The organism is Parundibacterium terreum (assembly GCF_014636315.1).
In the GTDB taxonomy this organism is placed as follows: domain Bacteria; phylum Pseudomonadota; class Gammaproteobacteria; order Burkholderiales; family Burkholderiaceae_D; genus Undibacterium; species Undibacterium terreum.
In genome coordinates, this window is the sequence record NZ_BMED01000005.1 from 288357 (window position 1) to 346027 (window position 57671).

General features: G+C 53.4%; 56 protein-coding genes and 2 tRNA genes (2 of these 58 cut by a window edge). 49 read left to right on the forward strand and 9 right to left on the reverse strand.

Translation table 11 applies throughout. The annotated features are described in order from the left end of the window. A protein-coding gene (locus IEW12_RS22030; protein ID WP_188568269.1) for a Bax inhibitor-1/YccA family protein crosses the window boundary here: on the reverse strand, window positions 1–133 show its 5' end (the start). Its footprint begins 560 nt before the window's first position; 133 of the gene's 693 nt are visible here — the first part of the coding sequence; the start codon lies at window positions 131–133; its stop codon lies off the left edge, out of view. Between the two features lie 267 nt (window positions 134–400). Here IEW12_RS22030 and ndk point away from each other — a divergent pair, with 267 nt between their 5' ends. The 17 genes from ndk (at window position 401) to IEW12_RS22115 (ending at window position 17242) form a co-directional block, all read left to right on the forward strand. Beyond that, window positions 401–826, forward strand: coding sequence for a nucleoside-diphosphate kinase (ndk, locus tag IEW12_RS22035; protein WP_188568270.1), 426 nt, complete (start codon window positions 401–403; stop codon window positions 824–826). A 100-nt stretch (window positions 827–926) separates the two neighbouring features. After that, the gene (rlmN, locus tag IEW12_RS22040; protein ID WP_188568271.1) at window positions 927–2084 is read left to right on the forward strand and encodes a dual-specificity RNA methyltransferase RlmN; all 1158 of its coding nucleotides are present in this window, start codon (window positions 927–929) and stop codon (window positions 2082–2084) included. After that, entirely contained in the window at window positions 2081–2884 is an 804-nt protein-coding gene (gene pilW / locus IEW12_RS22045) for a type IV pilus biogenesis/stability protein PilW (RefSeq protein ID WP_229751276.1), read from the forward strand. Before rlmN ends, pilW begins: the two co-directional genes overlap by 4 nt. After that, window positions 2877–4019 (forward strand): helix-turn-helix domain-containing protein, encoded by a 1143-nt coding sequence (locus IEW12_RS22050; RefSeq protein WP_188568272.1) that lies wholly within the window; start codon window positions 2877–2879, stop codon window positions 4017–4019. Before pilW ends, IEW12_RS22050 begins: the two co-directional genes overlap by 8 nt. A 2-nt stretch (window positions 4020–4021) precedes the next feature. After that, entirely contained in the window at window positions 4022–5296 is a 1275-nt protein-coding gene (ispG, locus tag IEW12_RS22055) for a flavodoxin-dependent (E)-4-hydroxy-3-methylbut-2-enyl-diphosphate synthase (protein ID WP_188568273.1), read from the forward strand. A gap of 103 nt (window positions 5297–5399) precedes the next feature. Next, complete coding sequence (hisS, locus tag IEW12_RS22060; protein WP_188568274.1) at window positions 5400–6767, forward strand: histidine--tRNA ligase; 1368 nt, start codon at window positions 5400–5402, stop codon at window positions 6765–6767. Between the two features lie 12 nt (window positions 6768–6779). Further along, the gene (locus IEW12_RS22065) at window positions 6780–7436 is read left to right on the forward strand and encodes a YfgM family protein (RefSeq protein ID WP_188568275.1); all 657 of its coding nucleotides are present in this window, start codon (window positions 6780–6782) and stop codon (window positions 7434–7436) included. A 15-nt stretch (window positions 7437–7451) separates the two neighbouring features. Next, a complete protein-coding gene (gene bamB, locus IEW12_RS22070; RefSeq protein WP_188568276.1) occupies window positions 7452–8606 on the forward strand; it encodes an outer membrane protein assembly factor BamB in 1155 nt (384 codons plus the stop codon). A 5-nt stretch (window positions 8607–8611) separates the two neighbouring features. Next, the gene (der, locus tag IEW12_RS22075; RefSeq protein ID WP_188568277.1) at window positions 8612–9955 is read left to right on the forward strand and encodes a ribosome biogenesis GTPase Der; all 1344 of its coding nucleotides are present in this window, start codon (window positions 8612–8614) and stop codon (window positions 9953–9955) included. Between the two features lie 188 nt (window positions 9956–10143). Continuing rightward, complete coding sequence (hfq, locus tag IEW12_RS22080) at window positions 10144–10380, forward strand: RNA chaperone Hfq (protein WP_188568278.1); 237 nt, start codon at window positions 10144–10146, stop codon at window positions 10378–10380. 27 nt (window positions 10381–10407) lie between these two features. Next, window positions 10408–11544 carry a GTPase HflX gene (gene hflX, locus IEW12_RS22085; protein WP_188568279.1) on the forward strand — a complete coding sequence of 379 codons (1137 nt, stop codon included), beginning with the start codon at window positions 10408–10410 and terminating at the stop codon, window positions 11542–11544. Window positions 11545–11612: 68 nt separating this feature from the next. Further along, window positions 11613–12884 carry an FtsH protease activity modulator HflK gene (gene hflK / locus IEW12_RS22090; protein WP_188568280.1) on the forward strand — a complete coding sequence of 424 codons (1272 nt, stop codon included), beginning with the start codon at window positions 11613–11615 and terminating at the stop codon, window positions 12882–12884. Further along, window positions 12884–13789 carry a protease modulator HflC gene (hflC, locus tag IEW12_RS22095; RefSeq protein WP_188568281.1) on the forward strand — a complete coding sequence of 302 codons (906 nt, stop codon included), beginning with the start codon at window positions 12884–12886 and terminating at the stop codon, window positions 13787–13789. Before hflK ends, hflC begins: the two co-directional genes overlap by 1 nt. A gap of 205 nt (window positions 13790–13994) precedes the next feature. Further along, window positions 13995–14192, forward strand: a complete 198-nt coding sequence (locus IEW12_RS22100) for a DUF2065 family protein (RefSeq protein WP_229751277.1) — start codon at window positions 13995–13997, stop codon at window positions 14190–14192. A gap of 10 nt (window positions 14193–14202) precedes the next feature. Then, window positions 14203–15354, forward strand: a complete 1152-nt coding sequence (locus IEW12_RS22105) for an ATP phosphoribosyltransferase regulatory subunit (RefSeq protein ID WP_188568283.1) — start codon at window positions 14203–14205, stop codon at window positions 15352–15354. Between the two features lie 3 nt (window positions 15355–15357). After that, window positions 15358–16671 (forward strand): adenylosuccinate synthase, encoded by a 1314-nt coding sequence (locus IEW12_RS22110; RefSeq protein ID WP_188568284.1) that lies wholly within the window; start codon window positions 15358–15360, stop codon window positions 16669–16671. A gap of 25 nt (window positions 16672–16696) precedes the next feature. Continuing rightward, window positions 16697–17242 (forward strand): phosphoribosyltransferase, encoded by a 546-nt coding sequence (locus IEW12_RS22115; protein ID WP_188568285.1) that lies wholly within the window; start codon window positions 16697–16699, stop codon window positions 17240–17242. Between the two features lie 231 nt (window positions 17243–17473). On the opposite strand, the gene IEW12_RS22120 is transcribed toward IEW12_RS22115, so the two are convergent. Then, window positions 17474–17558 (reverse strand) — tRNA-Leu (locus IEW12_RS22120). Window positions 17559–17775: 217 nt separating this feature from the next. Continuing rightward, window positions 17776–17860 (reverse strand) — tRNA-Leu (locus tag IEW12_RS22125). A 161-nt stretch (window positions 17861–18021) separates the two neighbouring features. Here IEW12_RS22125 and rnr point away from each other — a divergent pair. The 3 genes from rnr to cysE all read left to right on the forward strand — a co-directional run bounded on the left by rnr (window position 18022) and on the right by cysE (window position 22247). After that, window positions 18022–20523 (forward strand): ribonuclease R, encoded by a 2502-nt coding sequence (gene rnr, locus IEW12_RS22130; RefSeq protein WP_188568286.1) that lies wholly within the window; start codon window positions 18022–18024, stop codon window positions 20521–20523. A gap of 99 nt (window positions 20524–20622) precedes the next feature. Further along, a complete protein-coding gene (gene rlmB, locus IEW12_RS22135; RefSeq protein ID WP_188568287.1) occupies window positions 20623–21369 on the forward strand; it encodes a 23S rRNA (guanosine(2251)-2'-O)-methyltransferase RlmB in 747 nt (248 codons plus the stop codon). Between the two features lie 131 nt (window positions 21370–21500). Beyond that, the gene (gene cysE / locus IEW12_RS22140; protein ID WP_188568467.1) at window positions 21501–22247 is read left to right on the forward strand and encodes a serine O-acetyltransferase; all 747 of its coding nucleotides are present in this window, start codon (window positions 21501–21503) and stop codon (window positions 22245–22247) included. Between the two features lie 25 nt (window positions 22248–22272). On the opposite strand, the gene IEW12_RS22145 is transcribed toward cysE, so the two are convergent. The 5 genes from IEW12_RS22145 to IEW12_RS22165 form a co-directional block, all read right to left on the reverse strand. Next, a complete protein-coding gene (locus IEW12_RS22145; RefSeq protein ID WP_371874566.1) occupies window positions 22273–23064 on the reverse strand; it encodes a UDP-2,3-diacylglucosamine diphosphatase in 792 nt (263 codons plus the stop codon). 27 nt (window positions 23065–23091) lie between these two features. Next, complete coding sequence (locus tag IEW12_RS22150; RefSeq protein WP_188568288.1) at window positions 23092–23580, reverse strand: peptidylprolyl isomerase; 489 nt, start codon at window positions 23578–23580, stop codon at window positions 23092–23094. 67 nt (window positions 23581–23647) lie between these two features. Further along, window positions 23648–24310 carry a peptidylprolyl isomerase gene (locus IEW12_RS22155; RefSeq protein ID WP_188568469.1) on the reverse strand — a complete coding sequence of 221 codons (663 nt, stop codon included), beginning with the start codon at window positions 24308–24310 and terminating at the stop codon, window positions 23648–23650. A gap of 36 nt (window positions 24311–24346) precedes the next feature. After that, window positions 24347–25522 carry a L,D-transpeptidase family protein gene (locus tag IEW12_RS22160; RefSeq protein WP_188568289.1) on the reverse strand — a complete coding sequence of 392 codons (1176 nt, stop codon included), beginning with the start codon at window positions 25520–25522 and terminating at the stop codon, window positions 24347–24349. Window positions 25523–25605: 83 nt separating this feature from the next. Then, a complete protein-coding gene (locus tag IEW12_RS22165; RefSeq protein WP_188568290.1) occupies window positions 25606–26688 on the reverse strand; it encodes a nuclear transport factor 2 family protein in 1083 nt (360 codons plus the stop codon). A gap of 210 nt (window positions 26689–26898) precedes the next feature. Here IEW12_RS22165 and cysS point away from each other — a divergent pair, with 210 nt between their 5' ends. From cysS to motD, 29 genes are all read left to right on the forward strand, one after another. Further along, window positions 26899–28290 (forward strand): cysteine--tRNA ligase, encoded by a 1392-nt coding sequence (gene cysS / locus IEW12_RS22170; RefSeq protein WP_188568291.1) that lies wholly within the window; start codon window positions 26899–26901, stop codon window positions 28288–28290. Between the two features lie 5 nt (window positions 28291–28295). Beyond that, window positions 28296–28943: a DNA-3-methyladenine glycosylase family protein gene (locus IEW12_RS22175; protein ID WP_229751279.1), complete on the forward strand. Its 648-nt coding sequence runs from the start codon at window positions 28296–28298 to the stop codon at window positions 28941–28943. A gap of 109 nt (window positions 28944–29052) precedes the next feature. Then, a complete protein-coding gene (locus IEW12_RS22180; RefSeq protein ID WP_188568293.1) occupies window positions 29053–30027 on the forward strand; it encodes an acetyl-CoA carboxylase carboxyltransferase subunit alpha in 975 nt (324 codons plus the stop codon). A 5-nt stretch (window positions 30028–30032) separates the two neighbouring features. Beyond that, window positions 30033–31439, forward strand: coding sequence for a tRNA lysidine(34) synthetase TilS (tilS, locus tag IEW12_RS22185; protein WP_371874567.1), 1407 nt, complete (start codon window positions 30033–30035; stop codon window positions 31437–31439). A gap of 126 nt (window positions 31440–31565) precedes the next feature. After that, complete coding sequence (gene dnaQ, locus IEW12_RS22190; RefSeq protein ID WP_188568294.1) at window positions 31566–32285, forward strand: DNA polymerase III subunit epsilon; 720 nt, start codon at window positions 31566–31568, stop codon at window positions 32283–32285. 659 nt (window positions 32286–32944) lie between these two features. Beyond that, window positions 32945–33262, forward strand: a complete 318-nt coding sequence (gene flhD, locus IEW12_RS22195; RefSeq protein WP_188568295.1) for a flagellar transcriptional regulator FlhD — start codon at window positions 32945–32947, stop codon at window positions 33260–33262. A 57-nt stretch (window positions 33263–33319) separates the two neighbouring features. After that, window positions 33320–33871 (forward strand): flagellar transcriptional regulator FlhC, encoded by a 552-nt coding sequence (gene flhC, locus IEW12_RS22200; RefSeq protein ID WP_188568471.1) that lies wholly within the window; start codon window positions 33320–33322, stop codon window positions 33869–33871. A 153-nt stretch (window positions 33872–34024) separates the two neighbouring features. Continuing rightward, window positions 34025–34699, forward strand: coding sequence for a class I SAM-dependent methyltransferase (locus IEW12_RS22205; RefSeq protein WP_229751281.1), 675 nt, complete (start codon window positions 34025–34027; stop codon window positions 34697–34699). Window positions 34700–34865: 166 nt separating this feature from the next. Beyond that, a complete protein-coding gene (motA, locus tag IEW12_RS22210; protein WP_188568297.1) occupies window positions 34866–35726 on the forward strand; it encodes a flagellar motor stator protein MotA in 861 nt (286 codons plus the stop codon). Window positions 35727–35748: 22 nt separating this feature from the next. Then, window positions 35749–36672 (forward strand): flagellar motor protein MotB, encoded by a 924-nt coding sequence (gene motB, locus IEW12_RS22215; protein ID WP_188568298.1) that lies wholly within the window; start codon window positions 35749–35751, stop codon window positions 36670–36672. 50 nt (window positions 36673–36722) lie between these two features. After that, window positions 36723–37271: a chemotaxis protein gene (locus IEW12_RS22220; protein ID WP_188568299.1), complete on the forward strand. Its 549-nt coding sequence runs from the start codon at window positions 36723–36725 to the stop codon at window positions 37269–37271. A gap of 105 nt (window positions 37272–37376) precedes the next feature. Further along, window positions 37377–37742 carry a response regulator gene (locus IEW12_RS22225; RefSeq protein WP_188568472.1) on the forward strand — a complete coding sequence of 122 codons (366 nt, stop codon included), beginning with the start codon at window positions 37377–37379 and terminating at the stop codon, window positions 37740–37742. Window positions 37743–37794: 52 nt separating this feature from the next. Then, window positions 37795–39843 carry a chemotaxis protein CheA gene (gene cheA, locus IEW12_RS22230; protein ID WP_188568300.1) on the forward strand — a complete coding sequence of 683 codons (2049 nt, stop codon included), beginning with the start codon at window positions 37795–37797 and terminating at the stop codon, window positions 39841–39843. Between the two features lie 51 nt (window positions 39844–39894). Continuing rightward, window positions 39895–40407 (forward strand): chemotaxis protein CheW, encoded by a 513-nt coding sequence (locus IEW12_RS22235; RefSeq protein WP_188568301.1) that lies wholly within the window; start codon window positions 39895–39897, stop codon window positions 40405–40407. 130 nt (window positions 40408–40537) lie between these two features. Further along, window positions 40538–42262: a methyl-accepting chemotaxis protein gene (locus IEW12_RS22240; RefSeq protein WP_188568302.1), complete on the forward strand. Its 1725-nt coding sequence runs from the start codon at window positions 40538–40540 to the stop codon at window positions 42260–42262. Between the two features lie 133 nt (window positions 42263–42395). Then, window positions 42396–43952: a methyl-accepting chemotaxis protein gene (locus tag IEW12_RS22245; protein ID WP_188568303.1), complete on the forward strand. Its 1557-nt coding sequence runs from the start codon at window positions 42396–42398 to the stop codon at window positions 43950–43952. 315 nt (window positions 43953–44267) lie between these two features. Continuing rightward, window positions 44268–45167, forward strand: coding sequence for a CheR family methyltransferase (locus IEW12_RS22250; protein ID WP_188568304.1), 900 nt, complete (start codon window positions 44268–44270; stop codon window positions 45165–45167). Then, window positions 45164–45772, forward strand: a complete 609-nt coding sequence (gene cheD, locus IEW12_RS22255) for a chemoreceptor glutamine deamidase CheD (protein ID WP_188568305.1) — start codon at window positions 45164–45166, stop codon at window positions 45770–45772. The genes IEW12_RS22250 and cheD overlap by 4 nt, the downstream gene beginning before the upstream one ends. 42 nt (window positions 45773–45814) lie before the next feature. Next, on the forward strand, window positions 45815–46891 hold the full coding sequence (locus tag IEW12_RS22260; protein ID WP_188568306.1) for a protein-glutamate methylesterase/protein-glutamine glutaminase: 1077 nt from the start codon (window positions 45815–45817) through the stop codon (window positions 46889–46891). Window positions 46892–47032: 141 nt separating this feature from the next. Beyond that, window positions 47033–47428, forward strand: a complete 396-nt coding sequence (cheY, locus tag IEW12_RS22265; protein ID WP_188568307.1) for a chemotaxis response regulator CheY — start codon at window positions 47033–47035, stop codon at window positions 47426–47428. 87 nt (window positions 47429–47515) lie between these two features. Then, on the forward strand, window positions 47516–48148 hold the full coding sequence (gene cheZ, locus IEW12_RS22270) for a protein phosphatase CheZ (protein ID WP_188568308.1): 633 nt from the start codon (window positions 47516–47518) through the stop codon (window positions 48146–48148). Between the two features lie 93 nt (window positions 48149–48241). Continuing rightward, window positions 48242–49462, forward strand: coding sequence for an EAL and HDOD domain-containing protein (locus IEW12_RS22275; protein ID WP_188568309.1), 1221 nt, complete (start codon window positions 48242–48244; stop codon window positions 49460–49462). A 303-nt stretch (window positions 49463–49765) separates the two neighbouring features. Then, window positions 49766–50968 carry a flagellar biosynthesis protein FlhB gene (gene flhB / locus IEW12_RS22280; RefSeq protein WP_188568310.1) on the forward strand — a complete coding sequence of 401 codons (1203 nt, stop codon included), beginning with the start codon at window positions 49766–49768 and terminating at the stop codon, window positions 50966–50968. Further along, window positions 50965–53037 (forward strand): flagellar biosynthesis protein FlhA, encoded by a 2073-nt coding sequence (gene flhA / locus IEW12_RS22285; RefSeq protein ID WP_229751282.1) that lies wholly within the window; start codon window positions 50965–50967, stop codon window positions 53035–53037. The genes flhB and flhA overlap by 4 nt, the downstream gene beginning before the upstream one ends. Continuing rightward, window positions 53034–54449 carry a flagellar biosynthesis GTPase FlhF gene (gene flhF / locus IEW12_RS22290; RefSeq protein WP_188568311.1) on the forward strand — a complete coding sequence of 472 codons (1416 nt, stop codon included), beginning with the start codon at window positions 53034–53036 and terminating at the stop codon, window positions 54447–54449. Before flhA ends, flhF begins: the two co-directional genes overlap by 4 nt. Before the next feature lie 97 nt (window positions 54450–54546). After that, window positions 54547–55284, forward strand: coding sequence for a MinD/ParA family ATP-binding protein (locus IEW12_RS22295; RefSeq protein WP_229751283.1), 738 nt, complete (start codon window positions 54547–54549; stop codon window positions 55282–55284). A gap of 6 nt (window positions 55285–55290) precedes the next feature. Continuing rightward, window positions 55291–56022, forward strand: a complete 732-nt coding sequence (locus tag IEW12_RS22300) for an RNA polymerase sigma factor FliA (protein WP_188568313.1) — start codon at window positions 55291–55293, stop codon at window positions 56020–56022. Beyond that, complete coding sequence (locus tag IEW12_RS22305) at window positions 56004–56753, forward strand: flagellar motor protein (protein WP_188568314.1); 750 nt, start codon at window positions 56004–56006, stop codon at window positions 56751–56753. The genes IEW12_RS22300 and IEW12_RS22305 overlap by 19 nt, the downstream gene beginning before the upstream one ends. Before the next feature lie 12 nt (window positions 56754–56765). Then, on the forward strand, window positions 56766–57554 hold the full coding sequence (gene motD / locus IEW12_RS22310; RefSeq protein ID WP_188568315.1) for a flagellar motor protein MotD: 789 nt from the start codon (window positions 56766–56768) through the stop codon (window positions 57552–57554). A gap of 101 nt (window positions 57555–57655) precedes the next feature. Here the strand turns inward: motD and IEW12_RS22315 are convergent, their stop codons facing one another. After that, on the reverse strand, window positions 57656–57671 hold the end of the coding sequence (locus IEW12_RS22315; protein WP_188568316.1) for a DUF3224 domain-containing protein. 395 nt of this gene lie beyond the right edge of the window; 16 of the gene's 411 nt are visible here — the last part of the coding sequence; its start codon lies off the right edge, out of view; it ends in the stop codon at window positions 57656–57658.

The window sequence follows — 57671 nt, forward strand, 5'->3', positions numbered from 1 at the left end:
CGCCCAGCCACGCACCAAAGACGGTCGGGATCATGGACAGGGCGAGTAGCCAATAGGTATTGCGTAGCACGCGGTGGCGTACCAGCGCCGGATTGGCGCCAAATTCATAAGACTGTTGCAGGGGTTGGTTCATTGCATTCTCCTTGAGGCGATCTATTCTGTGTGCATGGCATCAATATTTGATCTTGTAAATTATTGCTTTTGCCAAGTGTATTTAGAAGATTACCACGTAATCGCTGTTCCCTATTGCGGGCATTTAATGCTAAATTGCAAAATAATGCTTGCTGGTAATTGTGATAATCGACAAGCTCCCTAGAGAGGTATGTTTCGTGGTAAAATCTAAGGTTAGATGAATTCTTGAGTTTTTGTCTTAACCCTTTCATTTTATTGGAGTTTTTAGATGGCTATCGAACGCACATTGTCTATTATTAAGCCTGATGCAGTTGCAAAAAACGTCATTGGTCAAATTTACAGCCGTTTTGAAAATGCAGGCTTGAAGATCGTTGCTGCTCGCATGATCCATTTGTCCCGCGCTGAAGCTGAAGGCTTCTACGCTGTACACGCTGCACGTCCTTTCTTCAAGGATCTGGTTGACTTCATGATTTCCGGTCCTGTCATCGTTCAGGCTCTGGAAGGCGAAAACGCAATCCTGAAGCACCGCGACCTGATGGGCGCAACCGATCCTAAGAAAGCAGAAGCCGGCACTATCCGTGCTGATTTCGCTGACTCCATCGACGCGAATGCAGTTCACGGTTCCGACGCAGCAGAAACAGCAGCAGTTGAAATCTCGTATTTCTTCCCAGCTCTGAACGTGTACTCACGTTAATCAACAAATAGTAACTATTGAATGTCGTCCTTCTTGCCAGTAGCAGACTGCCCAAAAGCGGTTTGACAACAGGCAAGCCGGGACGAGAAGGAAGAAGCAAATGACGGCACTCACCAATTTGTTGGATCTGGATCCTGCGCAACTCATCGCTTATTGCGGCGAGTTGGGTGAGAAGCCGTTTCGTGCAAAACAATTGCAGCGCTGGATACACCAGTTCGGCGCTGGCGATTTTGAATCCATGACGGATCTCGCGAAATCTTTGCGCGAGAAGTTGGCAACGCGCGCCCACATCGCCTCTCCCGCCATTATCAGCGACCATACCTCAACGGATGGGACGCGTAAATGGCTGCTGGATGTAGGGCAGGGCAACGCAGTTGAAACAGTATTCATCCCCGAAGAAAATCGGGGAACCCTATGTATTTCCACGCAGGCCGGCTGTGCAGTCAACTGCCGCTTTTGCTCCACAGGCAAGCAGGGCTTCAATCGCAACCTGACCGTGGGCGAAATTATCGGCCAGTTGTGGATGGCTGAATTTGAATTGCGCAAGACTAAAGGCATTGCGCCAGGTCCCAAAGGCGAACGCCAGATCACCAACGTGGTGATGATGGGCATGGGTGAGCCCTTGTTGAACTTTGAGCCTACCGTTACTGCGCTGCGTCTGATGCTGGACGATAATGCATACGGCTTGTCGCGTCGCCGCGTGACATTGTCTACCAGCGGCGTGGTGCCGATGATAGACAAGCTATCCAAGGAATGCCCGGTCGCGCTGGCTGTGTCTTTGCATGCGTCGAATGACGCGCTGCGTGACGGCCTGATTCCCTTGAATAAAAAATACCCGCTGCAGGAATTGCTGGATGCCTGCAAGCGCTATCTGGACTATGCACCGCGTGATTTCATTACGTTTGAGTATTGCATGCTGGACGGCGTGAATGACACTGACCAGCACGCGCGCGAGTTGGTCGCTCTGGTTAAAGACGTTCCATGCAAATTCAACCTGATCCCGTTCAACCCTTTCCCTGAGTCGGGTCTGAAGCGCTCGCATAATCCGAGGATCAAGGCCTTTGCGCAAATATTGATGGATGCCGGTCTGGTGACCACGATACGCAAGACGCGCGGTGATGACATCGATGCGGCCTGCGGTCAGCTTGCCGGTGAAGTGCAGGACAGGACGCGTGTGCAGGAGCGCATGCAGAAGATGGCGGAGTATCAAAAGAAGTTTGGCGAAAATTTTGGCAAAATCGTGGAGATCACTCAGTGAAGATTTTTGGAATGCACTACCGTTTTGTATTGAGCGCAGTGGGTTGTGCGCTGATCTTATCTGCATGTGCAACCAAAACCCTGGAAGGGCCTAAAAATGACGGCCTTACCGGAACCGAGAATATCGATAAGCAGAAGCGTGCGGCAATACGTATGCAACTGGCAATCGACTACTACCAGCAAGGACAGCAGAAAGTTGCACTGGAAGAGATCAAGCAGGCACTGATCTCCTCTCCCGATCTGGTTGATGCGTATAACGTCCGCGGCCTGATTTTCATGGATATGGGCGACAAGCAGTTAGCCGAGGATAATTTCCTGTATGCGCTGAAGCTGGCGCCGAATAATCCGGATGTTGCGCAGAACTACGGCTGGTTCCTGTGCCAGAACGGACGTGCGCGGCAGGCCATGCCTTATTTTGAGCAGGCTTTGAAAGAACCGAAATATGCCGGCGGCGCCAAGACCTTGAGCACAGCGGGTATTTGCAGCCTGAAATTGAAGGATGATGCAGCGGCTGAGCGCTATTTCATGCTGGCTTTCCGGGCAGATCCTGGAAACCCTTCCGTCAATGTCAATATTGCGAAGATGCAGTATGACCGCGGCGATTTTGATAAAGCGCATTTTTATATTGAGCGCATGGTGAAGGCTGAAGTCCTGACGCCGGAAGTGCTGTGGCTGGCGATAAAAATAGAAAAAAAACGCGGCGACCAGATTTCGGTCAGCAGTTTGTCGACGCAACTGAGACGCCGTTACCCTGAATCCAAAGAATACGACTTATTGCAGCGAGGAGCTTTTAATGAGTGAGGTAGGTACGAATTTGTTACCGGAACAATTGAATACCTCGGAGCCGGAACTGGACGTGGCGCCAGAGTCTGTAGTAGAAGAATCCGCAGCGGTCTTTGCTGCATCGGCAGATCGTTCCGCCGGTGCCCAGTTGGCTTTTGCGCGGCAGCAGAAAAATATGTCGGTACAGCAGGTTGCAGATCATTTGAAATTGTCGCCGCGTCAAATCGCGGCCTTGGAGGCAAATCAGTTTGATGCCTTGCCCAAAGCGGTGATACTGCGTGGTTTTGTGCGTTCGTATGCAAAGTTGTTGAAGATTGATGCTGAGCCTATCGTTGCCTTGTTGCCGCAAGATGCGACGCCCGCCGGCGCCCAGGTAACTGCACTGAAGCCCGCAATGGCGACGCCATTCCTGGAGTCCCGTTTGCCCCTGATGGGCAGGCAGGATGCGAACAATAATAAATATATCCTCGGGGCTGGTTTGCTGGCCGTGCTGGCAATTGCTTTTTTTGCTTTCCAAAAATTGGAACATACGGATTATCTGAAGAATTTGCTGCCTGCAAGTTCGGCGCCTCCCACTGCCGGTGCGGAGCCTGCTGCGACTGCTGGTGATGTTGTTGCCGATCCTGCTCCCGTGGTTGCAGCGGATGAGCAAGCGGCGAAGGCGCCTGTGTCCTTGAGTGCGCCTGCGGTACAGGATGCAGTGGCCAGTGCTCCTGCTAAAACAGCAGAAGCGGCAGTGGTGACTAAAGCTGAGCCGGAAAAGAAAATTGCCGAGCCTGCGGCCTCGCTTGCCGTGGCTGCTCCGGTGGTAGTGCCCGCCAAGCCGGTAGTTGCTGCTCCTGCCAGCCAGACTAATGTGCCGGCACCGTCTCCGGCGGTTGCTGCTGCGGCTGGTGCTACTGGTGTGATTGATCCTGCGAATGCAATGAAACTGAAGTTCCGGCAGGATTCCTGGGTACAGGTCAAGCGCGCCAACGGTACCGTTGTGACTTCCCATTTGGCCAGGGCCGGTACAGAAGAATCATTTGACGTCAAAGAACCTTTGCAGGTGCGGCTGGGTAATGCCGGTGGCGTAGACGGCCTGCTGCGTGGAGCATCGATGGATATCCAGGCAAGCAAGGATAGTAATGTTGTTAATCTGAATGTGAAGTAAGCATGACGTCTTCTCCATTTGCCATTGCTTCGGGCCCGGTTGCCCGCCGCGCCAGCCGTAGCGCGAAAATCGTCTACGGAAAGCGCGAAATTATCGTAGGCGGTAGTGCTCCTGTTGTGGTGCAGTCGATGACCAATACCGATACCGCCGATGCTATCGGCACGGCGATCCAGATCAAGGAGTTGGCGCGTGCCGGTTCCGAGCTGGTGCGCATCACGGTAAATAATGCGGAGGCTGCTGCCGCTGTTCCTGCAATACGCGAACAGTTGGACCGCATGGATATCGATGTGCCGCTGGTGGGCGACTTTCATTACAACGGCCATACCTTGCTGAAAGATTTTCCGGATTGCGCCAGGGCCTTGTCCAAGTACCGCATCAACCCGGGCAATGTCGGCCAGGGCGCCAAGCGCGACACCCAGTTTGCGCAAATGATAGAAATGGCCTGCCTTTACGATAAGCCGGTACGCATAGGTGTTAACTGGGGTAGCCTGGACCAGGCACTGTTGGCACGCATCATGGATGAGAATGCGCAACGCGCAGCGCCGTGGAGCGCCCAGTCCGTGATGTACGAGGCGCTGATTACGTCAGCGATAGAAAATGCGGTGAGGGCTGAAGAGCTTGGTTTGGCCGGCGACAAAATCATTTTGTCCTGCAAGGTGTCCGGAGTGCAGGATCTGATCGCGGTATACCGCGAACTGGCCAAGCGCTGCGACTACCCGTTGCATCTGGGCCTGACCGAAGCCGGCATGGGCAGCAAGGGCATCGTTGCCTCAACTGCCGCCTTATCTGTATTGCTGCAGGAGGGTATAGGCGACACGATACGTATTTCGCTGACGCCGGAGCCCGGCGGCGATCGTTGCAAGGAAGTGGTCGTCGGTCAAGAGATCCTGCAAACCATGGGCTTGAGAAAATTCACGCCTATGGTGATTGCCTGCCCTGGTTGCGGCCGTACGACATCGACGGTGTTCCAGCAACTGGCGGATGACATCCAGACTTTCCTGCGCGACCAGATGCCGGTATGGAAGAAGCAGTATCCCGGTGTTGAAAACATGAATGTGGCCGTCATGGGCTGCATCGTCAACGGGCCTGGTGAATCCAAGCATGCCAATATAGGCATCAGCCTGCCGGGAACCGGTGAGTCGCCGGCGGCCCCTGTCTTTATCGATGGCGCCAAGGCCATGACACTGCGCGGCGATAATATCGCAGAAGAGTTTCATGCCATCGTGCTTGACTATGTTAAAGCCAATTACACGCCGGTGCATGGTGCTGTCAGCTAGGCAGGCAATTGCCTCGCAAAGCGAAAAGAAATTCAGTCTTTAGTTCAGTAAAAAGTGGAAATGCAGCGATGTTTGCTGCCCTATCAGAATCGGATATCCAAGAATGTCGGAAAACAAGAAAGTTGAAAAGATCGTTGGCGTGAAAGGGATGAATGACATCCTGCCCGCAGACGCGCCTTTGTGGGAACTGTTTGAAAATACCGTGCAGTCGGTATTGAAGAGCTATGGTTTTCAGCAAATCCGTACGCCCATTGTAGAGCCAACTGCATTATTCGCGCGTGGCCTGGGCGAAGTGACCGATATCGTCGAAAAAGAAATGTATTCTTTCGAGGATTCGATGAATGGCGACAAGCTGACCCTGCGTCCTGAAAACACCGCCGGTGTCGTGCGCGCAGCGCTGGAACATAACCTGACCTATGACGGTCCCAAACGCCTGTGGTACAACGGCCCGATGTTCCGCCATGAAAGGCCGCAGCGTGGCCGTTATCGCCAGTTCCATCAGGTTGGTGCAGAGGCGGTCGGCTTCAGCGGACCGGATATCGACGCAGAACTGATCATGATGTGCCAGCGCCTGTGGGACGATCTCGGCCTGCAAAACATCCGCCTGGAGCTCAACTCCATCGGCAATGCGCATGAGCGCAATCTGCACCGCGCGGATCTGATCGCCTACTTTGAACAGCACAAGGATCTGCTGGACGCAGAAGCGCAAAGGCGCCTGCACTCCAATCCGCTGCGTATTCTGGATACCAAGAATCCAGCGATGCAGGATATGGTAAACAAGGCGCCTAAATTACTGGATTACCTGGATGAAGAATCCAAGGCCCACTTTGAAGGTGTGCAAAAGATTTTGCGTCACAATGCTATTCCATTTTCGATCAATCCACGCCTGGTGCGCGGCATGGACTATTACAACCGCACCGTGTTCGAATGGGTAACCGATGAGCTGGGTTCTCAGGGCACGGTTTGCGGCGGTGGCCGTTATGATCCGCTGATCACTATTTTCGGCGGCAAGCCGACTCCTGCCTGCGGTTTTGCGATGGGTGTGGAGCGTTTGCTGGAGCTGATGAAGGCCGCCGGCGAAACCCACGCGCCTAGCCAATGCGACGTTTACCTGGTGCACCAGGGCGATGAAGCGCAGATGCAAAGTTTTGTATTGGGTGAGCGTTTACGCGATGCCGGGCTGGATGTTGTGTTACATTGCGCCTCTGCGGCGTCTGTCGGCAGCTTCAAGTCGCAGATGAAACGTGCGGATGGCAGTGGTGCGGCATACGCAGTCATCATCGGTGAAGATGAGGCGAAAGCCAATACTGTCACTATCAAGGCCCTGCGTTCCGAGGACATGGAAAACAACCAGGTCAGCGTGCCTTTCGACACTGCGGTGGACTATCTGGTTGACCAGATTGCCGGCACAGGCGCAGATGGCGATGCAGACTGCTGCGACGACCCGAATCACATTCATATTCATCACTAGACTTATAAAAACATGGCATACGATCTCGAAGAACAAGAGCAGATAGACACGCTTAAAGCATGGTGGAAACAATACGGCAACCTGGTCACCTGGCTGCTGATTATCTGTCTGACGGCTTTTGCCGGCTGGACTTACTGGAATAACTATCAGAGCGGACAGGCGGCCCAGGCATCCCTGTTGTACGAAGAACTGCAAAAGTCGGTGCAAGCCAAAGACAATACCAAGGTGCAGCGTGCTGCTGGCGATCTGGCCGAGAAGTTCGGCAAGACTGCCTACGCGCCGATGGCGGCTTTGTCTGCGGCAAAAAGCGCATTTGAAGCAGGCGACCTGAAGGCTGCCAAGGCTCAGTTGCAATGGGTTGCAGACCACGATAGCGGCGAAGAGTACAAAGCTCTGGCCAAGATACGTCTGGCCGGCATTGCACTGGATGAGAAAGCCTATGATGATGGCCTGAAGTTGCTGTCCGGCGAATTTGCGCCAGAGTTTGCAGGTGAGGTTGCCGATCGCCAGGGTGATATCTATGTCGCACAAAATAAAATTGCAGAAGCACGAACTGCTTATCAGGCAGCACTGGACAAGACCAACGAAAAAAATCCTGGTCGCCAACTGATACAGTTGAAGCTGGAAGCCATTGGCGGAGCTAGTGCCGCCAAAGTGGCAAGCAAATAATAAAAGGGGTTATACATGCATTTTTCTGCCAAGATTGTTGGTATAGCAGCATTGCTGGCTGTGACGGGATGTTCCACGATTTCCAAGTACAATCCGTTCTCCAGCAAGGAATCGAAACATCCTCCTGCAGAATTGCATGAGTTTAAGCAGACGATGGCGGTCAAGCAGGCCTGGTCAGCTTCTGTCGGTAACGCAGGCGTGTATACATTTGCTCCTGCGCAGGCAGGTGAGTTTATTTATGCGGCGGGTGCAGACGGTAAAGTGGTCAAGCTGGAAGCATCCAGCGGCCGTACCGTATGGAGCGCCAATGCCGATATGCCTCTGACAGCCGGTGTCGGCGCCGATGGCAATATCGTCGCCGTAGCTGGCCAAAAAGGCTTCGTGCTGGCATTTGACAATAGCGGCAAGCTGCGCTGGAAGGTGCAGGCTTCGAGTGAAATCCTGTCTGCCCCGGCGGTAGGGCAGGGCCTGGTGATCGTGCGCAGCATCGATAACAAGATTGCCGCCTATGATATCGAATCCGGCACCCGCAAGTGGACTGTGGACCGTCCTTTGCCTGCATTGATCTTGCGCACTGTGCCGGGTATCGTTATTGCTGACCAGCTGGTGATCGTTGCCTTGCCTGGCGGCCGTATGGCTGCACTCTCTACCAATAACGGCGGCTTGCGCTGGGAAGCGGCGGCGGGCGATCCTAAAGGTGCCACCGAGCTGGAACGTATTGCCGACGTATCGGGTACGCCTGTCGTGGTCGATCGTGAAGTCTGCGCCGTGGCCTACCAGGGGCGTGTCGGCTGCTATGATCTGGTTTCCGGCGCAGTGCGTTGGGCCAAGAATTTGTCCAGCGATGTCGGCGTCAGCGTAGACCAGCGATTTGTTTTCGCGGCGGATGACCAGGGTGCGGTTTCTGCGTTTTCCCGCAGTGCCGGCGCCAGTGAGTGGAAGAATGACAAGCTGGCGCACCGTCGTTTGTCTACGCCCACATCTTTTGGCCGTGCTGTCGCAGTTGGCGACGGTTTCGGCTATGTCCATTTTCTCTCCAGGGAAGATGGTTCTTTCATCGGTCGTATCAGTACCGATGGCAGTCCGATCGTTTCAGCACCGTTGGTTGCTGGCTCGAATCTGATTGTTCAAACCAAATCAGGGGCAGTGGTTGCATTGGCGACCGAGTAATTGAAATGAAGCCGGTTATTGCACTTATAGGCCGACCAAACGTCGGCAAATCCACGCTGTTCAATCGGCTCACTCGTTCTCGGGATGCACTGGTTGCCGATCTTCCTGGCTTGACCAGGGACAGGCACTACGGCGAAGGCCGTATTGGCGACAGGCCTTTTCTGGTCATTGATACCGGCGGTTTTGAGCCGGTAGCCAAAGAAGGCATCATGCATGAAATGGCCAAGCAGACCAAGCAGGCGGTCGCTGAAGCCGATGTTGTCATTTTCATCGTTGACGGCCGCCAGGGTCTGACGCCGCACGACAAGACCATTACCGATTTCCTGCGTAAATCAGGCCGCTCCGTAATGTTGGTGGTGAACAAGGCAGAGGGCATGAAATATACGTCGGTGACGGCGGATTTCTACGAACTCGGCATGGGCGACCCTTATGTGATCTCCGCTGCCCACGGCGACGGTGTCGTCGATCTGGTGGAGGAATCGCTGGATATCGCCTTTGCACAACGTCCGCCCGAAGAGCCGGAGCCGGAAGATGTGGTGAAGGGCATCAAGATTGCAATCGTCGGCCGTCCAAACGTCGGCAAGTCCACGCTGGTCAATACCTTGCTGGGCGAAGACAGGGTCATTGCTTTCGATATGCCGGGTACAACCCGTGATTCGATAGAAATTCCGTTTGAGCGCGATGGCAAGCATTACACATTGATTGATACCGCTGGTATCCGCCGCCGCGGCAAGGTGTTTGAAGCGATTGAAAAGTTTTCTGTCGTAAAAACCTTGCAGTCCGTTTCCGAGGCCAATGTGGTCCTGCTGCTGCTGGATGCGCAACAGGATATCTCCGAGCAGGATGCGCATATTGCGGGCTTTATCCTGGAGTCGGGCCGTGCGCTGGTGGTCGGCGTCAATAAATGGGATGGCTTGCAAAGCGACAGGCGCGACGAGATCAAGATGGACATCGATCGCAAGCTGAGCTTCCTGTCGTTTGCCAAATTCCATTTCGTCTCTGCGCTGAAGTCTACCGGCATTGCGCCGCTGATGAAATCGGTTGATGCTGCCTACGCTGCGGCGATGGCCAATCTGTCCACGCCTAAACTGACGCGCGCGCTGATCGAGGCGGTTGAGCATCAGCAGCCCAAGCGCAAAGGGTCTATCCGTCCCAAGATGCGTTATGCCCACCAGGGTGGTCAAAATCCTCCTATCATTGTTATTCACGGCAATGCGCTGGAAGCGATCGGCGATGTGTATAAGCGTTACCTTGAAAAACATTTCCGTGAAACTTTTTCGCTAACCGGGACTCCATTACGTATCGAGATGCGATCGGGTAAAAATCCTTTCGCAAAACCCGAGAAATAAGCGGCGTCTCTGGAAGTGCAGCTTGATGAAGGCGATAGAGTTTTCAGGCTCTTCGCCCTCGAAGTACCGGCATTTTCTGGCACCAAAATCGAAAATAGATTACAGTTATATCGTAATTAACTTTTGGGACACTTGAGATTTAATAAATTGTCCCCAACTCCTGAACACAACAACACAATGGAGCTGTTATGAGCAACAAAGGGCAACTGTTACAAGACCCGTTCTTGAATGCATTACGCAAAGAACACATCCCCGTCTCCATCTATCTGGTGAACGGCATTAAATTGCAGGGCCATATTGAATCTTTTGACCAATATGTCGTATTACTGCGCAATACCGTCACTCAGATGGTCTACAAACATGCGATCTCCACCGTGGTACCTGCCCGCGCTGTCAGCATCAATCTCGAATCTGAAGCTGAGTAATCATTTGGTTTGTTGCAACTTGGAAAAATGTCTTTGACTACGCGCGCCGCCCTGGTCGGTGTTGACTTCGGTAAAGACGATTTTGCCGCCAGTGTAGAAGAGCTTTCTCTGCTTTCCCAATCGGCGGGAGCAGAGCCGATTACAACCATCACCTGTAAGCGCTCCAGCCCCGATGCTGCCTTGTTCGTGGGCTCGGGCAAGGCTGATGAAATTGCACATGCTGTTGCCGACGCCAAGCTGGACATCGTCATCTTTAATCATGCGCTTTCTCCGGCACAGCAAAGAAATCTTGAGCGACACCTGAAGGTCAGGGTCGTTGACCGTACCAGCCTGATTTTGGACATCTTTGCGCAACGTGCGCATAGCCATGAGGGCAAGGTTCAGGTCGAGTTAGCACAATTGCAGCATTTGGCAACGCGCCTGATACGCGGCTGGACGCATCTGGAACGGCAAAAAGGCGGTATCGGTTTGCGCGGCCCGGGTGAAACCCAGCTGGAAACAGACAGGCGCTTGCTGGGCGAGCGTGTAAAAGCGCTTAGGGCAAAGATGGACAAGCTGCACAAGCAGCGGGAAACGCAAAGGCGCTCGCGCGGCAGGAGTAACACTTTTTCGGTTTCGCTGGTCGGCTATACCAATGCCGGCAAGTCTACTTTGTTCAATTCCCTGACTAAGGCCGGTACTTATGCGGCCAATCAGCTGTTCGCGACGCTGGATACAACATCGCGGCGGCTGTATCTGGGGGAGGCAGGCAATGTGGTCATCTCGGATACCGTAGGTTTTATTCGCGAGTTGCCGCATCAACTGGTGGCTGCTTTTCGCGCTACGCTGGAAGAAACCATTCATGCCGACTTGTTGCTGCATGTGGTGGATGCCAGCAGTCCGGTAAGGCTGGATCAGATAGAGCAGGTCAACCATGTGCTGAAGGAGATTGGTGCAGACCATATCCCTCAGTTGCTTGTGTGGAACAAGATCGATCTGGCGGGCATGGAGCCGGGTCTGGAGCTGGGCGAGTATGATAAAATCCACAGGGTTTTTCTGAGTGCTCAAACCGGCGCTGGAATGGACATGCTGAGGCAGGCGATTGGCGAATTTGCAAAAGAAGAAGCGTTAAAGCGGCTGAATCCTGCTCCCGTAGTAGAGTTGGATGACGCGCGTTTTAGCTGAAGCTCATGAATTTAAGCTGTATGGCTTACTTGTAGTCCAACCTACTATTTTCATTGGAAAACGACAGAATGGTTGTTTCATTTCTAAAAAAAATTGGTTTGACGCTTTCGTTGAACGACCCTCAATGGGGGCGCGGTTCAAAAAATGATAACCAGGATGGAAAGAAGCCCGCAGAGGGGCCTCCGGATCTGGATCAGTTGTGGCGTGACTTCAATCAGCGTCTGAGCCGTCTATTCGGTCAAAAAGGAAATGGCGGCGGAGATGGCGGCGGTGGCTTCACACCGGATGCTGCCGGCGCAAAACTCGGTCTGGGCGTGATTATCGCCGTGCTTGCTTTTATCTGGATGGTCAGCGGATTTTTTATCGTTCAGGAAGGCCAGACTGCAGTTATCACCACATTCGGCAAATACAGCCATTCCACGGTAGCAGGTTTCAACTGGCGCTGGCCTTATCCGATACAAGGGCATGAAATCGTCAATGTGTCGCAAGTGCGCACCGTTGAGGTAGGCTATCGCTCCAATGTAAAAAACAAACAGCCCAAAGAAGCATTGATGCTGACGGACGATGAAAATATCATCGATATCCAGTTCGCCGTGCAATACAAATTGAAAAGCGCCGCAGAGTGGCTGTACAGCACTCGCGACCCCGAAGAGGCAATGAGGCAGGTTGCTGAAACGGCCATCCGGGAAATCGTCGGCAAGAGCAAGATGGATTTCGTCTTGTACGAGGGACGTGAGAAGGTGGCGTTTGACGTACAGACCTTGATGCAGCAAATCCTGGAGCGTTATAAAGCAGGTGTGCAGGTCACTAATGTGACCATGCAGGGCGTGCAGCCGCCGGAGCAGGTACAAGCTTCCTTCGATGATGCGGTGAAAGCAGGCCAGGACCGCGAGCGCCAAAAAAATGAAGGCCAGGCTTACGCCAATGATGTGATCCCTAAAGCACGCGGCGAAGCATCCCGCTTGCTGCAGGATGCGGAAGGCTATAAATCCCGTGTAGTGGCCAATGCGGAAGGTAATGCGTCACGCTTCAAGCAAGTTTTGACCGAATACCAGAAAGCGCCTGCCGTTACCCGTGACCGCATGTACATCGACGCCATGCAGCAGATATTTACCAGCACCACCAAATTGATGGTGGATACTAAAAACGGTAACAATATGATTTACCTGCCTTTGGATAAATTGCTTTCACAAACGGACGCCAATAAGGCGGCACAGGCGCCTGCGCCGGTAGCGCCTGCAAACCAGGTTACCGATAGCGTGCCGACAGTAGAAATGCGTTACAACAGGGACAGCCGCGGCCGGGATGTCAGGGATTCACGCGATCGGGAGGTGCGATAATGAACCGCCTTATCTCTTCTGTCGTGGCAATCGCCATCGTGCTGATGGTGTTGTACTCGACCATCTTCGTTGTCGATCAGCGTTCCTATGCGATTGTTTTCGCTCTGGGTGAAGTCAAATCCGTCATTAGCGAGCCAGGCCTGCATTTTAAATTGCCGCCGCCTTTCCAAAATGTATTGACACTGGATAAACGTATTCTGACCATCGATTCTCCGGAAACCGATCGCTTCATTACTGCGGAAAAGAAAAACATCCTGGTGGATACCTATGTCAAATGGCGTATCACCGAGCCTCGTTTGTACTACGTCAGTTTTGGTGGCGATGAGCGCCGGGCCCAGGACAGGATGTCGCAGATCGTTAAAGCGGCGCTGAACGATGAAATAACCAAGCGTACAGTGCGCGAAGTGATTTCCGGCGAGCGCGGCAAGGTAATGGAAGCAATCAGGACCAAGGTCACGGATGAGTCCAAACAGATCGGTGTTGAAATTATCGATGTTCGCCTGAAACGTGTGGACTATGTCGAGCAGATCAATAATTCCGTATATGACAGGATGAAGTCTGAGCGCGCCAGGGTCGCCAACGAATTGCGTTCTACCGGCTCCGCCGAATCGGAAAAAATTCGCGCCGACGCCGACAGGCAAAGGGTCGTGATACTGGCTGAAGCCTACCGCGAAGCGGAAAAAATGCGCGGTGCCGGTGATGCGGAAGCGTCGCAGATCTATGCGCAGGCGTTTGGCCAGAATCCGGAATTTTACAAGTTTTACCGTAGTCTCGAGGCGTATCGCGCCAGCTTTAAAACGAAGAGCGACGTATTGGTGGTAGACCCCAATTCCGAGTTTTTCAAGTACTTTAAGGCACCGGGCGCCGGCGCAGCAGGAGCTGCAGGAGCTACAAAAGGGAAGTGACAATTTGTCGACCCTCTCTCGCTAGTATTTGAGGGGATCATCCATAGGCAGGCGGCAATCTTTTGATTGCTGCCTGCTTACGTCTGTTCAGGTATCTTGTATTGAAAACACTATTGCTGAGTTCCTTGCGACGTGGCGCGCTTATACAGTGGGCTAGATTGTTGGAGCAGCGAATAGTCTGGAAATCTGGGAGCGGCGGATTGTGATGCTGACTTTGGCTCTGGCATTTGGCTTGATGTTATTGCTGGAAGGTTTATTGCCTTTGGTTTTTCCAAAGCAATGGCGTGAAACCTGGCAACGGATAGCACAATTTTCTGACGGACAGATTCGTTTTCTCGGCATGTTGCTGGGAGCCTGCGGATTGCTGATCGTTGTAATCGTATCTTTTTTGACTGATTTCTGAATTTATTCTCATGCCGAATTGGCTTTTACCTGAAAATATCGCCGATGTCTTGCCGTCCGAAGCGCGCAAGATAGAAGAGTTGCGACGTGTACTCCTGGATAATTTCAGGCTGTATGGTTATGAACTGGTGATGCCGCCCATGCTGGAATACCTGGAGTCGCTATTGACCGGCGCCGGCCAGGACATGGATTTGCGCACCTTTAAGCTGGTGGATCAGCTTTCCGGCCGCACCATGGGCGTACGCGCCGATATGACGACCCAGGTGGCGAGGATAGACGCCCACTTGCTGAACCGTTCGTCAGTCACGCGTCTTTGCTATGCCGGAAGTGTATTGCATACTCGTCCTTCCGGCTTGCATGCCACTCGCGAGCCTATACAGATAGGCGCCGAGATTTACGGTCATGCGGGCCTGGAGGCTGATGCCGAGATCCAGGAACTGGTGCTGGCTTCGCTGGCGCTGGCAAACATCTCTGAAGTCAGGCTGGATCTGTGCCATGTGGGCGTCCTGCGCGCCTTGCTGGCCAGCGACCCGGTAGCGAAAAAGCATGAGGCCAGCCTGTTTGCATTATTGCAAGCGAAAGACATTCCGGCGCTGGACCTGATTTCTGAGGGTTTCTCGCCGGTGGTCCGGCAGGCCTTGCTGGATTTGCCCGGCCTGTATGGCGATATTTCCGTATTGCAGCGCGCGCGCCAGATTTTGCCGCAGCTTGATGGAATTGCAACGGCACTGGATGAACTGGAGTACCTGGTTAAATTGGCAGGTAGTGCACAAGTCACGATAGATTTGGCTGACCTGCGTGGTTACCACTATCATAGCGGGGTAATGTTTAATGCATTCGTGCCCGGTTTGCCAAATGCGGTAGCACGCGGCGGCCGCTATGATCATGTGGGCGAAGCCTTCGGCAGGGCGCGCCCTGCGACCGGCTTTTCGCTGGACCTGCGCGAGCTGGCAAGGCTGATGCCGCTGGCTGAGCGCAAGGATGCGATCCTGGCCCCGTGGGGCAGGGACGAGGCTCTGCGTCAAAAAATTGTAGAACTCCGTCAGGCGGGCGAAATTGTCATCCAGAGCTTGCCGGGACATGATAATGAACAGGACGAATTTGACTGTAATAGGGCAGTCGTATTTGATGGTGGTAACTGGATTCTTAAAAACGTAGGCTGAGTGATGTCACAAAATAAAATCGCAAAAAACGTCGTTGTCATTGGTACCCAATGGGGCGACGAAGGCAAGGGTAAAATCGTCGACTGGCTGACGGATCACGCGCAAGGTGTCGTGCGTTTTCAGGGCGGACATAACGCGGGCCATACCCTGGTGATCGGTGGTCAAAAGACTGCATTGCAATTGATACCTTCCGGTATCATGCGTGCCGGCGTGGCCTGCTATATCGGTAACGGTGTCGTATTGTCCGTGCCGGATCTGCTGCGTGAAATCGACAAGCTGCAAGCTGTCGGCGTGGAGGTTGCTTCCCGCCTGAAAGTGTCGGAAGCCTGTCCGATTATCCTGCCTTACCACACGGCGCTGGATGCTGCGCGTGAAGCGGCCCGCGGTGCTGCGAAGATCGGTACTACAGGCAAGGGCATAGGCCCTGCGTATGAAGACAAGGTTGCACGACGCGCTATCCGCGTTGCCGACTTGCTCAATGCCGAGCGCTTTGCCGAGAAGCTGAAAGAAAACCTGGATTACCACAATTTTGTGCTGACCAATTACCTGAAGGCGCCGGCTGTCGATTACCAGAAAACCTTGGACGATGCACTGGCCTTGGTCCCACGTCTGCGCCCTATGGTGTCGGATGTGTCCAGCGACCTGTACGCCGCACACAAGGCAGGCGCCAGCCTGTTGTTTGAAGGCGCACAAGGCAGCTTGCTGGACGTGGATCACGGCACCTATCCGTTTGTTACTTCCAGCAACTGTGTGGCCGGTAATGCGGCTGCAGGTTCCGGCGTTGGCCCTAACATGCTGCATTACATCATGGGCATTACCAAGGCTTACACGACACGTGTAGGTTCCGGTCCTTTCCCATCCGAATTGCCTACCGACCAGGGCGTCGGCAAGCATCTGGCCAGCGTCGGCCACGAATTCGGTACCGTCACAGGCCGTGCCCGCCGTTGCGGCTGGTTCGATGCAGCCTTGCTGAAGCGTTCTATGCAGATCAATGGCGTGTCGGGCATGTGCCTGACCAAGCTGGACGTATTGGACGGCCTGGAAACGCTGAAGCTGTGCACCGGTTATACCGTAGACGGCAAAGCTGTCGATATCTTCCCTGTGGGCGCGGAAGAGGCGGCTCGCTGCGTGCCTGTGTATGAAGAAATGCCGGGCTGGACTGAAACTACCGTTGGCGCGAAGAGCCTGGATGCCTTGCCGCTCGCAGCCCGTAATTACATCAAGCGTATTGAAGAGTTGGTCGGCGCCCCTGTCGACATGATCTCGACCGGTCCAGACCGTGAAGAGACTATCGTTTTACGCCATCCGTTTGTTTAAGCCAGAAAGAAAAAGAAGGTAGAGTATGAATACGCCAGTTTCAGATGATAAGCACTTGTGGGTTAGCTGGGATGCCTATCATCGTTCGATAGAGCAGCTTGCTTCGAAGGTGCATGAATCCGGATGGAAGTTTGACCAGGTACTGTGCCTGGCTCGCGGCGGCCTTCGCCCGGGCGATATTTTTTCGCGTATATTCGATGTGCCGCTGGCGATTTTGTCGACCAGCTCTTATCGCGAAGAATCCGGTACCGTGCAAGGCCAGCTGGACATCGGCAAGTACATTTCGATGACCAAGGGTGCACTGGAAGGCAAAGTGCTGGTAGTGGACGATCTGGTCGATTCTGGCGTGACGCTGGAAAAAGTGCTGCATCATCTGCGTGAAAATTTCCCTGCTGTGACCGATGTAAAATCTGCGGTCATCTGGTGCAAGGGATGTTCGTCAATCAAGCCCGACTACTATCTGGACTATCTGCCGAGCAATCCGTGGATACATCAGCCGTTTGAAGAGTACGACAGCATCAGGCCGCATCAACTGAATGCCTGGCTGAAAAAAGGCGCGGCGCAAGAGTAATGCCAATAGACGGAAGCGAATGAAAATTTGCTTCCGTTTTTGTTTCTGGGTGCGTATTTTGAATTGCGCTTTTTGCTCTTGATGGATGGGATGCGGATGGGGTGCGGGTGGGGTGTGATTCCTGCCGGCGATATGGCGGGGCAGTGTATTCAGGCTGGGCTGTTCACAGATTTGTGGACACAAAAGAAAAGACCCGTTGATCTTTAACAATCAACGGGTCTTCAGTATTGCTGGTGCCCACGGAGGGACTCGAACCCCCACACCCGAAGGCACATGGACCTGAACCATGCGCGTCTACCAATTCCGCCACGTGGGCAACGAAAGGCAAGATTATATACTAATTTTTGCAAACGTCTACAAGTATTTTCAAGGAGGGCAAATTCGTGATGGCCGCACGAAAATTTGGCAGTGTTGAAGCGGTCTGCGGATGAAAGACTTGGCATCCGATGTTCGCTATCTGGAAATTGAAGGTAAAATCATTGCGGAAATGAAAAAGCCCGCTGATCCAGAAGAATCAACGGGCTTTTAAATTGTGGTGCCCACGGAGGGACTCGAACCCCCACATCCGAAGACACATGGACCTGAACCATGCGCGTCTACCAATTCCGCCACGTGGGCAGCGAAGAACAACATTATAGACCATCTGCAGAGGATGTCAAGGGATTTACTTGTAATAAAACAAGAATTGTTAGGTGATTACTGCGCTGTCCGGTAAACTAAGCAATGTCGCGCCTCTGTTGTGCGGCATGAATTTCAACTATAGAGAATACTTTCCGCTTTTGAATAAACATTCATACCCCATTCCCAGCCGCGAGGAAATTCTCGGCATCCTGCGCACCTCCAAAGGCAAGCAGACGGTGGAAACGATTGCAGGCAAACTGGGCGTCAAGCCTGAGGAGTTTGATGGCATGGTGCGACGACTGAACGCGATGGAAAGAGATGGTCAGATCAAGCAGGACAAGGCAGGTCAGTATGTCCTGGCGAATCAAGACAGTTTCATCATCGGTCGGGTCAACAGCCATCGCGACGGATACGGCTTCCTGATACCGGATGACGGTAGCGAAGACCTGTTCCTGCCAGAGCGTGAGATGCAGCGCGTGCTGCATGGCGACAAGGTCACTGCGCGCATCGTGGGCACCGACAGGCGCGGACGCCTGGAGGGCGGCATCGTTGAGATACTGGATCGCGCCAATACCCACGTAATAGGCCGCTTGTTGAATGAAAACGGTGTGTGGATCGTCGCTCCTGAAGACAAGCGCTTCAGCCAGGACATTCTATTGGCGGGATCGCCCGGCAAGGCCAAATCGGGGCAGATCGTCAGCGTGGAGTTGACTGAGCAGCCGACCAAGTACGCACAGGCAGTAGGCAAGATCGTGGAAGTGCTGGGTGATGTGGATGATCCCGGGATGGAGATCGAGATCGCGGTCAGGAAATTCGGTGTGCCGCATGAGTTTACTGCGGAGGCAAAAAAAGCCGCTGAAAAACTGCCCTCGCAGATTCGTCCTGCAGACCTGGAAGACAGGGTGGATCTGCGCGACATTCCGTTCGTCACGATAGACGGCGAGGATGCGCGCGATTTCGATGATGCCGTGTATTGTGAGACGGTCAAGGTAGGGCGCAGCAAGGGTTATCGTCTGCTGGTAGCGATTGCCGATGTCAGCCACTATGTGAAGCCGAACGACGCGCTGGATCACGATGCGCTGTTGCGCAGTACCTCGGTGTACTTCCCACGCCGCGTGATACCCATGCTGCCTGAGAAATTATCCAACGGCTTGTGTTCGCTGAACCCTGACGTCGATCGCCTGACGCTGGTTTGCGATATGGTGATCACAGCGGACGGCGAAGTCACTGCCTACCAGTTTTATCCGGCTGTAATCCATTCCGCCGCACGCTTCACCTATACGGAAGTAGCCGCCATCCTCGGTAATACCAAGGGACCGGAAGCCAACAAGCGCCTGAAGCTGGTGCCGCATTTGCTGAACTTGTATGAGGTGTTTCATGCCTTGCTGCGCGCCCGCCATGTGCGCGGTGCGATCGACTTTGAAACGACAGAAACGTATATCGTTTGCAATCCGTCCGGCAAGATAGAAAAAATCCTGCCGCGCACCCGCAATGATGCGCACAAACTGATTGAAGAATGTATGCTGGCTGCCAACGTGTGCGCAGCCGACTTGCTGAAAGAGTACAAGCATCCTGGTACTTACCGTATCCACGCCAGCCCGACCAAGGAAAAGTTGACGCAGGTCAGGAATTTCCTGAAGCAGGTGGGCTTGCATCTGGGCGGCGGTGATGCACCGTCGGCGTCGGACTATGCCGAGCTGATGAAAAAGATCAAGGGCAGGCCGGACGCGCCCTTGCTGCAGACCATGCTGCTGCGCTCCATGCAGCAGGCCGTCTACAGCCCGGACAATATCGGCCACTTTGGCTTGTCCTATGATGCGTATGCGCATTTCACCAGCCCGATACGCCGCTACCCCGATCTGCTGACGCACAGGGCCATCAAGGCCATCCTGCAGGGCAAGAAGTATGAGCCCAAAGGTATAGATCCAAGCCTGCTGAATACGACTATCTCCAATGCAGCGCGCAAGCAGCAGATATTGGACAAGGCGGCAGGCAAGAAAAAACCGGAAAAAGACCTGACGATCTGGGATGCGCTGGGTGTGCATTGCTCCGCCAATGAGCGCCGCGCAGATGAGGCCTCGCGCGATGTGGAAGCCTGGCTGAAGTGCTATTTCATTCGCAACAAGATAGGCGAAGAATTTACCGGCACCATTTCCGGCGTGACGCAATTCGGTATTTTTGTGCAACTGGATGATATCTATATCGAAGGCCTGGTCCATGTGACCGAGCTGGGGGCTGATTACTTCCAGTACGATGACGCCCGCCATGAATTGCGCGGTGAGCGTACCGGCAAGCGTTATCAGTTGACCGACAGGGTGACTGTAGAGGTCAGCCGGGTGGATCTGGATGCGCGCAAAATTGATTTGTCCATCGTGCAGCCAACGGGCATACGTCCGCCAATGGCCGTGGATGCGCGCTCGCCGGCAGGCGAGCGTAGCAAAGCCGGCATCAAACCGGGTGCCAAGCCAGCGGGCAAGGTCGCGGCTAAACCGGTCAAGGGCGCAGTGCAGGCCAAGGAAAAAAGCGGCGGAAATGGCGCGTCCAGAAGCCGCTCCAAAGCGGCGCCTGCCAAATCCGTGCGTCAGCCTGCTGCCAATACGCCGGTCGGCAAGCGTGCGACCAAGGCGGCAGTATCCCGGACCGGAAAAAAGAAACGTTAGTAATGTGCATTGCGTGTATTCATGCAGCGTAAAGTAGTTGGTAACACCTGGTTGTTAGCAGCAAGTAATCAAGATAGTGCAAGATAGTGAAGAGTAAAAATGAAAAGTAAAATGATTTTCGGCTTCCACGCCGTGACTTCCCGTATTCGCCATGAAGCTTCATCGGTTGAAGAGATTTATGTCGATTCCGGCCGCGTGGATGGCCGTATGCAGGAACTGCTGCATGCGGCGAAGGCTGCTGGTGTACGCATCATCCAGGCGGACGACCAGCGCCTGTCGAACATCGTCGGTACGCGCCGCCACCAGGGTGTGGTAGCCAAGGCGGGTGAGTTGTCGCTGGCGCGCAATCTGGACGAACTGCTGGATGCCATCGAAGGCCCTCCGTTGCTGCTGGTGCTGGACGGCATTACCGATCCGCACAACCTGGGCGCCTGCCTGCGGGTTGCTGACGGCGCCGGTGCGCATGCGGTCATTGCGCCGAAGGACAGGGCAGTGGGCTTGAATGCCACTGCCGCCAAGGTAGCCAGTGGTGCTGCTGAAACAGTACCGTATATCACGGTGACCAATCTGGCGCGCACGCTGCGTGAACTGAAAGAGCGCGACATTTTGCTGGTCGGCACTACCGACGAAGTGGAAAAAAATATCTATGACGTCGATTTCACCGGCGTTGGCGGCAGCGCACTGGTGATGGGCTCTGAAGGCGAGGGCATGCGCCGCCTGACGCGCGAAACCTGCGATCTGCTGGTCAGCGTCCCTATGTTCGGTTCAGTTGAAAGCCTTAACGTTTCTGTTGCTTCCGGCGTCTGTCTGTATGAAGCGCGCAGGCAGCGTCTGCCACGTCCATAATTAGATAGCCGCCCTTGGCCTGCGCATCAAGCGCGGGCCGGTTTTGGCACGGTTTTGGTATATTCGGGCGCGCCAGCAAGCTTTCCGCGAACGCGCTAATATGCTTGTCCGATTTTCTCATTTCTATTTCCATGTTCAGCCGTTTGCGTGACGATATAGCCAGCATCATCCAGCGAGATCCTGCCGCCCGTAATGCCTGGGAGGTTGTGACCTGTTACCCTGGCTTCCACGCAATCATGATGCACCGCTGGGCCAACTGGTACTGGAGGCACGGCTTTAAATGGCTGGGCCGCTTTGTGTCGCATCTGGCACGGGTGTTTACCGGCATAGAGATACATCCGGGTGCCACGATAGGGCGCAGGGTATTTATCGACCACGGCTTTGGCGTGGTTATTGGTGAAACCGCTGAAATCGGCAATGATTGCACCATCTATCAGGGCGTGACGTTGGGCGGCACCTCGCTGTCCAAGGGCGCCAAGCGCCATCCTACCCTGGAAGAGGGTGTCATCGTTGGTGCCGGGGCCAAGGTGCTGGGTGGGTTCACGATAGGGGCGGGTGCCAAGATAGGCTCCAACTCGGTCGTGGTCAAGCCTGTGCCTGCCGGAGCCACTGCGGTCGGCAATCCGGCCCATGTAGTGAAAAAAGAGGCCGCTGCCGCCGATGGCAGTCCTGCTCAGTTATTTACCGCCTACGGCGTGACCGCCAATGGCGACGACCCGGTTTCCAAGGTCTTGCATAAGCTGATAGACCATGCAGCGGCACAGCAGGAGCAGATAGAAAAATTGAGCGCTGCGTTGTCGGCTGCAGGCATAGTCTGTGATGCCAAGGCGAAAGCCGGCACGCTGGATCCTGATCAAATCAATAGCCTGGTAGATTAAGCCAGGCTTCCAGTGCCGGCAGGCCCTAGTTCTGTGCTGTGACGGCCTTGCCGTCCAGTGCGTGCCTGACTATGTCGCCGTTGTCATAGATGGCCAGCCAGCCGCCGCGCTGGGACTCGCTATCGCATTCCCAGTCCGGTAGCACGTAGCGTTGCAGGCCGTCAGGATATTGATGCAGGGCAGGTCTGTGAGTGTGCCCGTGTATCATGATCTGCACCTTGCTATCCGCAAATAGTTTTGCGATGGCCGCTTGATTGACATCCATGATGGCAACTGTTTTTTCTTTTTGCTCGGTCTTGCTATCCTTGCGCAAGCCCTCAATGATGGCCTTGCGTTGCGCCAGGGGCATAGACAGGAAGTCCGACTGCCACTTGGCCTGCCTGACCTGGGCGCGAAACGCCATGTAAGCTGCATCATCAGTGCACTGTGCATCGCCATGCGTGATGACGATCTGCTGGCCTGCAATGCCGATAACGCTAGGGTCTTCCAGCAGGTGCGCACCGGTTGCTGCAGCAAAATCTTTCCCGATCAGAAAATCGCGGTTGCCCGCAATCCAGAACACTTCGGTGCCCGCATCGCTGACGGCGCGTATCGCGTCGACGACCTGCTGATTGTATGGCGTGGAAATATCGTCGTCTCCAGCCCAGTATTCAAACAAGTCCCCCAGCAAATAGAGCTGCTCGGCTTGTCTGGCCTGCTGCAGGAAGGCAAAAAAAGCATCGGTCGTTGCCGGTAATGACGGCGTCAAATGGATGTCTGAAGCAAAAAGCGCAACCAGTTTCGGTTGCGCTTTTGCTTGATTGGGCAGGGTATGCACTATCTCGGTATCAAAGATGCCTGATGCTTATACTACTTCTGCTTTTTCGATGACGACGTTTTCAACTGGCACATCTTGGAACATGCCGGTGCGTGTCGTTTTAACTGCCTTGATCTTGTCTACAACATCGGTACCTTCAGTCACGGTGCCGAATACGCAGTAGCCCCAGCCGTCCTGGCCTGGGTAGTCCAGGAAGCTATTGTTCTGGGTGTTGATGAAGAATTGTGCGCTGGCAGAATGCGGATCGCCGGTGCGTGCCATTGCCAGTGTGTAACGGGCATTTTTCAGGCCGTTCTTGGCTTCGTTTTCGATAGGCGCATTGGTTGCTTTTTGTTTCATGCCTGGCTCGAAACCGCCGCCCTGGATCATGAAGCCATCGATAACGCGATGGAAAATGGTGCCGTTGTAGTGACCGGACTCTACATAGGCCAGAAAGTTTTCCACGGTTTTAGGCGCTTTTTCAGCGTCCAGTTCGATTTTGATGTTTCCGTGGTTGGTGGTCAGGATAACGGCCATGATATGTGTCCTTCAGAGTTAATGAGCTAAATAAGCTAAACGAATTGAATTCGAAGTGAATTGTATATTATTTGATGATTTTGGCTGATTCTATGATCACAGGCTTGACCGGCACATTTTGCATTTCGCCGGCATCCTTGACTTCGACTGCCTTGATTTTCTCAACGACGTCCATGCCTTCAATCACTTTGCCGAATGGGGTGTAACCGGCTGTAGCCAGCAATGCCTGCGAGCGCGGCAATGTCTTTGTGGTGCCGCGGCGGGTTACTTCAACCGGGTCGCCTTCAGGCAATATCTGGTGGTTCAGGAAGTCATTGTCTACCACATTGATAAAGAACTGGGCGGTGGCAGAGTTGGGATCATTGGTGCGCGCCATGGCGACCGTGCCGATATCGTTCTTCAAGCCTTTATCGAGTGCATAGCGAGCTTCCAATGCGATCGGCTTTTGCGTCGGTTTTTCCTTCATGTTCTTGTCAAAGCCGCCGCCTTGCACCATGAAGCCATTGATAACGCGATGAAAGATGGTGCCCTTGTAATGGCCGGCTTTTACATAGCGCAGAAAATTGTCGACAGTCTTGGGAGCTGCTTCCGGATACAGTTCCAATACGATGTTGCCCATATTGGTCTTCAATTCCACTTTCGGATTGTCGGCTGCAATTGCCAGGGAGCTCAATGCCAGTGTCGAACTTGCCAATATGGCGGCCAGAATGCGGCGACGGGTAATTGTCATCATTTTTCTTTTATCCTTTAGTCGGTGGAAACTAGTTTAAACCAGGCCTTCATAGATGATTCTCCATCTTGAAGCTTCTTTCATCCAGTATTGACGCTTGCGGATGCTGCTCTTGCTCTTGCCTACAGTGGTTTCCTGGGTGAAAGTACAGACGATCAACTCGTCCTTGCCCGGATACCGGAATTGCGTCACATCGCTCAGCTTGATCGATGGATGATGCTGGGCATCAAATTGCTGCTGCTTGCTGAACCAGGCGTTGATATTGTCGCCCTGTGCATTTTTGAAATTGCGGGAATAGTTGGCCAGTATGCGGTTGGCGTCGGCGCTCTCCGCGTCCAGGCGCCAGTCATCCAGCAATTTGTTCGCAACCTGCTTTTCACTATTCCATTTTGCCTTGCTGACGAATTCTACCTGTTCGCTGATGATCACCGGCGTTTTGCCGACATCCACAGCGGCGGAAATTTTGAGAAAATCCGGATTGGTCAACACCACGCATCCATCCGACGCCAGAGGAGGGCGGCTAAAGTTGGCAGAAGGCATGCCATGCAACCAGATGCCGGAGCCGCTACGGCCGTTCACCTTATCCCACTCATTCGGGTAATTGATCGGCAGGGCGCCGGGCCCGTAAAAATCAGGCAGTTTGGCGCCGGCCAGACGGCTGGTAATGTAATAGATGCCTATTGGCGTCTTTTGGTCGCCTTCGCTACTTTTATTGATGCCGAACCGTCCCTGGCTGACATAGTAGTCGGTCACAAACTTGGGTTGACCGCCGTTATTTTCGTACAGGTAAAGCCTGGATTTTTTGGCATCCACGACCAGCGCGAGTTTCTGGTCGTCGCGCAATTGCAGTATCGCGCGCGGGATCAGGCTGGGATCTGGTTTTTGCGAGATCGATTTGATGCGCACCATCGCTTCGTCTCGCAAATCCTTGAGCTTGTCGGCCGGTGCATTTTTGATTGCGCCGAACGCCGTTACCGGCTGCGTATGCATCAGCAGCAAGTCGCCGCGTATCAGATGGCCCAACTGGAAATGCGGATAGGCCTCCACCAGCTCATCGGCCTTGGCCTGCGCCAGGCGCAGGTTGTTGGCGGAAAGGCTTTTATAGACTTCGATCAGCAGTGCGTCTGGATTGGGAAGGGCCTGGCCAGATTCCGGGTTGGGGAGTGCCGTACGGGTTTTTGCGCCGACGTTCGATGACGGCAGAGCCGCCATCGTCAATAACAGGAAAAAAGCGCAAACAACCGGCTTTCCGAGCTTGAGTCGCGTCGGAAACGAATTTAAAGCAAAACGAAACATCAGCTACCCGCACGCTCCTGCTTGATCTGCCATTTGCCGTCTTGCTTGGTAAGCACCAAGGTCTTGCGGCTATTGGCAGTCAGTTGATCTGAACTATATATTTGCCTGAATTTTACGGTGGCTGTGTTGCCGTCCAGGCTCACCACTGGTGACTCTATCTTGACGGTAATATGGCCTTTGCCCTCGATTCTGAGGCGGCGCTCATCGGCCCAGGCCTTACGCGGCTCCCCTTTGGGAGTTTGGAAGTCCTTGCCGTAGAAAGCCAGATAGCTACTGGTTTCCTTATTGCTCCAGGCTTTGGCCCAGCCATCCACAGTTTTCAGGACTTCGTCCTGTTCGCCGCTATTGGATGCTACAGCAGTTTTTGCCGGCTTCGGTTCAGCCTTGGTTTCAGCTTTAGCCTCGGCTTTTGCTTCTGCCTTGGTTTTCTCTGGCTCCGGTTTGCTTGCTTTTACCGGCGCGACGCTGGCAATAGCCGGTTTGGCCGCAGGTGCCGTTACATTGGCAGCAGGCGTTGCTGCCTGCGCAACAATGGTTTTAGGGTTGGTGCCGCCGCTGCCGTTACCGATCAAATTGCGCACCATCGTCAATTTGAGTTTGGCACCGGCATTGCCTGAATCGAGCTGCAAAGCCTTGTCATAAGCCTGGCTTGCCAGTTTGGCGTAGACATCGCCCAGGTTTTCATGGGCAGTGCCATAGGTCGGATTGGTCCGGATGGCCATTTCCAGCGATGCCCGCGCCTTATCGTATTGCCCGGTGGAGGCATATAGCACCGCCAGGTTGTTGTAGGGCTCAGGCAGGTCGGGATAGTCGTCGGTGAGTTTTGAAAAAACGGTAATTGCTTCAGTTGTCTTGTTTTGCTCTGTCAGGATCAAACCCTTGAGAAAGCGCATTTGTGCGTCTTTTGGCTTTTGGGCCAGCACGGCGTCTACCTTCTGCATTGCCTCATTATATTGTCCGGCACGCAGTAGTTTTCCCGCATCGGCGGCATCGTCTGCCATGGCCGGAGCCGCAACCAGAGCCAGGGACAGGCTGGATAATGATGCAAAGGCGACAAAAGCGTTTTTTATTATATGGCGCATGGCGATTGAGTTTTGTGTAAGCTTCGTTTCATTAAGGAACGGGGGAACATCGGGTCGGCAATGTTATACTGCAAATAAAAGCGACATCTTATCAAATAAGTGCCCACAAAAGGGTTTTTGAGGCGCAATAGAATGCATGCCTGAAAGATAGATGTGCAAGATGCGCAACCGCCATCGCAAAAAACATTGGATCCAATTACTACGCAGCTCATGAGTCAGCAAAAAATATACAACACATTAAGCCGAGAAAAGCAGGTTTTTACCCCGATCGAACCTGGAAAAATCCGTATGTACGTCTGTGGGATGACAGTATATGACTACTGCCACATAGGTCATGCGCGGGTGATGGTTGTATTTGATATGGCGCAAAGATGGTTGCGCAGCTCCGGCTTTGATGTGACCTATGTGCGAAATATTACCGATATTGACGACAAAATCATCAAGCGGGCAGTGGAAAACGGCGAGACCATTTCCCAACTGACCGATCGTTTCATCCAGTACATGAATGAAGATGCCGCGGCGCTGGGAGTACAGGCGCCAGACCGCGCGCCGCGTGCCACCCAGTATGTGCCGCAAATGCTGAGCCTGATCCAAAAGCTGGAAGATAACGGCCTGGCTTATAAGGCCGATGACGGCGACGTCAATTTCTCGGTACGGGATTTTCAAGGCTATGGCAAGCTGTCGGGCAAATCGCTGGACGATCTGCGCGCTGGCGAGAGGGTGGATGTCAATACCGGCAAGCGCGATCCTCTGGATTTTGTATTGTGGAAGGCCTCCAAGGACAACGAGCCTGAAGAGGTGAAATGGGCTTCCCGCTGGGGCGCCGGCCGCCCCGGCTGGCATATAGAGTGCTCCGCCATGTCTGGCGAGTTGCTGGGCGAGCAGTTTGATATCCACGGCGGCGGCCAGGATCTGCAATTTCCCCATCACGAGAACGAAATCGCCCAGTCTGAAGGCGCGCACCAGCATACCTTCGTCAATTACTGGATGCATAACGGTTTTGTTCGCCTGGACAATGAAAAAATGTCCAAATCCCTGGGCAATTTTTTCACGATACGCGATGTACTGAAAAAATATGATCCGGAAGTGGTGCGCTTCTTCATTTTGAGGGCGCACTATCGCAGCCCCCTGAATTATTCGGATGCCCATCTGGACGATGCAAAAACGGGATTGACTCGTTTGTATACTGCCCTGAAGGATGTCGCGGCCGACGAGCAGCCTCTGGATTGGCAGGAAGCGCACGCGCAGCGCTTTGCCGACGCCATGCTGGATGATTTCAATACACCTATTGCAATTTCGGTATTATTCGACTTGGCCAGCGAAGTCAACAAGAGTAAATCCCCGCAATTGGCCCGCCAGTTAAGGATGCTGTCTGCCACGCTGGGCCTGTTGCAAAGGACGCCGACGGATTTCCTGCGAGCAACGACACCTGATGCGGATGGAAAATATGATGTTATGATTGCGGCAAAAATTGAAGCGCGGGCAGAAGCCAAGAAGGCGAAAAACTTTGCTGAGTCTGACCGCATCCGTAATGAATTACTCGCTGACGGGATCATTCTTGAAGACAAAGCTGGTGGCATCACTGAATGGCGCAGGGCATAAACACCATGGATAATCCCGTGGATGCGGCCGCCCGTGCATTGGTTCCCGACTATTGGGAAAATGCCAAGCTGGAGCTGATGAAGCGGGACCGTATCATGCGCAAGCTGATCCCTCAGTTCGGAGACCTTTACCTGATAGGTCGGGATGAGCCGTTTACTACGCTGACGCGTTCTATTGTCGGCCAGCAAATCTCTGGCAAGGCGGCAGATGCCCTGTGGCAGCAGTTTTTAGAGCTTTGCCCTAAATGTGTACCGCTTCAGGTGTTAAAATTAGGGACTGAGAAGCTGATTGCAGCCGGTTTGTCCAAGCGGAAAACTGAATATATTCTTGATTTAGCCGATCATTTCAAAGAGAAACGATTGCATGTGGATAGATGGGCGGAGATGGGCGACGAAGACGTTATTTCGGAGCTGATACAGATTCGCGGCATCGGACGCTGGACAGCGGAGATGTTTTTGATATTTAATCTGCTCCGGCCGAATATTTTACCTTTGGACGATCCAGGTCTGCTGAAAGGTATAAGCATCAACTATTTTTCTGGTGAGCCCGTCTCACGCAGCGATGCGCGCGAGGTTGCTGCAAACTGGGAGCCATGGCGCACGGTTGCAACATGGTATCTATGGCGTAGCCTTGATCCCATCCAGGCTGGCTAGGCTGCGGCTGGTAATAGCAGGCAGCGCACCAATATAAGCATTAATAAGTATTAACTACAGCAGTAAAGAGCATTATTTTTCAACTCGTGTTGAATTTGAAGGGGGCACGATGACTAAAACTACATTTCTGGGCTTTGAGCAATCTATTGCCGAGCTAGAGTCCAAAATCGAAGAATTGCGCTTTGTGCAAGATGATTCAGCAGTAGATATCTCGGAAGAGATCGATCGCCTGTCCAAGAAAAGCCAGATGCTGACCAAGGACATTTACGCAAAACTGACGCCTTGGCAAGTCTCGCAAATCTCCCGCCATCCGCAGCGTCCATACACAATGGACTATGTGAATAACATCTTCACCGATTTCCATGAATTGCACGGCGACCGCAGCTTTGCGGACGACCAGTCCATCATGGGCGGCCTGGCGCGCTTTAATGGCCAGGCTTGTATGGTCATGGGACATCAAAAGGGCAGGGACACCAAAGAGCGCGCGATGCGTAATTTCGGCATGCCCAAGCCAGAGGGCTATCGCAAGGCGATGCGCCTGATGAAACTGGCCGAAAAATTCAATCTGCCTGTATTTACTTTTGTTGATACGACTGGTGCATGGCCCGGTATCGATGCTGAAGAGCGCGGTCAATCCGAAGCCATCGGCCATAATTTATATGTCATGGCAGAACTGAAGGTACCTCTGATCACGACCATTATTGGCGAAGGCGGCTCCGGTGGCGCGCTGGCCCTGGCGGTTGGTGATTCCGTGCTGATGCTGCAATACGCAACCTATTCCGTGATCTCTCCTGAAGGTTGTGCTTCCATCTTGTGGAAGACTTCCGACCGCGCTGCCGATGCTGCTGAGGCCCTGGGCCTGACTGCACACAGGCTGAAGGCAATGGGCTTGATCGACAAGATCATCAACGAACCTTTGGGTGGAGCGCATCGCGATCCTAAGCAAATGTGTGCGCTCGTCAAACGTGCGCTGGCAGATACCTTGCGCCAGTTCCAGGGTGTTAAAACCAAGGACTTGCTCGCCGCGCGCCATGAAAAGTTGATGAGCTACGGCAAATTCAAGGAAACCAAACTGGCGGAATAGGCTGAGTGAGAAACGATACTGCAAGTTTGCAGCAGCAATTCGATCGCAGCTTAGAGTCCATTCTTGCCAGCCAGGCTGCGCCAGCGGCTGATCCGGCAAATCCAGCGAGTTCAAGTATCGCAGTAGCTTATAGCGGGGGATTGGATTCCTCCGTGCTGCTGCACCTCTCCCAGCAATTCTGCGCGGCCCGTCATCTGAAACTGTTTGCTTTCCATGTCCATCATGGAATCAGCCCGAATGCCGATGGCTGGCTGCAGCATTGTGAGGCCCAGGCTGCCGAGTCCGGCGCTATCTTCGACGCACGAAAAGTCAGTATCGATCCGCATGCCAAGGATGGCATAGAGGCTTCCGCACGTACCGAGCGCTACCGCGCGCTTGGCGCCATGTGCGCAGCGCACCAGGTACACCTGGTATTAACCGCCCATCATCAGGACGATCAGGCCGAAACCTTGCTGCTGCAATTGCTGCGAGGCTCAGGCGTGGCCGGCCTGTCGGGCATGGATCATTGCAACCGGGCACCGGCATTGCTGGGGAATGAGGCACTGGCGATTGCCCGGCCTTTGCTCGGGGTGACTCGGCGAGCCCTGCTTGAATACAGTACTTCACAAGCCATCCGCTTTGTCGAAGATGAATCCAATGAGGATCATAAATACGCCCGTAACGCATTGCGCTTGCAGGTGATGCCGATTTTGGCCGAGATATCGCCGGGATTTACAGAGCGCCTTGCCAGGAGCGCACAGCATGCTCAATCTGCGCATCGCATGCTGCAGGAGCTGGCGCAGCAGGATTGCCGCCAGTGCGGGTTTGGTGATGGTCTGGATATAAGCAAGATGCAGGGTTTTAGCGACGACCGCATCGACAATTTGCTGCGCTTCTGGCTGTCGACCCTTGGTGTCAGGATGCCGACTACGGCGCGGCTGGCGGAAATGCGCAAGCAATTGTTTTCGGCGCGGGCCGATGCGATGGTCACAGTCACGCACGACGGTGTCGGCATACACCGCTATGAAAACAGAATCTATGCCGAGCGGGGCATCACTGATGCGCAATATGCTGCTCCGCAGAGTTTTCAGTGGACCGGCGAGGAGGTGATTCACTTTCCGCGTTTCAGGGGGAGCCTGTATTTTGAGCCGGCCGAGTTCGGTCTGGACAGTCCATGGCTGAAGCAGCAAAATCTGACTTTGCGGCTGCGCGAAGGTGGCGAGCGCATCAAGCTGGCGCCTAACCGGCCGACCCGTGATATAAAAAGCCATTACCAGACTCTGCGCATCCCATTCTGGCAGCGCCAGCACCTGCCATTTGTCGCCGCCGGGCGGGAGTTGCTGTTTGCGGCGGGCGTAGGCCTAGATGCCAAGTTCTGTGCCGAAAGCGGCAATGATGCAATTGGCCTCAGATGGGAAGCGGATGCCGCTTAGCCAGGGCATACTGCAGCTATATATATATATATATATATATAATAATAATAAATGCGAATAAATGCGATTGAATGTGCGCTTTCCAGCCAGCGGGCATTCGCAATACAAATTTCCGGAATACTATAAATGACGCGACAAATTGTTCTTGATACTGAAACGACGGGCTTGAATCCCCGCTCAGGCGACCGGGTTATTGAAATCGGCTGCGTGGAGCTGGTCAATCGCAAGCTGACTGGAAATAATTTTCACCGCTATATCAATCCGGAGCGTGATTCGGAGGAGGGCGCGCTGGCGGTGCACGGATTGACGACTGAATTCCTGAGCGACAAGCCAAAGTTCGCCCAAATCATCGACGAGCTGCGTGATTACCTGTCTGGTGCGGAAATCATTATTCATAATGCGCCGTTTGACGTAGCCTTTCTGAATGCAGAATTTGCATTGCTGGATTTGCCGGATTTTACCAAGCACGTCGGCCCTATCGTAGATACCCTGGTGCAGGCCAAAGAGCTGCATCCCGGTAAAAAGAACTCGCTGGATGCGCTGTGCAGCCGCTACGGCATTTCCAATGCGCACAGGAAGCTGCATGGAGCGCTGCTTGATGCTGAGTTGCTGGCAGATGTCTTTCTGGCGATGTCGCGCGGGCAGAACAGCCTGACGATGGAAATGCAGGTTGAGAACGAAGATAGCGCAAACCAGGATCAGTCGTTTGATGCACCTTTGCCGGACGTGATCGTGCTGTGCGCATCCGATGCCGACCTGGACGCACACAATGCACTGTTGTCAGGTCTGGATAAAGACTCAAAAGGTAAAACTGTTTGGCGCATGCAGACGGAAAATCCTGTGTAAAGATAGGGATTGCACGTGAGTGCGGATGCAAAAAAATAGGGCGACGCTGTTCGCCCTATTTTTTTTGCTCTTTTATTATCTTCTCACGCGTATTTGGATAGGGAAAAGCTTGCGCGTTCTTCGTTTTCGATCGGCGGCGCGCTAAAGGAGGCCTGGCTGATCAGTAAAACCTCGTTTAAAGTTAATCTTTTGATTATTTTTCCGATGTGAAAATGCGACAGGACTTACACTTTCGTCACATATTTAAATAAATTTTTCATTTATTTCCTCAAGTTCTCCACTTTGCTGCCGTTAAAAAGACTTAAGAAAAATAATAAAAATATTTTTCGATTTACCCTAAAGTTCTTCGTTTTACTGCCGTTAATGTAGTTAAGAGAGTTGAGATTCGCCTTGATGTGATGACTAACTCTTTGTTTTAAAACGGAATTTTCTTCTGAAGCCGAAATCAGGAAAATTCTTAAAAAAATTCATTTTCTGCGAAATATTTTTGGCGCAGATATCAATATATAGCTTGTAGGAAAAAATCCTACGAGCTTGTTCCGTTTTTTCTTTCAAAAAATACCGAATCTCACCTATACACTGGCGTTTTTCTAAGTCCCACAATGTATCTCACTGGCAACGAAATCAGCGCCGGGATAAACAGTTTGGAGGGAAGAAAAATGACACAGAACGATATGATGGCTGAGATTCGGGATGCCAACCTGAGCTACCTGATGCTCGCGCAGCAAATGATCCGTGCCGATAAGCCGACTGCCATCTTCCGTTTGGGTATAGGCAAGGAAATCGCCGACTTGATCGAAGGCTTGAACAATGCGCAGATTTTGAAGCTTGCCGGTTCCAACATGATGCTGGCCCGCTTCCGCTTCGAGGATAGTGCAATCTTGTGCATGCTCACCAACTATAACAAAGAACGCGCCCTGGCGCATTCCCACGCTGCCATCCTGATGGCGGGTCAGCCGGTAGAAGAAATTCATTAATTGCTGGTGTGCTGCTGTTGCAGTGCTGGTGAGAACGCGTAAATCAAGGTGATAAAAATGGCAAATAAAAGTGTAGTGAATGAAGCGCATGAAATCCAATTGGCGATTGAATTGGTGAATCTCGGTGCCAGGCTACAGCTTTTGGAGTCCGAAACCTCTTTGTCCAGAGAGCGTTTGCTGAAGATTTACAAAGAACTCAAGGGTGTGTCCCCGCCAAAGGGTATGCTGCCATTCTCTACCGACTGGTTTGTCACCTGGCAGCCGAATATTCATTCATCGCTGTTCATGAATATTCATAAATATCTGCAGGATCACGCTGGTATCAGCGGTATCGACGCGGTTGTAAAAGCCTATAAGCTGTATCTGGAGCAGGTGCCCGTTGCCGCGGGTGAAGAGCCGGTGTTGTCATTGACGCGCGCCTGGACCCTGGTCAGGTTCTTCGAAGGCAGAATGTTAACGTTTGCAAAATGCAAGAAGTGCAGCGGTCAATTTGTTGCACATACGCTCGATTTGCATGATGATTATGCGTGTGGTTTGTGCCATGTGCCTTCGCGTGCCGGCAAAACCAAGAAATCCAGGGAATCGGAAGCGATGGCCATGGTTGCATAATATCTTTCGTGTCATGGAGAATCGTTGGGCGTTCAATCTGATCATGATCAAGCTGATTCTCCACTAGCAGACACAAAGGCATTGCCGCCCGCGTTGCAGGCTTTGCTGATACAGATTTTTTCCCTTCTCATTTGCGTTGCGCTTGCCGTCCTTTTGGCTGCAGCGCTGCCCCTGAATTTTCCCCTCTATACAATTATCATTGCCGAAGCCGTGCTGGCGGCTGTCATTTCATGGCTGCGCGGCATGGACTGGTGGTGGTGGTGCATACAGTTCCTGTTTCCCATTGCAGTTGTTGTATTTCTCGCCTTTAATATTTCACCTTCTTATTTTCTGGTCGCCTTCTTTTTCTTGATGGTGTTATTTTGGTCCACTTACAGGACCCAGGTGCCGTACTATCCATCCAGGTCGTCGCTATTGCCTCATATCCGGGACTTGCTGCCCGCTGAACAGCCCGTGCGTTTCATCGACATCGGCAGCGGACTGGGAGGCTTGGTGCTTAGCCTTGCCAGGATAAGAGGGGATAGCCAGTTCTCTGGCGTGGAAATTGCTCCGCTGCCATGGGTGCTGAGTTATCTGCGGGCCAGGCTGACGCGATCCAGGGCCTCGTTTTTCTTGCAAAATTATCTTGAAATGAATTTGCAGGCCTATGATTTTGTGTTTGCCTATCTGTCGCCGGCAGCAATGCCAGCCTTGTGGCAAAAGGCAAAATCGGAGATGCGTGCGGGTAGCATGTTGCTGAGCTATGAATTCGTTATTCCTGGCGCCGAGCCGGATTTGTGCATAAATACGGGGGATAACGCTCCCATTCTTTACGCTTGGCGCATATAATGCCAGTCATGAAATGTATTTTTTGGGCAATTTTTTCTTTGATTTAAGGTGTTTTTTATCGTTGGACCGTAGATTCTGCGCGGAGCATCTTTTCAGTGCGAGACTAAAAAATCAAATGCCTCGGCATGTATAAATTATTGTTTCTCTCTTTTAGGAGTCATCGGTCGTGTTAGTTATCGTCGGCTATATCGTAGTCATGGGGTCCGTTTTTGGCGGATTTGTGATGTCAGGGGGGCACGTCGCGGTGTTGTTCCAGCCGCTGGAGCTGCTCATGATCGGCGGTGCCGCAGTCGGTGCCGCGTTGGTCGGAAATAACTCCAAGTCGCTGAAGGCTTCGCTGAAAGCCTTGCCCAGCGTACTGAAGGGCTCCAAATTCAATCGCGAACTCTATATGGAGCTGATGACCATGCTCTTCGACGTGCTGACAAAAGTACGTAAAGAAGGCCTGATGTCGATCGAAGGCGATATAGAAAAACCGGAAGAGAGCCCGCTGTTCAGTAAATATCCGGCGGTCGTCGGCGACCATCATATGATGGAATTCATTTGCGATTATTTGCGCCTGATGGTGTCCGGCAATATGGATGCCTTCCAGATCGAGAACCTGATGGATAATGAGCTGGAAACGCATCACCACGAAGGTGCAATTCCAGCGCATTTCATTGCCAAGCTGGGTGATGGCTTGCCGGCTTTCGGTATCGTTGCCGCGGTGATGGGTGTGGTGCATACCATGGAGTCGGTGGGTATTCCACCGGCAGAACTCGGTATCCTGATTGCCCATGCGCTGGTTGGTACTTTCCTCGGTATTTTGCTCGCCTATGGCTTCGTTGGTCCTTTGTCCACTTTGCTGGAACAGCAGTTGGATGAGTCTTCCAAGGCTCTTCAATGCATTAAAGTGACTTTGCTTGCCAGCCTGAATGGTTATGCCCCGGCACTCGCCGTGGAGTTCGGCCGTAAAGTACTGTACTCGACGGAGCGTCCGACATTCTCCGAGCTGGAAGAACATATTAAGCAATCCAAATCAAAATAACCGGCTTGATTAGAGGTGAGTTATGGCTAACGAAGAACTCCGGCCAATTATAGTTAAGCGGATCAAGAAGACAGCAGGCGGTCACCACGGTGGCGCCTGGAAAATTGCGTATGCCGATTTCGTCACTGCAATGATGGCTTTCTTCTTGCTGATGTGGCTGCTGGGTTCCACCGCAAAAGGGAACTTGCAAGGTATCGCCGAATACTTCCAGACACCGCTAAAAGTGGCGATGGCCGGCGGTGAGGGAAGCGGCGACAGCTCCAGCGTGATCAAAGGCGGCGGCAAGGACCTGACCATGAGTAATGGGCAGGAGAAGCGCGGTGATGTACAGTCCAAAAAGAAAACCTTCAACTTGCAGGCTGCGGAAGCGGCGTTGGCCAAGGCAGACGCTGAGCGCTTGAAGACCCTGAAGGCCAAGATCGAGGCCGTCATCGATGCCAATCCCACGCTGAAGCAGTACAAGAATCAGTTGCTGCTGGATTTGACGACGGAGGGTTTGCGTATCCAGATGGTGGACGAACAGAATCGGCCCATGTTTGCTTCTGCCAAAGCAGAGCTGCAGCCCTATACGCGCGAGATCCTGACGGAAATCGGCAAGGCCTTGAACGACGTTCCGAACCGTATCAGCCTGTCCGGGCATACCGATGCCGCGCCTTACGGTAGTGGTGAAAAGGGTTATAGCAACTGGGAACTATCCGCCGATCGTGCGAATGCGTCGCGCAGGGCACTGATACTGGGCGGCATGGATGAATCCAAAGTGTTGCGCGTGGTCGGATTATCTTCATCTGTTCTCTTTGACAAGGCAGATCCTTTGAATCCGATTAACAGGCGCATCAGCATTATTGTGATGAACAAGAAGGCTGAGGAAGCGGCGGCAACGGATGGCGGTGCCATCGAAGTGACGACGTCTGCGGATGCGAGTCCCGATGTTTCCGTTAAAAAGTAACCGAACAATGCCTCATCGTCTGGTTATATTGAAAAATTGGGATGCCTAACATGCCGAAAAAGAAGACTTTGGGCCCTCAAGTTAAGCGGCTCCTGACCGGTGTTTCAGACCACGGTAATGAGCATCTGCTTGAAGTAGAAACTGATCTCGTACAGACAACCATCCTGCTGGCTGAGGCCATAGAAAAGCTGGGTACCAGCTTTTTGGCCTTGCACGCCGCCATTTCGGCCCAGCAGCAGGAAATCGATCTATTGATTTCCTCCGGAACGGCGTCCGATGTCACCGTGGAAAAACTGAAAGTGATCCAGGGCGATATCACGCAGCACATCAATTCCGCCGTGACCAGCCTGCAGTTCCAGGATCTGACTAGCCAATTGATTTCGCGCACAGTGCAAAGAAGTGCCGGCTTGCGCGAAGTATTGAATACGTTGGGCGTTGTTGGTGGCGACATTCCGCACGATGGCGGCAACGACGAGATTGCAGTATTGCTGAAAGAGATCACGATCCGGCTGGAAGCTCAGAGCCAGGAGCTGAAGGGCCTATTGCGCAAGGCCGTATCCCAGAAACATCTGGATAGCGGTGATATTGAATTGTTTTGAAGCAGCGCAAAATCCCGATCAGGTGCGCGGATGAAAAGCCCGAACAGATTGGTTTAGCGTGATACATGTGGGCAGAAAGCCTTAAATTTGAATAACGGAGTAATGATGGCCAAAACAATATTAGCGGTGGACGATTCTGGTTCACTGAGGCAGATGGTGGCTTTTAGCTTGAAGGCTGCAGGCTATCAGGTGATTGAAGCGGTGGACGGACAGGACGGCCTGGAGAAGGCACGCAACCAGGTTGTCGACCTGGTCCTGACCGACCAGAACATGCCGAGGATGGACGGCCTGACGCTGATCAAGTCCCTGCGCGGCTTACCCAGCTATCAAAGGGTGCCCATCCTGATGCTGACTACTGAATCCAGTGATGACATGAAGGCCAAAGGTCGTGCCGCTGGCGCGAACGGCTGGCTGGTGAAACCTTTCGATCCGCAGAAATTGACGGAAGTAGTAAAGAAAGTGATTGGTTAACTATCGATATGGATAGTCTGCGACCAATAAGAGTACATCACGGAGTGAGATAATGACCATTGATATGAGTCAGTTTTACCAAGTCTTTTTCGACGAGGCAGAAGAACTGCTGGCCGAAAAAGAAAAGTTGCTACTGGCTGTCGACGTTTCATCTCCGAGTGAGGAAGATCTTAATGCGATATTTCGTACCGCCCATTCCATCAAAGGCGGCGCGTCCACGTTTGGCCTGACGGATATGTCCGAGGTGACCCACATCCTGGAGTCGCTGCTGGACAAGATTCGCAAGGGAGAGATGGCGCTGACGGCAGAACACGTCGATGCTTTTCTAGTCGCAAAAGATATTCTGAAAATGCAGTTGGACGGACACAAGCTGGGTACCGCGGTGGACCAGGATGCGGTCGCCGACGTGCGCATGCACCTGCAATCGCTGTCACAGGATGTAGTGCCGCTGGCCAAACCGCCGGTAAGCTATGTCGAGCCTGTGATTGACCATGCCTCGCAAAATTATTCCTATTTGTTCACTATAGGTTTGCCTAAGTTGTCCGCCGATGATGTCGCGGCCCTGATGGGTGAACTCGGCTTATTGGGAGCTATCAGCAAGGCTGATGGCGAGCAAGGCAAATTTGTCTTGACGCTGAGAACCAACGAAAGCCAGGATGATATCGTGGCGATCTGCTCCTTTATCATGGATCCGGATGACTTGAAAATTACCCGCGAGCTGATCACGGTTCCTGTATCGACAAAGACCCAGGCGCAAACGGATGACGAACTGGGTTATGGCTTCTTCGAGCCGCTGGAATCCATGTTCCCGCCGGACCCGGCCGCGCAGAATATTTCTGCGAATGCGGAAGAGGCCAATGCCGCTGCTGCCGCAGCGGCGGCTGCCGACAAGAAGGCGACGACAAAAAAAGATACGGACAAAGCTGCAACTGTATCCCAGGAATCTTCCACCATCAGGGTGGGGATAGAAAAGGTGGATCAGCTCATCAACCTGATTGGCGAACTGGTGATTACCCAGGCCATGCTGGAGCAGCGCACCAACCACCTCGATCCTATCCAGCATGAACGCCTGCTGAGCAGCGTCGGCCAGCTCACGCGCAATACGCGTGACCTGCAGGAAGCCGTCATGTCGATACGCATGATGCCTATGGATTACGTGTTCTCCCGTTTCCCGCGTATGGTGCGTGATCTCGCGACCAAACTCGGCAAGAAGGTGGAATTCATTACCTATGGCGCATCCACTGAACTGGATAAGGGCCTGATCGAGCGCATCGTCGATCCGCTGACGCATCTGGTGAGAAACAGTATTGATCACGGCATAGAAATGCCCGAGGCGCGTGCTGCAGTCCGCAAGAGCGAGACGGGGAAGTTATCTCTGTCTGCCGTGCATCAGGGCGGCAATATCGTCATTGAAGTCAGTGATGACGGCGGCGGCCTGAACAGGGAAAAAATTCTTGCGAAAGCAAAGCAGAATGGGATCGCCGTCTCTGATTCCATGTCGGACAGTGATGTCTGGCAGTTGATTTTTGCGCCAGGATTTTCTACTGCAGAAACCGTTACGGATGTATCCGGTCGCGGCGTCGGCATGGATGTCGTAAAGCGTAATATTGCCCAGATGGGTGGCGTTGTCGATATTCGCTCTGCCAGCGGTTTCGGTACCACGATCACGATTTCCCTGCCTTTGACGCTGGCGATCCTGGATGGCATGTCTATCAAGGTGGGCGAAGAGATTTACATCTTGCCGCTGGGCTTTGTGATGGAATCCTTGCAGCCTGCAGTTGAGGACGTCAAGGAAATCAGCGGCAAGGGTAGAGTAGTCAAGGTGCGCGATGAATACCTGCCGCTCATCCCGCTCTACGAAGCCTTTGATATTGAGCCTAAATTTTCCAAGCCGTCCGAAGGCATAGTCGTCATTGTTGAGGTGGATGGGAAAAAGGCTGCTCTGTTTGTGGATGACCTCGTTGGGCAGCAGCAGGTGGTCGTCAAGAATATCGAGTCCAATTATCGCAAGGTGCCGGGCATTTCCGGTGCAACGATTTTAGGTGATGGCGGCGTTTCTTTGATACTGGATGTGGCAGCCTTATTACGCTCAGCCAGATAGTCCGGCCCACAGATGTTTTGTTAGAAATGTTTTATTTACCAGGAAATTAATATGACACAAAACGCACAAGGCTCGGGCGTTGCAGGCGGCGAAAGCTCAGGTTTGGACGTCACCGGCCAAGAGTTCCTGGCTTTCACCCTTGGCCGCGAAGAATACGGCATCGACATTTTGAAGGTGCAGGAAATTCGCGGCTACGAAGCGGTAACGCGCATCGCCAACGCGCCGGATTTCTTGAAGGGCGTGATCAATCTGCGCGGCATCATCGTGCCGGTAGTGGACATGCGCATCAAGTTCAATCTTGGCGAGCCTACTTACGATCAATTCACCGTAGTCATCATTTTGAACATCGGTGGCCGCATCGTTGGCATGGTAGTGGATAGCGTATCCGATGTGACCACGCTGTTGCCTAGCCAGGTCAGGGCGGCGCCGGAGATGGGTACGACCTTCAGCACGGATTTCCTGATCGGCCTGGGTACGCTGGAAGAGCGCATGCTGATCCTGGTTGATATCGACAAACTTATGTCCAGCCCGGAGATGGGCCTTGCTGAGCAACTGGCAGCATAAAGCCAAGGCAGGCTTTGGCTTGCCTTGTAAATTGCAGTATGCAGTAAAAATAAAATAATTAGCAGGTTTCTCAAATGAAGCCGAAGCAAAAATAAAAATAATAAAAACCATCAACGAGGAGACATCTGCAATGAATTTACGTGACATCCGTATTGGCGCCCGACTGGGTATAGGTTTTGGTTTGATCCTGGGGGGCTTGATACTATTGCTTGCAATGGCGACGACACTTTCTGCTCAGAACCGTGCAGCGATGGTGGAGGGCGTGAATGCCGCAATCAAGAAGCAGGCCCTGGCGAATGCGATGAAGAGTGCATTGCTGGAAGGCGGCATCGCCATGCGCAATATTGGCATACAGTCGGATGTGTCGGAAATGCAGAAGCAGGATGGCAAGGCCAAGGAACAGCGGGTACGCTACGACAAGGCCCGGACGGAGTTATCCAAATTCGGACTCAGTGATGACGAAAAAAAGGTTCTCGCCGAACTTGCCAAAATTGACCAGGATATAGAGAAGCCTTTCAAGGATGCGGTGGGCCAGGCTCTGGCATTTAATTCCGAAGGTGCGCTCAAAATCATTTCCAGTGTGATTGATCCGTTGAGCGTGCGTTCTATCGTGGAAATCAATAAGCTGGTGGATTTGCAGGACAAGGCTTCCGAAGACGCCTTTGCCACTTCAGCCGCAACGGGTAAAAAATTGACCTCCGCTCTGTATGTGGTACTGCTCTTGGCCCTGGTTCTCAGCGCGGGATGTACGCTGATGCTGACACGTAGCATCACCCGTCCTTTGCAAACAGCGCTCGAGTTGGCTGAAAAAGTCGCAGGCGGTGATCTGACTTCGGAGGTGGATACGAAAGGCAAGGATGAAGTCGCAGCCTTGCTGCATGCGCTGAAGAATATGAATGACAGCTTGTCGGAAACAGTGGGCAAGGTCAGGTCGGGCACGGAAACCATCACGGTCGCTTCGCAAGAAATCGCCTCCGGCAACGCCGACCTGTCTTCCCGTACCGAATCGCAAGCCAGTTCGCTGGAAGAAACCGCCAGTTCGATGGAAGAGCTGACTAGCACCGTGAAACAGAACGCCGACAATGCCCGCCAGGCGAATCAACTGGTGGTGTCCGCCAGCAGCGTCGCTGTCAAAGGCGGAGCAGTTGTGAGCCAAGTCGTCAACACCATGGGCTCCATCAAGGAAAGCTCGCGCAAGATTGTTGATATCATCGGCGTCATCGACGGTATCGCCTTCCAGACCAATATCCTGGCGCTGAATGCAGCGGTAGAAGCGGCGCGTGCCGGCGAGCAGGGCCGTGGTTTTGCTGTAGTTGCTTCCGAAGTACGCAACCTGGCGCAACGCAGTGCCGGTGCCGCCAAAGAAATCAAGATGCTAATCGGTGATTCGGTAGACAAGGTAGACCAGGGCAGCAAGCTGGTGGATGAAGCCGGCAAGACGATGGACGAGATCGTCACCAGCGTACAGCATGTGGCCGACATCATGAGCGAGATCACGGCTGCCAGCCAGGAACAGAGTTCCGGCATCGAGCAGGTGAACCTGGCGATCACGCAGATGGATGAAATGACGCAGCAAAATGCGGCGCTGGTAGAGCAGGCTGCAGCAGCGGCAGAGAGCATGGAAGAGCAGGCCGTTGTATTGGCTGAAGCTGTCAGCGTATTCAAGTTGAATGCAGGGATTTCGTACGGAAGCATTGCCAAGCCTGCTGCGCGCGTGATCAGCACCGCCAAGCCTGCGGTGTCAGCCAAGCCCCGGAGGGTTGCCGTGGCTGCGCCTGCTGCCGCAAGCAAGCCGGCGGGCACGGTTAAAACCCCGGCCAAGGATGGCGGCGGGGATGATTGGGAAGAGTTTTAACAGTAATTCTTTGCCGGGTGCTGTTTTGTCGAAAGGTGTTGCCGCTGTGTAGATGATTATGCGTAACTTAGCGTAAGCGGCAACGCTGTTCTATTTTGATAGGAGCCCCTAAAGCACTGTCAGTGGAGAATCTATGCGTAGACTTTCAGCATCCGCTTTATGCGTCGTATTTGGTTTCATTGGCTTAAGTGCTGCCCTGCTGACGGCAGTTGTGGTCCGATGGCTGAATGCCGACGTCAACGTCAACGTCTACGTGCTGACCTTGTTCACCTCTGTGGCGGGCTTTGCCGTCCCGCTTGCGGCCTACAGCCGCAATGTGGCCACCAGCTCCGGTTTTTCGCGGAAAATTGCGGAAGAGCTGGACCACATCATGATAGGTTCCGCAGAGACTTCTTATTTTGTCGATTCCATCAAGAAAAAAATATCCCAGGACGTAGGCACCACCAATGCCGTGGTTGACATCACTGCCGATGTAACCAGGAGTACGCAGGAAATCGCTGACGGCGCGATGAAGGCATCCAGTTCAGCGACACAACTGAAGATCGATAGCGCGGCAGGAAAAAGCGAAGTTGATGCGCGCATCCGCCAGATCAACAGCGTGCGTGATGAGGCGCAGAAGGCGTCGGCCGGCATGACGGGCTTGCAAGAAAAGTCCAAGCAGATTCACGTGATTGCCGATGTCATCAATGAGATTGCCACGCGTACCAATTTGCTGGCATTGAATGCGGCCATTGAGGCGGCAAGGGCTGGTGAAAACGGCCGAGGCTTTGCGGTTGTCGCCGGCGAGGTGCGCGAGCTTGCGCAAAGAACCAAGACGGCAACGGACGATATTCGCGTCATGCTGCGCGAGATCAATGAAGAAGCCGAGCATGCGTCGCTAGGCATGTCCCGGCTGGCCGACCGCGTGGTGGAAACCGCCAATGGCATACAGCAGGTACATACCTACTTTAATAATATCGAAAAATCCGCCGACCATTCCGAACATCAGATCAAGCTGATTGCCGAACTCGCGCAAACGCATGTCAAGGATGCTGAGTCCATTTCAAGTTCGGTGGGCAAGATACGCGAAGGGATGATCGCGACCGAGGCCAGCCTGCCGCAGGTGATTGCGTCTGCGACTGGATTGTCCGAGTTGTCGGAAGTGTTGTTTAACGAAATAAGTTCGTTAAATATTGTCACCCAGCATGAACCTGTCAAAAAAGCGGCGCTGGCAGCAGTTATAGTGATAGAGAAATTATTTGCCAATGCGCTGGAAACGGGGCAAATCAGCATGGGGCAGCTGTTTGACCGTAGCTATACGCCGATCCAGGGCACCAATCCGACCAAGTACACAACGGCTTTTGACGCCTTTACAGACCGGGTTTTGCCAGCGGTGCAGGAGGGGTTGTTAGCCGCCATGCCGCAGCTGGTGTATGCCGGGGCCGTGGACAATAATGGATATTTTCCCACGCACAATAAAAAGTTTTCGCAGAAATTGACAGGGAATTACGACAAGGATTTGATTAATAATCGTACCAAGCGTATTTTTGATGATCGTACCGGGTCGCGCTGCGGTTCAAATACCAAGCCTTTTCTGCTGCAGACCTATAAGCGCGATACGGGAGAGGTCATGCATGACTTGTCGGTGCCTATCTATGTGGCGGGAAAACACTGGGGCGGTTTTCGTGTCGGATACCGCTCTATGGAATAAAATGACGGCTGGTAGAAGTGAAACATAAAAGCGGGACAAGAAATCGGCGTAAAACAGAGGTAGATAAAGAAGCAGGTGCAAGCAGGTGAAATATTCGGCTATCTGATGTGGAGGTTATAGATATTCGGGCTCGTAATGGCTAATTGTTAAGGACCTGGGCAAGATGTTAAACAGGTTCTACGGACGTGTTTAAGATCTGTGGTAAGTGGGCTGGATTGAAAGAGCATCTTTGCAGGTGTATTCGGGATGCGTGAAGCTTTGATTCTCCCCCACGCGATAAAACAGCAAACAGGTTCCAAGAGAAGGATGGTTTTAATGACAAAGCCTTTAGAAAAAAATAAGACGGAAACATCGAAAGAGTTCGATTTTACGCATCGTGATTTTGATCGGGTCAGGGACCTGATTTATAAAAAAGCCGGCATTTCCCTCGCCGACAGCAAGCAGGAGATGGTCTATAGCCGTCTGGCGCGGCGTCTCAGGGCAACCGGATTGAATTCGTTTGTCTCTTACCTGGACAATCTGGAAAAAGAGCCTTCTGGTGCCGAGTGGGAGGCATTTACCAACGCACTGACCACTAATCTGACCTCGTTCTTCCGCGAAGAGCACCACTTCCCGATTCTTGCCGAGCACGTCAAAAAAAAACGCGATGGCCTGACCATATGGTGTTCTGCGAGTTCTACTGGAGAAGAACCTTATTCGATAGCGATGACCTTGTGCGAGGCCTTCAATACGATGAAGCCGCCGGTGCAAATTGTGGCGACCGATATTGATACCAATGTGCTGGCTACCGCTTCCAAGGGTGTGTATAACCTGGATCGCCTGGACAAGATGTCGCCGGAGCGCGCGCGTAAATTTTTTCTGAAGGGGAAGGGCGCGCAGGAGGGGTTGGTCAGGGTTCGGCAGGAGTTGCGTGATCTGATCACTTTCAAGCAGTTGAATCTGTTGGCCGATAGCTGGCCCGTCAGCGGTGAGTTTGATGCGATATTCTGCCGCAACGTGATGATCTACTTTGACAAGCCCACCCAGGGAAAAATACTAAAGAAATTTGTGCCTTTGATGAAATCGGATGGCTTGCTTTTTGCCGGCCATTCCGAGAACTTCCTGTACGTGACGGACGCTTTCAAGCTTAGAGGTAAAACTGTGTATGAACTGGCGAGCCTGCACGAGGCCCGCAGCAAGACCATACCGCGTCATTCGGACAAAGGCCTATCATGAGCCAATTAAGTGAAGAGCATTTCGCAACGAATGTGTACTACGACAGGACTTTCGATTGCGACGCTGCAAAAATATTGCCGGGAGAGTTTTACTTCACCGGCAAGGATATGCTGATTGTGACCGTACTTGGTTCTTGCGTATCTGCCTGTATCCGCGATAGGGTATCCGGTGTTGGCGGCATGAACCATTTCATGCTGCCGGACGGCGGCGCGGATTCTGATAACCCGGTTTCAGCATCCATGCGTTACGGTACTTATGCGATGGAGGTCTTGATCAATGAATTGCTGAAAGCCGGCGCCCGGCGCGAAAACATGGAGGCCAAGGTGTTTGGCGGCGGCAACGTGCTGCGCGGTTTCACGGCGATCAACGTCGGTGAAAGAAATGCAAAATTCGTACTGGATTATCTGCGTACCGAGAAAATGCGGGTGATTGCCGAGGATTTGAATGATATCTATCCTCGCAAAGTCTATTTTTTTCCCAAGACGGGAAAAGTCCTAGTTAAGAAGTTGAAAGTTGAACATAACGACACGCTCAAAAAACGCGAACTGGATTACGCCAGCCGCCTCAAGACCGCACCGGTGGGCGGCGCGATCGATCTGTTTTGAATTTTTTGACTTATATAGTGTGTTGTTGCAGCGGAGTATTTTATGAAAATCAAAGTATTAATCGTAGATGATTCGGCATTAATCAGAAGTGTCATGAGTGAGATTATCGGCAGCCAGCCTGATATGGAAGTCGTTGGCGTTGCTCCGGACCCCCTGGTTGCGCGAGACTTGATCAAGCAGACCAATCCCGACGTACTGACGCTGGACGTCGAAATGCCGAAGATGGATGGCCTGGATTTCCTGGAAAAGCTGATGCGTCTGCGGCCCATGCCGGTGCTGATGGTGTCGTCGCTGACTGAACGTGGTTCGGAAATCACCATGCGCGCGCTGGAACTGGGTGCCGTCGATTTTGTGACCAAACCCAAGCTGTCGATTAAGAGCGGCATGCAGGAATATACCGACCTGATCGCCGACAAGATCCGTGCTGCTTCCAAGGCACGTATCAAGCCGCGCATGGCGCAGGTGGTTGATGCAAACAAAGGTCCGGTGGGCGAATTGCCTATGGTGCGCAATCCGCTCACCAGTAGTGAAAAGCTGATCATCATCGGCGCATCTACCGGTGGAACCGAGGCGATCAAGAATTTCCTGGTCCAGATGCCTTCGGATTGCCCTGGCATCTTGATTACCCAGCATATGCCGGAAGGTTTTACCCGTTCGTTTGCAAAGAGACTGGACGGCTTGTGCAAAATCTCCGTGATGGAGGCCGCAGGCGGAGAGCGGGTCTTGCCGGGGCACGCCTATATTGCACCGGGGCATTCTCATCTGTTATTGGCCCGGAGCGGTGCCAACTATGTGACCAAACTCGATGACGGTCCGCCGGTGAATCGGCACCGGCCTTCTGTGGATGTCTTGTTCAGATCCGCAGCGACGTTTGCCGGTAAAAACGCGGTGGGCGTGATCTTGACGGGGATGGGCAAGGATGGGGCCGTCGGCATGTTGGAAATGAAGAACGCGGGCGCATACAATTTTGCTCAAGACGAGGCAACTTGTGTAGTATTTGGGATGCCGCGTGAAGCAATTGCAGTGGGTGCCACACATGAAGTTGGCCCGTTAAACGAGTTGCCCTCCAAGGTGCTGAATTACCTTGCTACACATGGAAGCCGAGCATTGCGGGTTTGATTGGCGCAATTGGGGTGTAAACTCCCGATTGTTACGATCAAATTCAGACAAATTTCACTTGTTATGCAATTTGAACACCACTTCCTGGTAATTTGACCGATAATACTAAAATCTGTCTTTAAAGAAATAATGGAGTAATTCATGGCCGATCAGAATCTCAAGTTTTTAGTTGTTGATGATTTTTCTACAATGCGTCGTATAGTGCGCAATTTGCTAAAAGAGCTTGGATATTCCAACGTTGACGAAGCTGAAGATGGCGCGATGGGGCTGGCCAAGCTGAAGTCGGGCGATTTTGACTTTGTGATTTCGGACTGGAATATGCCGAACATGGATGGCCTCACGATGTTGCAACATATCCGTGCCGATGCTGCTTTAGCCAAATTGCCGGTACTGATGGTGACTGCAGAAGCTAAAAAAGAAAATATCATTGCAGCAGCTCAGGCAGGCGCCAATGGTTATGTAGTAAAGCCTTTCACTGCAGCGACTCTGGACGAGAAATTGACCAAGATTTTCGAGAAGCTTGAGAAGGGCGCTTAATAATAATTAAAAGCAGCATTGATTTCCCTCGTGGAGCGATGACTGTTGTAATGGGGTGTGCGGTGCATGCCCCAATAAGGAGCGGAAATGAGTCAAATTATTGGCGAAAACGCCCAGCATGATGAGCTTTTGACGCGCGTGGGTCATATGACCCGTCTGCTACACGACAGCTTGCGCGGCCTCGGTCTGGATAAGTTGCTAGAGCGTGCGGCCGATGATATTCCGGACGCCAGGGACAGGCTCGAATATGTGGCGCGCATGTCGGAACAGGCTGCGCAGCGGGTGTTAAATGCGACCGATGTCGCTATCCCTCTGCAGGAGTCGCTGGATACCGGCGCAAAGAAAATTTCGGCGGATTTGCAAAGTCTGTTGGGCCAGGCTGCGACGGTAGAGCAATATCAGCAGCAAGCGAGCCAGACTTTGGAGTATTTGAAGTCGGTCAGCGGCAGTAGCGCTGAAACCAAGTCGCATCTGATGGATATCATGATGGCGCAGGATTTTCAGGATCTGACCGGACAAGTGATCAAACGCGTGACTGAGCTGGCGCAAAATCTGGAGCAGCAGTTGGTGCAATTGCTGATCGATTATTCGCCCGGTGAAATCAAGCGCGATACCGGGGATGGTCTGCTGAACGGACCGCAAATCAATCCCACGGGAAATGCCGATGTCGTTGCCGACCAGGGCCAGGTAGATGATTTGCTGGACAGTCTCGGATTTTAAGATTGTGCTTCTTGCTTAATGATCGGGCCGGCGTGGTCGCCTTCAACTATTTACCGTCCATGATCGCCATGGCTTTTTTTAGATTATCCCACTATGAGTGAAGTAAACTTCATCGTCAGAGAACCTTTGCTGGATCCTAAGCAAAAGGTCATCGGTCTCCAGTTGTCCTGGCAGCATCCGTCGGATCAGGCAGAGAATGAAAGCGTGGAAAACCTGGATGCCCTGATGACTTTCGTCGCCGAGCATCTGAATGACGACGACAAGGGCTTCCTGCTGGGCGATAACCTGCTGTTCATAGAAGCAGTTCCTGCTTTATTGCAAACTGAGGGCCTGCGCCTGCTGTCGCCCAAAAATACCGTTCTGATAATGTCAAAGCGTTATTTTGTGGAAGGCCCGGAGCTGGAATTGATCAAGAAGGTCAGGGCGGAAGGTTACGGCATCTCTGTTCGGGGTGGTGACCTCAGCGGCTTGGATCGCACCATGTTGTCTCAGGTCTCGCACGTAGAAGTCCAGCTCGGCGCAGCCAATCTTTCCGCCCAGGCCAAGGCCTACGCAGTGCTGAAGCAACTGTCCGTGCGCATGGTCGCCAGGAAGGTCTCTACCTGGCAGGATTACGATGCATGTTCCGCCCTGGGGCTGGACTGTTTCGTCGGCAAGCTGCATCTGACACCGCGCCCCAGCACCAATCAGAAGGGTCTGAATTCTTCGCAGACCACCATTTTGCAATTGATGGAAATGGTCAGGAAAAATGCCGACATCCAACAACTGGAAGCGGTTGTGAAGCGCGATGCAACCTTGGCGTACAAGCTGCTGCGCTACATTAACTCTGCGGGTTTCGGTCTGCGCACTGAGGTACAGTCGCTGAAGCATGCAGTGCAGATACTCGGATACAGCCCACTGTATCGCTGGTTATCCCTGTTGCTTGCCACGGCGAGCACCAGCGGCTATTCGCCGGTATTGCTGGAAACGGCGATCGTGCGCGGCCGCTTTGCCGAGTTGCTGGGCCAATCCCAGATGTCCAAGAGCGAAGCAGAAAATCTGTTTGTGGCTGGCATGTTCTCCCTGCTGGACCGCTTGCTGGGTATACCGATGGAAGAGGTCTTATCCACGATCCAGTTGCCGGAAGCAGTGACGGAAGCGTTGATTTCCCGCGGTGGCCTGTATGGCCCTTACCTTGCATTGGCAGAGGCCTGTGAACTGAACAGCATGCTGGTCGGTTCTCTTGCGGAATCCCTGGATATTACTCCTGCCGACGTCAACAAAGCCCATTTGTCGGCGCTGGTGTTTGCAAAAAATATCGCTTCCGCAGCTTAAAGACATTTTACGCAATTCACCCGCTTTGCCGAAAACGCTGTACTGGTTTTCGGCATTGTCTTTTTTTGTGCCGCATCTCACACCTACTTTTAGGGTGCCGGTACGGCTTCATTTCCCCAAAATCAAAAAAATTTCCACATGGAAAAAATATTTCAGCATTTCCCACGGAATTGGTGATGCGAAATAAAGGGTAATTTTGCACCTGTTCCCGGCATGAACTGGTGTCACTTTCTACAATAATCGTACCTGTAAATCTGTCAATGCGACGTGTTGTACGCAAGACAGGCGATAACGGGGTTGGCAATGGCCGAAGAAAGTGATCTTGAAAGAACCGAACCGGCGTCGCCGAAGCGCCTGGAACAGGCGCGTGAAGAGGGCGACGTACCGCGTTCGCGCGAACTTTCTACTTGTACTATTTTATTGGCCGCCGGTGCTTCCCTGTGGGGCATGGGGGACGGCTTGATACGCCAGTTGAACCATGCGCTGATCGCAGGGCTCAGCATGGACAGGACACAGGCCTATGATCATGCCGTGCTGTTTGCGCACATAGGCGCCACCTTGATGGACGTGCTGGTCGCCTTTGCGCCCGTCGCCGGGCTGCTGATGCTGGTCGCGCTGGCATCGCCGCTGCTGATAGGCGGCTGGCTGTTCAGCGGCAAAGCCCTGCAACCTAATTTTGGCCGCCTGAATCCGCTGAGTGGTTTGGGCAACATGATTTCTGCGCGTGCAGGTGTGGAACTGCTGAAGGCGGTCGGCAAGACTATTCTGGTCGGTGTGGTGGCCTGGATCGCCATCATGGGGCAGAAAAATGCCATCTTCGGCCTTGCTGTAGAACCCTTGCACGAAGGTCCTGCACATGTCGGCCATATGCTGGGTGTCTGCTTCCTGTCTATTGTTGGTGCGCTGGTGCTGATCGCGGCAATCGATGCGCCTTACCAGATGTGGCATTACGCGAACAAGCTGAAGATGACGCATCAGGAAGTGGTGCAGGAATCCAAGGAAGCCAACGGTAACCCGCAGATCAAGGCCAAGATCCGGGCCCAGCAGCGTGAAATGGCGCGTCGCAGGATGATGTCGGAAGTGCCTACCGCCGATGTAGTCGTCACCAACCCGACCCACTTTGCCGTAGCCCTGAAATATTCCGATGGCGCGATGCGCGCGCCGAAAGTGGTTGCCAAAGGTGCGGACGAAGTCGCTGCGAAAATCCGTGAACTGGCCGCTGCCAACAATGTTCCGCTGCTTGAGGCGCCGCCACTGGCCCGTGCCTTGTACAAGCATACCGATCTGGGCGATGAGATTCCCGAGAAGCTCTATGCAGCCGTGGCCGAGGTGCTGGCCTATGTCTTCCAATTAAAAACTTTCCGTCAACGTGGCGGTAACCGACCGATGCAACCAAATGATTTGCAAGTGCCTGCAGAGCTGGATCCGAATAGCCCCGTTGCGATTGCCGCTGCGGCTGCTGCCAAGAACAAAGCTGCCGGCGCTGATAATGGAGTCGTAGCATGAAGTGGCCTGTATGGATGAAAAAATTCAATAGCAAGGGCATTGCAGCGCCGATATTGATCATCATGATGCTGGCGATGATGATATTGCCGCTGCCTGCGTTTGTGCTGGATATCTTTTTCAGCTTTAACATCGCATTGTCCATCATCGTGCTGCTGACCAGCTTGTACACGATCAAACCGCTGGATTTCATGGCTTTTCCTGCCGTGCTGCTGGTCAGCACGATGCTGCGCCTGTCGCTGAACGTTGCTTCCACCCGTGTTGTTCTGACGGAAGGCCATACCGGGCCGGACGCTGCGGGCAAGGTCATTGAGGCCTTCGGCCACTTCCTGATCGGCGGCAACTACACCGTCGGTATCGTCGTATTTATCATTCTGACCATCATCAACTTTACCGTCGTTACCAAAGGTGCAGGCCGTATCGCCGAGGTGGGCGCGCGTTTCGCATTGGATGCGATGCCAGGTAAGCAGATGGCGATTGATGCCGATCTGAATGCCGGCCTGATCGCCGAGCAGGAAGCCCGCCGCCGCCGTACCGAAGTGGCGCAGGAAGCCGAATTTTACGGCGCGATGGACGGTGCCAGTAAATATGTCCGGGGCGATGCGGTGGCAGGCATTATGGTCACCGTCATTAATATTGTCGGCGGCCTCATTGTCGGCATCATCCAGCATGATCTCGATTTTGCCGCAGCGTTGAAGAACTACACGCTGCTGGCCATCGGTGACGGCCTGGTAGCGCAGATTCCTTCGCTGATCATCTCCACGGCAGCCGGTATCATCGTATCCCGCGTTGCCAGCGAACAGGACATCGGCGGCCAGTTGCTCGGCCAGTTGTTCGCCAAACCGCAAGTCCTGTATATCACCGCCGGCATCGTTGGCGGCATGGGCATCATTCCCGGCATGCCGCATATCGCCTTTATTTTCCTGGCAGCGCTGCTGGCTGGCGCAGGCTACCTGATTTCCAACCGTGGAGAAGTGGTCGAGAAGAAGGAAGAGCCCGCCAAGGCACCGGTCGCTCCGGAAATCGAAGAAGCAACCTGGCAGGACATCATGCCGGTTGACACGCTGGGCCTGGAAGTGGGCTATCGCCTGATTCCGCTGGTGGATAAAGGGCAGGGTGGAGAATTGCTGCGCAGGATCAAGGGCATACGCAAAAAATTCGCGCAGGAAGTGGGTTTCCTGTCGCCGCCGGTGCACATCCGCGACAACCTGGAGTTAAAGCCTTCCGTCTACAGGATTACCCTGAAAGGCGTGGAGGTTGGCACTGGCGAGGCGATTACCGGTCAATACCTGGCGATCAATCCCGGCATGGTTTCCGGTCCCTTGCCCGGCGTCGAAACTACCGACCCTGCATTCGGCCTGCCGGCGATCTGGATCGATGCCGGCATGCGTGAACAGGCCCAATCTATGGGCTATACCGTGGTGGATGCCGGCACGGTGATCGCAACGCACCTGAACCATCTGATTACTTCGCATGCTGCAGAATTGCTCGGCCGCCAGGAAGTGCAGTCGCTGCTGGATCATGTGGCCAAGGATTCGCCTAAGCTGGTCGAGGACCTGGTGCCCAAGCTGATTCCGGTCGCCACCTTGCAGAAAGTCTTGCAAAACCTGCTGGTGGAAGGCGTACATATTCGCGATATGCGCACCATCATTGAAAACCTGTCCGAGCACGCAGTGCAAACGCAGGATGCAGGCGACCTGACAGCATTTGTCCGGATTGCACTGGGCCGCGCGATCGTCCAGCAGATATTCCCGTCCACCAATGAGCTGACGGTCATGACACTGGATAACCGCCTGGAACGACTGCTGATGCAAGCCTTGCAAACCGGCGGCTCTGATGGTTCTGGCATAGAGCCCGGCCTGGCGGATACGCTGGCCAGCCAGACTGAGGCAGCAGCGCAAAACCAGGAAAAACTGGGATTAACGCCGGTATTGCTGGTGCCTGCACCATTGCGCGCCTTGTTGTCGCGCTTTCTGAGAAGAAGTCTGCCGCAGTTGAAAGTGCTGTCGCATGCAGAATTACCTGAAACAAAAACGATTAGAGTTACCAGCCTTGTTGGAGGGCAATCATGAACGTAAGGAAATTTACCGCTAATACTTCGCGTGAAGCGATCAGGATGCTGAAGGACGCTCTTGGTCCTGACGCTGTGATCCTATCGAATCGGAATGTCGGCGGCAAGGTGGAAATCCTGGCGATGGCGGATGAGGCGATCTCATCGATTGCAACGCCGGAACACGAGCGCATGATGGTGCCTGAAGTGGCGAAGATCACGCCGCGTTTCAGCTCTGCCGCACAGGCAGTGCATGCGCCGGCTGCTCCGCTTTTCCAGCAACCGGAACAGCACTTCCAGCATGCACAGTTCCAGCCGCAGTCACAGTCGCAATCACAGCCGCAGGCGCATCAATCGAATCAATCGCAGCAGCAGCGCCCGCAACCGGTTTTTGCAAAACCAGTTGCGAAGCCCGAGGCTGCCATGAAGGAAGGCGGTAACGCCAGCGCCGCGGAAATGTCCAAGATGATGAGCGAGATACGTTCTATGCGGGGCATGCTGGAAGCGCAACTGGCTGAACTTTCCTGGAGCAATACCCAGAAGCGCCAGCCGGTGAAAGCCCAGATACTGAAGGAAATGCTGGCCACCGGCTTCAGCGCCAGCCTGGCGCGCTATCTGGTGGACAAGATGCCTGAACCCGAAACCGTGGCCAGTGGCCTGTCCAGGATCAAGGCGATACTCGCCCACAACCTGACGACCATAGGCAATGAAAACGAAATCCTGGAAAAAGGCGGCGTGTATGCGCTGGTAGGGCCGACCGGTGTCGGCAAGACCACGACCACGGCCAAACTTGCAGCGCGCTGCGTGATGCGCCACGGCCCGGCCAAACTGGCGCTGATTACGACCGATGCCTATCGTATCGGCGGTTACGAGCAGTTGCGCATTTACGGCAAGATCCTTGGCGTGATGGTGCACTCAGTCAAGGATGAAAGCGATCTGCGCATTGCGCTCTCCGAGCTGAAAAACAAGCATACGGTATTGATCGATACGGTCGGCGTAGGCCAGCGCGACAAGATGGTCACCGAGCAGGTGGCGATGCTGTCCGGTGCCGGCAATGACGTCAAGCGCCTGTTATGCCTGAACGCGACTTCCACCGGCGAGACCTTGAGCGAGGTAGTGCGGGCTTATCAGGGAGCTGGGCTGGCAGGTTGTATTTTGACCAAGCTGGATGAGGCGGCAACCATAGGCGGCGCGCTCGATATCATGATACGGCAAAAGTTGAATACCTATTACATCGCCAGCGGGCAGAGGGTTCCAGAAGACTTGCATGTAGCCAACAAGAACTATCTGATAGACCGGGCATTCAAGCTGAAACGCGAAACCGCATCCTTCATGTTCAAGGATGATGAGTTGCCTATGCTGATGGCGAACGCCGCCGCGATGAATAACCGCATGAACAATGTAATGAATGGCAGGGAGGTGAGCTTTGGCTAGATTCGATCAGGCGGAAGGGCTGCGCCGTATGCTGGAAGGGCCCAAGCCACGGGTTGTGACTGTGTTGTCCGCGTTGAGGGAAGACGAAAAAAGCGGCATGCTGGTCAATCTCGGCGTTTCCCTGGCGCGCCAGGGCAAGAATATCCTGATGGTGGATGCCAGGGCCTCTGCCGACAGCATAGGGGCGTGGTTAAATGCGAATCCTGAGCAGACCTTGTTGGACGTTGCCAGACAACAGCGTACAATGCAAGACGCGATTAAAATAGTGTCTTCTGGACTATCTGTGGCCATGTTAGCAAAATATGCACCGGTATCGTCCAGTATCCCGACCGAAAACTCCCGGCGCTTGTCGCGGGTGTTTGATGTGGCGGTGAATCGCTCGGATTTAGTGATAGTCGACGGTGAAATTGATATCAATGACGCATTTCCTCTTGCATCCCTGGATGAAAGTGAGGTCGTAATGCAGGTATCTGCGAATCCAACAACAATTAAAACAGCCTATGGCTTGATCAAGCGTGTAAACAGTCGAATAGGCAGGCGCTCCTATGGCATCATCGTGTCGGGAGCAACAGAGAAAGAAGCAAAATTGGTCTATACCAACATGGCGCAGGCTGCCAGCAGATACCTTGCCGTGCCTTTGCATTTCGTGGGATATGTGCCGGAAGATGAGCACATGAAAAAAGCGGCGCATTTGGGACGCTCGGTCATTGATGCTTTTCCGCTTGCCGGCGCGTCGCTTGCTTTTTACAGGTTGGCAGAGCAAATCGCACTGACCGCCCGTTCGACTTTAAGTTTGCAGGGATTGCCAGAGATAGGTGTTCGTCTCGGAACGTAATTACATATGTACACCGCCAGCGGAAAATCGGATAAAAATTTCTTACTTACGGAGCATGCTCCACTGGTCAAGCGGCTCGCTTACCAGCTAAAAGCCAGGTTGCCGCCCAGCGTAGAGGTGGATGACCTGGTTCAGGCCGGCATGATAGGCTTGCTTGATGCGATCAACCGCTATGAAGACAATCACGGCGCCCAGTTTGAAACCTATGCGATCCAGAGGATACGTGGTGCCATGCTGGATGAGCTGCGCAATAGCGACTGGCTGCCGCGCGGCGTGCGCCAGAATATGCGCAAGATAGAAAATGCAATGAACGCCCTGCAGCAAAAACTGGGACGGCCGCCGCTGGAGACTGAAGTCGCCAAGCAGCTCAAGCTGTCCCTGAGCGACTATCAGGATATGCTGGGCGATAGCGGTGGACATCAACTGGTGTACTACGAAGATTTTCATGATGCGGATACCAGGGAGCATTTCCTTGACCATTACACGTCGGACCAGTCCGGCGATCCTTTGCAGGATCTGCTGAATGGCGACTTTCGCGATGCGGTTATTCACGCGATCGACAGTCTGCCCGAGCGAGAGAAATTGTTGATGGGTTTGTACTACGAACAGGAACTGAATCTGAAGGAAATCGGGGCGGTCATGGGGGTGTCGGAATCCCGTGTATCGCAACTCCATAGCCAGGCGGTAGCCCGGCTCAGGGCATCTTTGAGGGACAGAGCGTGGACTGGTCTAGCCTAGTAGGTTTATTACTGGTGGTCGTCGGCATCCTGTTTGGGCAGGTGCTGGAGGGCGGCCGCATTTCTTCGCTGGTGCAACCGGCTGCGTTTGTCATTGTCGTAGTGGCGACGATAGGCGCCGTGATGCTGCAAAGCCGGATGCCGGTTTTTATCCGCGGCGTACGCATGCTCAAGTGGATCATCAATTCACCGGAAGACAATACCAAGAAAACCATACAGGATGCGATGGTCTGGAGCAGTGTCGCCCGCCGCGAAGGTTTCCTGAGCCTGGAGCGTTATATGCAGTCCTCCAAGGATCCGTTCATCGCCAAGGGCTTGAGGCTGGTGATAGACGGTATCGATCCGTCCAGGTTGAAGGACATTCTGGATGTGGACATCTCCTTGTATGAGATGGAGCAAAGGCAAGCGGTCAAGATCTGGGAATCCGCCGGCGGCTATTCGCCGACTATCGGCATCCTGGGGGCGGTGCTTGGACTGATACACGTGATGGAAAACCTGACGGACCCCAGCAAGCTGGGCAGCGGCATTGCCGTCGCTTTTGTGGCAACCATCTACGGCGTGGGCCTGGCGAATCTGTTTTTCCTCCCTGTCAGCAATAAGCTGAAAGAGATCATTTCGCGCGAAGTCATACGCAGGGAAATGCTGGCGGATATTTTCTTCAGCATTGCACTGGGTGACAGCACCCGCCTGGTGGAAGAGCGGCTCTCCAATCATCGCCAGGCAACGGCTTAAGCGGTCAACACCATGGCAAGGAAACGATATCAGGAAGAACCGGACAACCACGACAGGTGGCTGGTTTCCTACGCGGATTTCATTACCTTGCTGTTTGCATTTTTTGTTGTCATGTATGCGATTTCTTCGCTCAACGAAGGAAAATACAGGGTGCTGTCGAATGCGCTGACGGGTGCCTTCGGCAAGGTCATGATCGTCACGCCCAAGCAGCCGGAAATTGCCCCTTCACCGACCATCAAGCTCGATCCTCTCCCCATCGTCAAGAAAAACACCGAAGCCTTACACAAGGAGCGTGAGCAGATGACCGGCGTTGCCAGGGATATCCTGGCGGTGCTGGAGCCGCTGGTGCGCGAGGGCAAGGTGCGGGTCACGCAGACCAGCCGCGGGGTGACGATAGACATCAATGCCAGCGTGCTGTTTGCACCGGGCGAAGCGAAATTGACCGAAGATTCAAGTCAGGCGCTGAAGGCGATTGCATCTGTGCTGAAGAATGACAATCACTCGATCCAGGTGGAAGGGCATACCGATAATCTGCCTATAAAGAACTCCATTTTCCCTTCCAACTGGGAATTGTCTGCCGTGCGTGCCAGCACTGTCGTACGGCTGTTTTCTGAAAACGGTGTCGATGAAGGGCGCCTGACTGCAGTAGGGCAGGGCCCGAAACTGCCGGTAGGCGCCAACGACACGCCGGAGGGGCGTTCCAGGAATCGCCGGGTTACCGTCACGATACTGGCACTACTACCGGACAATCCGATTGATGTCCCGGTTACCGCATCGGACAAAAAGCCGGCAAATCCCTGATCCGGATTTGCGCTGGGCCATATGGAATTGGTGCGCGTCCTGAGATGCTACTAACTTCTATTAGCGCCGAGCTTGGGCTCCGTCGATGCGTGGCGCCGCTTTTATTGATTTCTCGAT

Bases quoted from the DNA above. Each gene is read 5' to 3' on its own strand.
- IEW12_RS22100 (WP_229751277.1), top strand. From the start codon at position 13,995: ATGCTGACTTTGGCTCTGGCATTTGGCTTGATGTTATTGCTGGAAGGT.
- rlmB (WP_188568287.1), top strand. From the start codon at position 20,623: ATGAAAAGTAAAATGATTTTCGGCTTCCACGCCGTGACTTCCCGTATT.
- cysE (WP_188568467.1), top strand. From the start codon at position 21,501: ATGTTCAGCCGTTTGCGTGACGATATAGCCAGCATCATCCAGCGAGAT.
- motD (WP_188568315.1), top strand. From the start codon at position 56,766: ATGGCAAGGAAACGATATCAGGAAGAACCGGACAACCACGACAGGTGG.
- IEW12_RS22150 (WP_188568288.1), bottom strand. From the start codon at position 23,580: ATGGCCGTTATCCTGACCACCAACCACGGAAACATCAAAATCGAACTG.
- IEW12_RS22235 (WP_188568301.1), top strand. From the start codon at position 39,895: ATGACACAAAACGCACAAGGCTCGGGCGTTGCAGGCGGCGAAAGCTCA.
- der (WP_188568277.1), top strand. From the start codon at position 8,612: ATGAAGCCGGTTATTGCACTTATAGGCCGACCAAACGTCGGCAAATCC.
- IEW12_RS22300 (WP_188568313.1), top strand. From the start codon at position 55,291: ATGTACACCGCCAGCGGAAAATCGGATAAAAATTTCTTACTTACGGAG.
- dnaQ (WP_188568294.1), top strand. From the start codon at position 31,566: ATGACGCGACAAATTGTTCTTGATACTGAAACGACGGGCTTGAATCCC.
- cheY (WP_188568307.1), top strand. From the start codon at position 47,033: ATGGCCGATCAGAATCTCAAGTTTTTAGTTGTTGATGATTTTTCTACA.
- cheZ (WP_188568308.1), top strand. From the start codon at position 47,516: ATGAGTCAAATTATTGGCGAAAACGCCCAGCATGATGAGCTTTTGACG.
- IEW12_RS22275 (WP_188568309.1), top strand. From the start codon at position 48,242: ATGAGTGAAGTAAACTTCATCGTCAGAGAACCTTTGCTGGATCCTAAG.
- hflC (WP_188568281.1), top strand. From the start codon at position 12,884: ATGAACCGCCTTATCTCTTCTGTCGTGGCAATCGCCATCGTGCTGATG.
- IEW12_RS22240 (WP_188568302.1), top strand. From the start codon at position 40,538: ATGAATTTACGTGACATCCGTATTGGCGCCCGACTGGGTATAGGTTTT.
- cheD (WP_188568305.1), top strand. From the start codon at position 45,164: ATGAGCCAATTAAGTGAAGAGCATTTCGCAACGAATGTGTACTACGAC.
- IEW12_RS22165 (WP_188568290.1), bottom strand. From the start codon at position 26,688: ATGCGCCATATAATAAAAAACGCTTTTGTCGCCTTTGCATCATTATCC.
- flhF (WP_188568311.1), top strand. From the start codon at position 53,034: ATGAACGTAAGGAAATTTACCGCTAATACTTCGCGTGAAGCGATCAGG.
- rlmN (WP_188568271.1), top strand. From the start codon at position 927: ATGACGGCACTCACCAATTTGTTGGATCTGGATCCTGCGCAACTCATC.
- flhC (WP_188568471.1), top strand. From the start codon at position 33,320: ATGGCAAATAAAAGTGTAGTGAATGAAGCGCATGAAATCCAATTGGCG.
- bamB (WP_188568276.1), top strand. From the start codon at position 7,452: ATGCATTTTTCTGCCAAGATTGTTGGTATAGCAGCATTGCTGGCTGTG.
- IEW12_RS22225 (WP_188568472.1), top strand. From the start codon at position 37,377: ATGGCCAAAACAATATTAGCGGTGGACGATTCTGGTTCACTGAGGCAG.
- ndk (WP_188568270.1), top strand. From the start codon at position 401: ATGGCTATCGAACGCACATTGTCTATTATTAAGCCTGATGCAGTTGCA.
- hfq (WP_188568278.1), top strand. From the start codon at position 10,144: ATGAGCAACAAAGGGCAACTGTTACAAGACCCGTTCTTGAATGCATTA.
- motB (WP_188568298.1), top strand. From the start codon at position 35,749: ATGGCTAACGAAGAACTCCGGCCAATTATAGTTAAGCGGATCAAGAAG.
- IEW12_RS22175 (WP_229751279.1), top strand. From the start codon at position 28,296: ATGGATAATCCCGTGGATGCGGCCGCCCGTGCATTGGTTCCCGACTAT.
- IEW12_RS22250 (WP_188568304.1), top strand. From the start codon at position 44,268: ATGACAAAGCCTTTAGAAAAAAATAAGACGGAAACATCGAAAGAGTTC.
- IEW12_RS22220 (WP_188568299.1), top strand. From the start codon at position 36,723: ATGCCGAAAAAGAAGACTTTGGGCCCTCAAGTTAAGCGGCTCCTGACC.
- IEW12_RS22105 (WP_188568283.1), top strand. From the start codon at position 14,203: ATGCCGAATTGGCTTTTACCTGAAAATATCGCCGATGTCTTGCCGTCC.
- IEW12_RS22110 (WP_188568284.1), top strand. From the start codon at position 15,358: ATGTCACAAAATAAAATCGCAAAAAACGTCGTTGTCATTGGTACCCAA.
- IEW12_RS22050 (WP_188568272.1), top strand. From the start codon at position 2,877: ATGAGTGAGGTAGGTACGAATTTGTTACCGGAACAATTGAATACCTCG.
- IEW12_RS22260 (WP_188568306.1), top strand. From the start codon at position 45,815: ATGAAAATCAAAGTATTAATCGTAGATGATTCGGCATTAATCAGAAGT.
- IEW12_RS22065 (WP_188568275.1), top strand. From the start codon at position 6,780: ATGGCATACGATCTCGAAGAACAAGAGCAGATAGACACGCTTAAAGCA.
- IEW12_RS22115 (WP_188568285.1), top strand. From the start codon at position 16,697: ATGAATACGCCAGTTTCAGATGATAAGCACTTGTGGGTTAGCTGGGAT.
- flhD (WP_188568295.1), top strand. From the start codon at position 32,945: ATGACACAGAACGATATGATGGCTGAGATTCGGGATGCCAACCTGAGC.
- hflX (WP_188568279.1), top strand. From the start codon at position 10,408: ATGTCTTTGACTACGCGCGCCGCCCTGGTCGGTGTTGACTTCGGTAAA.
- IEW12_RS22155 (WP_188568469.1), bottom strand. From the start codon at position 24,310: ATGACAATTACCCGTCGCCGCATTCTGGCCGCCATATTGGCAAGTTCG.
- hflK (WP_188568280.1), top strand. From the start codon at position 11,613: ATGGTTGTTTCATTTCTAAAAAAAATTGGTTTGACGCTTTCGTTGAAC.
- cysS (WP_188568291.1), top strand. From the start codon at position 26,899: ATGAGTCAGCAAAAAATATACAACACATTAAGCCGAGAAAAGCAGGTT.
- IEW12_RS22295 (WP_229751283.1), top strand. From the start codon at position 54,547: ATGCTGGTCAATCTCGGCGTTTCCCTGGCGCGCCAGGGCAAGAATATC.
- flhA (WP_229751282.1), top strand. From the start codon at position 50,965: ATGAAGTGGCCTGTATGGATGAAAAAATTCAATAGCAAGGGCATTGCA.
- hisS (WP_188568274.1), top strand. From the start codon at position 5,400: ATGTCGGAAAACAAGAAAGTTGAAAAGATCGTTGGCGTGAAAGGGATG.
- flhB (WP_188568310.1), top strand. From the start codon at position 49,766: ATGGCCGAAGAAAGTGATCTTGAAAGAACCGAACCGGCGTCGCCGAAG.
- IEW12_RS22245 (WP_188568303.1), top strand. From the start codon at position 42,396: ATGCGTAGACTTTCAGCATCCGCTTTATGCGTCGTATTTGGTTTCATT.
- ispG (WP_188568273.1), top strand. From the start codon at position 4,022: ATGACGTCTTCTCCATTTGCCATTGCTTCGGGCCCGGTTGCCCGCCGC.
- cheA (WP_188568300.1), top strand. From the start codon at position 37,795: ATGACCATTGATATGAGTCAGTTTTACCAAGTCTTTTTCGACGAGGCA.
- IEW12_RS22180 (WP_188568293.1), top strand. From the start codon at position 29,053: ATGACTAAAACTACATTTCTGGGCTTTGAGCAATCTATTGCCGAGCTA.
- IEW12_RS22160 (WP_188568289.1), bottom strand. From the start codon at position 25,522: ATGGCGGCTCTGCCGTCATCGAACGTCGGCGCAAAAACCCGTACGGCA.